Source organism: Candidatus Thiodiazotropha sp. AKIB8 (assembly GCF_058244675.1).
In genome coordinates, this window is sequence record NZ_JBSYOO010000027.1 from 1 (window position 1) to 41584 (window position 41584).

Sequence of the window (41584 nt, forward strand, 5' to 3'; positions counted from 1 at the left end):
TCATTTATGCCAATCAAAGCGCATTGGTAGGATGCTTCTCGATCCTTATTCGGGAAATTCAAATCTAGATCACTCAATTAGAAGATGATAAACGGCTGAACCTCCTGGGTCAGTCGATTGTGGTGAAAATTTTATACCAATAGAAGCAAATGGAAGCTGGGGATTCTGTTTTCTTCCTTCAAATGATGCCTGTCCTGATTAAACTGGTTTTGTCATGTTGATTTGTCTAGGTTGGCAGCAAGGTGATGAGCTGGGAAAACAGGCTATAATTTAGTTAACTCGTCGGCACAAAATGATGAGCTGAAACGGCGGCAGTTCTTTTTTCCGTTTAAGGGGAGTCATCAGCGCGCCGCTCAATGCCAACAAAGCAGCCTGATGGGGCTGGGATGGGTATCTTCCTTCCCTTCACCCATGACCTTCCAAAAAGCGGAAGGGGTTAGATCAAGGCGCTTTGCCATTGGTGATAACATCCCTGGAATCAGCAAGTAAGGATACTCACCTGACGTTGCCATGCGCAGCGTAAAGGAGCAATCCTATGAGGCTTTTAACAGGAGCAAAACCTGCAAAGCAGCTCCCATGGAGGGGACGATTCACCGGGGCAGACCTCGAGCGGGGTGTCCTGCATCCGTGTATTGATGGGCATGGAAATATCGACCTGGAAACTGGCCTGCATCCATTCGAGGGGATTTGTGCGCAAAGAGATAAAAACGAAACCCTCACTTCCCAACATCTCTGGCGACTTGGATATTTCCTCACACACCGGACACCATCAATTGGTTCGAGGTCAGGCATGAGAGTTCTATATTTAATTACGGCCCTACTGCTGGTGATGCTGACGGCTGTCGCATGTGACACTTCTGCACCACCTCCCTCCAGTCCGGAATATGGCGCTGGTCCTACTGATAACGCCAAACCTCTCTATCACCTCGCTATCCACCCACTGCACAACCCGAAGAAGTTGGCCGAGGCCTACCACCCTCTCATAGAATATCTGAATGCTGAGATTCCCGAAGCCGGTTTTGTTCTCGAGGCATCGCGTGATTACCAGGCCTATGAGCGGAAATTTCGTGCCCGTACCCCTGAGTTCCTCCTGCCCAATCCGTGGCAAACACTGGAGGCCATCAAGAAGGGGTATAAAGTGATCGCCATGGCAGGAGATGCCAATGACTTCAAGGGTATCTTCATCGTACGCAAGGATAGCGGCATCCAGTCTCCCTCCGAACTCAAGGGTAAAGTGGTCAGCTATCCCTCCCACACGGCGTTGGCGGCCTGCATCATGCCCCAATATTTTCTCTACCAGCAGGGGCTCGATATCAATCAGGAGATCACAAACGTCTACGTGGGCTCCCAGGAGTCGTCGATTATGAACGCCTACCTGGGGAAATCCGCCGCCGGCGCCACTTGGCCACCGCCGTGGCGCCTGTTCCAGAAAGACCACCCCGCTGAGGCCGCACAGCTTAAATTGATCTGGGAGACCCCCCCTCTGATGAACAATTCGATCATGGTGAGGGACGATATTCCCGCAGCACTGAGGGATAGGGTACAAGCCCTGTTGCTTGGTCTCGATGAAACCCCAGATGGAAGGGATATCCTCAATGCCATGGAGACTGCCCGCTTTCACGCAGCTGACGACGCCAGTTACAACAAGGTACGAGACTATGTTGCCGTTTTCGAGGAGAAGGTGCGTCCTGTGGAACAAAAATGAATCTGATCAAGCACTCCCTGGCGCAGGTTTTCAGCACTCTGCGCGGACAGCTTATCCTTGGCGTGGCGCTGTTCATATCGATCACTATGGCGCTGTTCGTCATCTATCTCACCGATCGGGAACAGCAGATGTTGCTCGATCGCCATACAGAGCACGCTACCGCCCTGGCCAATAATATTGCTACCACCTCCTCCGGTTGGCTGGCGGCGCGAGACTATTCGGGTCTGCAGGAGATCATCGACGCCCAGAGCCGCTATCCCGATCTCATGTTTGCCATGATCCTGGCTCCCCAGAGGCAAGTGCTGGCTCACAGCGACACCTCGCTGGTGGGTAAGTACCTGCAGGACTTCCAGGAGACGGGTGATAGTCTGTCGGGTGCCCGCATAATCAGCCATACAACGGAGTTGGTGGATGTCATCACTCCGGTGGTGCTTGCAGGTCGTGAAATCGGCTGGGTACGGGTCGGTCTTAGCGGAGAGACCACCATGAGGCGCCTGCAGGAGATTACCCAGAGCAGCATCCTTCATGGTGCAGTGGCCGTTGTTATCGGATCCCTGGCGGTTGCAATCATGGGTTGGCGGGTGACACGCCGCCTCTATGCAATTCAGACAGTGGCCGATGCCATCCAGGGAGGCGAGCGTGAGGTGAGGGTTCGCCTTGAAGGAGAGGATGAGGCGGCCAAGCTCGGCAATGCCTTCGACTCCATGCTGAATACCCTGGCACAACGGGAGAGTGAGCTGCAACAACATCGAGATCACCTCTCCGAGCTGGTTGAGGAGCGTACATCGGAGCTTATCAAAGCCCGTGATGTCGCCGAGGCCGCGAACAAGGCCAAGAGCGTATTTCTGGCCAATATGAGCCATGAGCTGCGTACCCCCCTGAACGCGGTGCTGGGCTTCTCTCAACTGATGAAGAACGCCCCGGACGTCAGCAGCGAGCAGCTGAAGAATCTGGATATCATCACCCACAGCGGTGAGCACCTTCTGGATCTGATCAACAATGTGTTGGATATCTCCAAGATCGAGAGCGGTAGAACAGTACTGGAGGAGTCTCATCTCGATCTGCATCAACTGTTGCTGGAACTGAAATCGTTAATGTATGTACGTGCTGCTGAGAAGAGTCTCGATTTTATTTTGCAGCAGTCTGCCGACCTTCCGCGCAACATTTCCGTCGATGGGGCTAAGCTGAGGCAGGTTTTAATCAACCTGATCGGCAATGCGATCAAATACACCAGTCGCGGCAGCGTCTCACTCAATGCCTTGCTGGTTAGCCAGGAGAGTGCGGAACAGGCGTTGCTTCGATTCGAGGTGGAGGATTCCGGTACCGGTATCAGGCCAGAGGATCAGGAGCGCATATTCTCACCTTTCGTTCAGTTGGGGGACAGGCCACCGGCAGAGGCAGGAACCGGCTTGGGGCTGGCCATATGCAAACAGTATGTCGATCTGATGAAGGGAGAGATTAATATCGAGAGCGAATTGGGTAAGGGAGCGCTGTTTCATTTCGAGATACCGGTGACTGTGATTCCTTCCGCGACGACTCCAGCAGCAACGGCGCGTGGCCGGGTCCTGGGAGTTGCCGACGGGCAGCCTGTCTATCGCATCCTTATTGTCGAGGACCAGACGGAGAACCGATTACTGCTACACCAATTGCTTGATCCTCTGGGTTTCGATTTGAGGGAAGCCGTTAATGGTCAGGAAGCGATTGAGTCGTTTCAGGAGTGGCATCCTCATCTAATCTTCATGGATATCCGTATGCCGGTGATGGATGGATTGCAAGCTACCCGAAATATCAAGGCAAGCGATAGCAGCGAGCAAACTTATATTGTTGCCCTCACGGCCCATGCGTTGGAGGAGGAGCGTAAGGAGATTCTTGCGGCAGGCTGTGATGATTTCATCCGCAAGCCTTATACCATTGCCGATATTCTTGACACCCTGAGCCATAACCTGGGCGTTAGATTCATCTATGCTGATGATAAAGCGCCCACCGCTGGTGTGCCATTGGATGCGAAACAGTTATCTACCTTGCCCGATGAACTGCTGAGTAGTTTGGAGCTGGGACTTTCAAGGATCGATCTGGATGCGGTAAACCGCTCGATTGAAGAGATACGCACGCTTAAGCCATCCCTCGCAGACGCTTTGTCTCCAGTCGTCAAGGAACTTCAATTCAGCAGAATTTTACAGCTGATCCGCTCACTCAAGACAGAGCCACAGACGAAGAACAAGACAGGGGAAACTAATGAACCCTGATAAATTCAACAAGATATTAGCTGTTGATGACAGCAGTGCAAATCTTCGGTTATTGATGAACCTGCTCGTCGAACATGGCTATGCGGTTTATCCTGCCTCCGACGGTGAGCTGGCTTTGGAGTTCGTCCAGTCGACGCTGCCCGATCTTATTTTGCTGGATATCAAGATGCCGGGGCTGGATGGTTACGAAGTCTGTCGTCAGCTCAAGGCCGATCAAAGAACCGCTTCTATACCCATAGTTTTCCTCAGCGCCCTGGAAGATCAGCGTGACAAAGTAAAAGGGTTTAAAGCAGGTGGGGTGGATTTCATCACCAAGCCATTTCAGCCAGAAGAGATGTTGGCCCGGGTCAGTATCCACCTGCGCGTGAAACAGCTGACTGAAGGTTTAGAGCAGGAGGTCAACGCGCGGACCGAAGAGCTGATGATGGCCAACAGGCAGCTACAGATGGAGGTGACCCAACGGGAACTGACAGAGGAAGCTCTAAAAAAAGAGCGTGAGTTATTCATCGCCGGACCAAACATGGCCTATCTGCTAAGTGCCGAAGAGGGATGGCCTCTGGAGTATGTCTCGCCAAACATACAGGATCAGCTGGGTTATGATCCTGTGAAAATAATGCGCGAGCGAGCGCTTGCCGTTGAGCTCATACATCCGGACGATATCGAGAAGGTCAAGCAGGAGGTTGAAGCTCACAGCAAAGCGGGTGAACCTCACTTCTCACTGGAGTTTAGAGTGCTTACCTCAAGCGGCGATAGCCGCTGGGTCTACGACTTTATTGTTGTGCGGCGTGATGCGCATGGAGAGGTCACGCACTACCAAGGCTATTTCAATGACATCACCGAACGTAAGTTGGCGGAAGTGGCCTTGCGCGAAAGCCAGCTGCGACTCGCAAATATCCTCGACAACAGTCCCGGCGCCATCTACCGATGCGCCAACGATCCTGACTGGACCATGGAGTTTATCAGTGCAGGAATCGAACGGATCACCGGCTATCCCGCCGATGATTTTCTGAATAATCGGGTTCGCACCTTCGCCAGCATCATTCATCCAGATGACCTCCAGCGTGTTGCAGATAGAATAACTCGTCGCCTGACTAAGCAGGGTCGCTACGAATTGGACTATCGCCTGATCGCACAGGACGGCGGCCTGCGATGGGTGCATGAACAGGGACGAGGTGTTTTTTCCGATGATGGAAATTTACTCTACCTCGACGGTACCCTTTTCGATATCACCATACAGCGGGAGGCAGAGGAGACACTCAAGCTCAACGCAGAGCGGATGCAGGCACTACTTCACTTAAATCAGATGACCGATGCGAGCGAGGATGAGCTGATGCGTTTTACCTACGAGGCGGCGATCCGTCTGACCCGCAGTAAGTTGGGTTATCTGGGTTTGATGAATGAAAATGAAACCATTCTTAACGTACAGTTCTGGTCTCAGGAGGCGATGGATGAGTGCAGTATACCGGACATGCCGATGATCTTTCCTGTAGAAACCTCCGGCTTATGGGGCGAAGCTGTACGCCAGCATCGCCCTATTATCACTAATGACTACGGCGGGCCAAATCCATGGAAGAGGGGTACGCCTGAAGGTCACATAAAACTGATTCGTCACATGAATCTGCCGGTGATCGTCGGCGATAAAATCGTTTTACTGGCTGGTGTCGGTAACAAGGATGAGGACTATAGCGCAAGTGATGAGCAACAGCTAAGTCTGCTGATGGAGGGTATGTGGCGACAGATCGAACGTCTGCGGGCAGAGGATGAGCTCATGCGCTACCACGCTCAGCTGGAAGATACCGTCAAACAGCGCACAGAGGAGTTAAGTATTTCACGCGATGCAGCTGAGGCTGCAAACAAGGCTAAAAGCGCATTTCTGGCCAATATGAGTCATGAACTGCGCACGCCACTCAATGCCATACTTGGATTCTCCAGCATTATTCGTGAAGATCCCCAGCTGCCGGAGGGGCAGAGGAACAACGTCAATATCATCAATCGCAGTGGTGAGCATCTTCTGACACTGATAAATGATGTTCTGGAAATGGCCAAGATCGAGGCTGGTGGTATAAAGCTTGGCAATGCTCCTTTTGATCTGGGTGGCATGGTGCTCGATGTCATAGAACTTATGCAGATGCGCGCCAGGGATAAAGGACTGGAACTGGTTATCGATCAATCTTCTCAGTTTCCACGTTACATCGTCGGCGACGAGTCTCGACTGCGTCAAGTACTTATCAACTTGATAGGAAACGCTATCAAGTATACCGATCAAGGTGGTGTGAACTTAATACTTGGATCCAGGCAGAACAAACACTCACATCTGATAATCGTGGTTGAGGACTCGGGTCCAGGCATTGCAGTGGAGGATCAAAAACGTATCTTCAACCCCTTTGTGCAGATAGGTGAAAAAGGGGATCGTAAGGGGACAGGGCTGGGACTGACAATATCACGCCAATTTGTGCAGATGATGAATGGCAGCATCGAACTTCAGAGTACGCCAGGCAAAGGCTCGGTATTTACAATCGACCTGCCCCTGACCGATGCCATGGAGACAGATATCACCCAAGCTGAGCAACAAGTTGCTAATAGAGTTGTGGGTATTGCTCCCGGACAACCAGAATATCGTATCCTTATTGTCGAGGATCAGATTGATAACCAGCTACTGTTAAGTAGCCTGTTACATCACGCGGGGCTCCAGGACAAGGTCGCTGAAAACGGCAAACAGGCCGTGGAGCTATACCAAAGTTGGCAACCACACCTGATTTTTATGGACAGGCGCATGCCTGTGATGGATGGAGAGCAAGCAACTCGACAAATCCGCAGTCTGCCCAACGGTGATGAGGTTAAGATCATTGCTGTGACGGCTTCGGCTTTCAAGGAGCAGCGCGAACAGATGCTCGAAGCCGGCGTTGACGACTTTATCGGCAAACCTTACCATCCCGATGAAATTTACGCTCAACTGTCGAAGCATCTGGAGATACGCTTCCTGCATGATGAACTGGTCGAAGCCAAACAGCAGCGGCGTGCTTTAACTCCGGAGATGTTATCAAAACTGCCGGATGAGCTTCGCTTTGATTTACAAGAGGCAGTTGAGAGCCTGGAGATTCAACGTATCTACTATGTCATCAAACAGGTGGATGAATATGATCATGATCTCAATAAGAATCTGACTCAGTGCGTCGAAGATTATGATTATCCTGCCATCCTGCATGCGTTGAAAAAAGTCTAAGCGATAACCCCGCGAGAGACGATTCAATAAAGGTGCAGACAATTCATGCGCCTTATGTTTAACAAATAGGCAGTATTCAACTCCTCCGCTAAAGAGCGAAAACCATCACCAGGCCATGAACTGGGAGCAGTGCTTGAAGCGTGTGTTCAACATCGACCGCTGCTGAGCATCCATGCGCTCGCGGCATTAGTGAATCCCTTCACGTCAAGTATCTATCTGTCTGAAGTGTGGTGCGTCATATAAACCCTATATTTAGACAAGGCCAATCTCAGTTTGCGTTTAAATCACCTGCCTCGCGCTGCGGGAAGCCACTCAAGCCGCGATTGCGGCGTTGCACCCCTTGGTAAGGGAACAACCATTACCTGCGGGTTGCGCCTTGCACTCACGGCTTGAGCGGCTTTCTAAATACAGGGTTTATATGACGCACCACACTAGTCTATACACCACCAAGGAAGAGGGGCATTAGAGCTACTTCTGAAGCAAAGGAGGGTTAACCTGACAGCACCGGCATATCCATATTTGCTGAAGTGAACTGACTGATCTGATTTAAGCTAGTCTTTACATAATCTGCACTCAAAAAAAGATGTCCAAAATAACGACATAATGATCTTGTCGATGGTGGTGCATGCAATTTTTTCAACAACGGCAAAAAAAGAACTGAGGAAGACTCAATGAAAAAAAACGCCATTCTTTCCTGGTCAGAACTTGAACCGCATAAACCGACTTATGCACTTGTCGCAGATGTGGATCTGGTTGTTATTCGTTGGCCCGACCAGGAGCAGGTATCTGTTCTATATGGTCGTTGTGCTCATCGCGGGGCTCTGATGGCTGATGGTCGAATTCAGGGTGAGGATATTATCTGTGGCCTGCACGATTGGGATTATGGTTATAAAACTGGAGTCAGTTCCTACAATCCTGCAGAGAAGCTGCATCGCTTTCACGCCTGGGTTGAAGCAGGCCAGGTCTGGGTAGACGAAGATGAAATAAGGGCTTGGTCTGAACAAAACCCACAACCCTATAATCGATCCAAGTATCAGGGGTTATATAAGGATCTCCATGGTGGTGCAGAAGAGCCACACTATAAGTATATCCAGCATCTGGCTGAGCATGGCCTGTCAAAGGTGGGACACCACGGACGCGTCGGCGCCATGGGTGTACCTCGGGATGAGTTGCCGAAATGGGAGCAGATACAACTGCTGACTGGGCAGTTGCATCGGCTGCCACTGCTAGACGATCATCCGGTAGGTACAGAGGTTGTGATCGGTCCAAAAGCTAAAAAACCGCTGCAATTGGATTGTCCCCTGTTTGTTTCTGATATGAGTTTCGGAGCGCTTTCAGAAGAGGCCAAGGTGGCCCTGGCCAAGGGAGCCGAGCTGGCTGGTACCGGCATCTGTTCAGGGGAAGGCGGGATGTTAGCTGATGAGCAGGCGGCCAATAGCCGTTATCTCTACGAATTGGCATCGGCACGATTTGGCTTTTCCATGGACAAGGTGCAACGGAGTCAGGCCTTCCACTTTAAGTGTGGTCAGGGTGCTAAGACCGGTACCGGAGGACATCTGCCGGGTGATAAGGTTAATGGGCGTATTGCAGAGGTACGGGGGCTTGAGGAGGGGGAGTCGGCCATTTCACCCTCCAGGTTTCCCGATTGGGAACAGATCGATGATTTCAGACGTTTTGCAGATGCCGTGCGTGAAGCAACAGAGGGTATACCGATTGGGGTCAAACTCTCAGCACAGCACATTGAAAGGGATATCGAAGCCGCTTTGAGCATAGGTGTCGATTACATCATATTGGATGGGCGAGGTGGGGGCACCGGTGCTGCACCATTAATCTTTCGGGATAATATTTCTGTGCCTACTATTCCGGCATTGGCTCGTGCTCGCCGCTATCTGGATAGCAAAGAGAGAGATGATGTCTCTCTGATAATCACTGGCGGTCTAAGATTACCTGCAGACTTTATCAAGGCACTTGCCTTAGGTGCCGATGCTATTGCACTCTCCAATTCAGCGCTTCAGGCGATAGGTTGTCTGGGCATGCGAGCCTGCCACACCAACAATTGTCCGGTGGGTATCACTACCCAGAAAGCGGAATTGAGACAACGTCTGAAAATTGAGAAGGGCGCTGAACAGTTAAATAACTTTTTTCGTGCTTCAACTGAGTTGATGCAGGTGATGGCCCGTGCTTGTGGTCATGATCATCTCAGTGGATTCTGTTTAGATGATCTCACTACTTTCGATCGCGAAATGGCACATTTGGCAGGAATTGCCTATGCAGGGGTAACATTGGAGTGATCAATGATCCTTTGTGCCAGGGTCTGTTAACGTTAATAGAGAAGGGTATTTTATCTTCAGTGGTTGAGCTATTTATACGGTGTTTGATATCGGTCAGTTAATGGACGGTTAAACCTGGATCAGTTGTTTATGGTGTGTGTAAACTGATTCCAATCTATCGCCACAAGATCTCTGCATAAGTGGGGGTCCTGCTGAAACAGGCAGTTGAGGTGCAGTGGCTCTGGATGTAGGGCGGATAGTTGGAATAGCGGATGAAGAGTCGGCAACTTTTCCAGTTTTTGACACTACTGATTTTTATCAGTGATTTGATATTTGTCGGTATCAACTACTATGCCAGTCAACGCGCGCTCAACCTCAGTCTGAGCCGCAATGGCGAAAATCTCAAACACTCCTACGATCTAACTCTCGATTTGGTCTATGAGAGTATGTTGCAGCTCGCAACCTATGTCTCAAATCAGAAACAGATCCAGCAGCTGTTTCTGGCAGGCAAAGAGGCTGTCTCCGAAGAGGGGGGCGGTGCGGGTGGGCTGCGAGCTGCGGAGGTCAGGGGTGAACTCTACCGGGTTATCTCTCCCAGCTGGTTACCAATGATGGAGCAGTATGATGCCAGGCAACTTCAATTCCATCTGGGACCGGGATCTCTGAGTTTTCTACGTGTTCACCAACCACAGAAATTTGGTGATCGAATGGATGAGATACGACATATCATTGTTGACAGTTACCGTGACCAGGAATCCAAAATTGGCTTTGAAGTGGGCAGAGTCTACGCGGGATTGCGTGGGGTAACGCCGGTTTGGTCAGAACAAAAAGGTGAGGAGAAAAATCTGATCGGTGTGTTGGAGGTTGGTACTTCCTATCAAACTGTTTTGGAGAAGATTAACCGACAGACCGGCGTGGAAACGATGGTGTTGCTGAATGAACCATTGGTTCACTCAGCAATGTGGCCTGAGTCGATTAAAAAACGTATCGTTAAATTGTCGAACGAGTCTTCCTGCTATGTCGAAGCTATCTCGAATCCTATTGTTGCAGCGATAGTTGAAAACTGTGAAGAGTTGATGCCCTACAAGTCAGAACTTCGCACTTTTAATATCAGTCACAAAGGACGGGTGTATGCCATAACACACTTTCCGCTCTATGATTACCAAGCCAACGCTAGCATAAACAGGAAGCAAGGTGGCATGGTGGTGATGTTGATGGATGTTTCAGATGAGTTCATTGCGTTTAAACGGCAGCTACAGCTGAACCTTATCTATGGAGTAGTCGGATTCGTTGTGATAGAGATACTTCTCTACCTGGGGATCATCTATGGATCACGAAGGTTGCACAGGCTGGTTGATCAGCAAACCCTGGAGATTCATCAGCTGAAAGAGTTTTACAAGGCACGTTCTGAACGGGATGGTCTGACAGCCCTCTACAATCACCGTTTTTTTAATGAGCGTTTGCAACCGGAGATGCAACGAGCCCAACGTGCAGGTTCAAACCTCAGTTTAATGATGTGTGATCTCGATGACTTCAAAGCGATAAATGACAAGTTTGGTCATCTGGCAGGTGATGAGGTACTTCAGGGAGTTGCTTCAATAATCCGCGAGTTAGTGCGTAGCAGTGATTTCGCGGGTCGATATGGGGGAGAGGAGTTCATTGTTGCTTTACCGGAAACCCATATTGATGATGCTGTGAAAATTGCTCAACGTCTGATTGAATCTATTGCTTCATTTGAGAGTAGTAAAGTGCCCGAGTACCAGGTCACTGCAAGCATTGGCGTGGCCATTTGGGATGGTCAACAGAACCTCTCCGGCTTCATTCATAGTGCTGATCAAGCACTCTATCAAGCGAAACTGAAGGGGAAGAATCGGGTTGAACGGGAAGCGAATGCAGAGGGTGCCCAGGTAACTGGCAAAAAGTAACTGGAGAGACTAGCGAAAGCGCAAATAAAAAATGATACGACTACCTCAACTTTTTTAAACTAATTTTTTCAGATTAGAGATATTTAAATTGTTCAAATTTCTCCTGAGATTCTATCGTTTTATGTAAGTATTATTGTTCTGAAATAAATAAAGATCCAGCGGACAGATTTATTTCCGTTGCTTCAATAATTAATAGAGGTGCCCTTAATAATGCCGGTTGGTAATTGCTGCTAGAAAACTTCTTGAAAGCGATTTAGTGGGTACCCTTTGGTTGTTCGTTAAAAAGCTTTTTAATAGTGGACTATTTAGTGCACTTTGTATCTTGAACCAGAGCCATTTATCTCAACAAACACTCGATCTGGAATTGATTATAGGTTCTTTAAGAGGTTATTCATTGCATCACTATAACATCTCAATTGACTGATTCGCTATAAGTGACAGTTATGATTGTCTATTGATTGCCCTTGGGATCTGGATAAGTGTTAACAGGCCCTGGTAGTAGCTGTTGTATTCGCATAAGTGAAAATTTGCACAGCTCTATAAATAGTCCATACTTGAGGAAACACTGAAAAAGTTGTGAACCGAAATCTTGCTGCCAGAATGTGCCATTTCGGCGTTAAAGAACCTCGCAGTAGCGGGCTATTACCATCGGCCTGCACCTCGAATCGGACCATTTTGGTCGACACTCTGTTCGGTCTGGACTTATTCAGATGTTCCTTAATACCATATGAGATGCAAACTCATACGAACCCTGCAATCGATCTATAGTGCCGCGATTGCGATTAGTTTGCTGAAACGCTCCAGTAAAAGTGCATGGAGGAGCGAAGCGCCTACCATCCTCAGGGTTTCGACTATATGCAGGATCCTACCAGTTTACAGCTACAGGCATACAAAGACTTGACCCTTCGTGCCCGTGGCGGCATAGTTATCTACCTGGGGGTTTGGGTGATCTCTGCATTATGGGTTGGGATGGACGAGCGCACCCCACTGTTCTTCTACGCAAACACCCTTCTGTTTGGCGCAACCGCTGTAGCCCGCGGTATTCACTACATACTTTTCAGAGCAGACCCTTCAGCTAACCCCAGGCAAAGGTACCGCATACTTGTTGGGATAGTTCTATTCAGCGCCCTCCACTGGGGGGTGATGTCTGCTTGGGTCATTTATGGCAGTCTATACAAAGAGTTACATTACCCTTATATGGTTATCCTTGCAGCGTTTGCTCTTGGTGGTACGGCAATTCTCAGCATCTCTTTTTTCACCAGCACTATCTACCCATTATTGATCTACGTTCCTACCATAACCATCGGGCTGTTCTTTTTTGGAGACGAAGATCATTTACTTGCCGTGTTGGCCTTCTTTTCTACGATCTATGTGATTGAGGCTGCGCGTGTTTCAAGAAGAGACTATTGGGCTGCAATCAGGAGTAAAAAAGAAGCTGAAGATCGTGCGATAGAGTTGGAAAAACTCAGTATCACTGACCCACTCACCGGGCTTTACAATCGTATGTACTTTAATGGACACTTTATTGAAGAGTGGTCGCGATGCAGTCGCCTGCAGATACCCTTGAGTCTGCTGATGATCGATCTCGATCATTTCAAATCAATCAATGACAAGTATGGACATTTGTCAGGTGATATTTGTCTGAAGGAGACCTCTTCAGTGCTTAGACAAAAAGTGCAACGGGTCACCGATACTGTTGTGAGGTTTGGCGGGGAAGAGTTCCTGATCCTGCTGCCGGACACGGATGAGAAAACGTCATCGGCCATTGCACAATCTCTGCTACAGGCCATCTCAGAGATTTCACCCAGCTGGGGAGAAGGAAGTTCTCCAATCAGTTGTTCTATCGGAATCGCCTGCACTGTTCCAAATCACAGAATTGCAGGTAAAGTTCTTCTCAAAGCTGCAGATGAGGCTCTATACGAGGCGAAACGCCAGGGACGAAATAGATACTGTGCTGTAAAAATTTGATTAGATGAGACTCCTGTTATCACTGTGTTCGTCGTGCTTTTCTGTGTGGTGAAGATAAGTTATTGAACCTATGGGGAATGATATCCAGGTATTTTGAGCCACTACATCCTGCGCACTATGTAGTGGCTCAAATTTGAAATTGAAAATCTGTCAATACAGACTCATATTTTGAGTCCGATTCAGGTTAGAATAGCGAGTCCGAATCCAGGTGATAAATCGCTGCTGATTGTGATAATCGCAGCAGCATCTGTGTCATCGACAAATCTTTGGTGAGACATGTCAGCGAGTTTCGTACATCTTCGCGTTCATTCTGAATATTCGCTGGTCGACGGCCTGGTGAGGGTTAAACCACTGGTCAAGCAGGTGGCAGACGCTGGTATGCCTGCGGTGGCACTTACTGATCAATCCAATCTCTTTGCTCTGGTTCGTTTCTACCAGGCGGCGCTGGCTGCCGGGATAAAGCCGATTGCAGGTGTGGATGCCTGGATTCGCAATCCTGAGGATGTTAATGCTCCCCATCGACTGGTGTTGCTGGTGCAGAACCAGGCGGGCTACAAGAATCTGACCCGGCTGGTCTCCCGCAGTTATCGGGAGGGGCAGCATCTGGGACGTCCACTGATGGAAAAAGAGTGGTTGACCGGTAGTGCTGAAGGGTTGATTGCACTCTCTGCAGGACGTTATGGGGACGTAGGTCGAGCGCTGTTGGCTGACAACCGGGCTTTGGCAGAGACGCTGCTTAAAGAGTGGCTTGAACTGTTTGGAGATCGCTACTATCTGGAGTTGCACCGTACCGGCCGGCCTGATGAGGAGCGTTGTCTGCATGAGAGTGTGGCGCTTGCTACAGACTTTGGTGTGCCTGTGGTCGCCACCAACGATACCCACTTTATCAGACAGGGTGACTTCGATGCCCATGAGGTACGGGTCTGTATCCATGAGGGACGGACCATTGACGATCCGAGACGGCCGAAGAACTATAGCGACCAGCAGTATCTACGAACCCCGCAAGAGATGCAGGCGCTGTTTTCAGATATCCCTGAAGCACTGCAAAATAGCGTGGAGATCGCTAAGCGTTGCACCATCGAGTTGACCTTGGGTAAGAACTTTCTACCCGATTTCCCTATTCCTGAGGGCATGACAATTGCTGCCTTTCTGGAGGAGGAGTCCCGCAAAGGGCTCGACTGGCGCCTGAAGCATATATTCGATATTGAATCCTCTGATTTTTCAGAGCAGCGCAAGGTTTATGATGAGCGCTTACAGATAGAGCTGGATGTCATCAATAGCATGGGTTTTCCCGGCTACTTTTTGATCGTTGCCGACTTCATCCAGTGGGCAAAGGATAATGATATCCCTGTCGGCCCCGGACGTGGTTCCGGCGCCGGATCACTGGTTGCCTATGCCCTGAAGATTACCGATCTTGACCCCATTGAACACGAATTGCTATTTGAGAGATTTCTCAATCCAGAGCGTGTCTCCATGCCTGACTTCGATGTGGATTTCTGCATGGATAAGCGGGATCAGGTTATCGACTATGTGGCGCGGCGCTATGGAAGAGACTCGGTTTCCCAGATCATTACCTATGGCTCCATGGCGGCCAAGGCTGTAGTACGGGATGTGGGACGTGTGCTGGGTCACCCCTATGGTTTTACCGATCGAGTGGCGAAGATGATTCCCTTTGAGATCGGAATGACCCTTGATAAGGCGCTGAAAGAGAGCGATGACCTAAAGCAGTCCTATGCGTCTGATGAGGAGGTGGGTGAGCTCATCGATATGGCGAAAAAGCTTGAGGGTTGCGCACGCAATGCCGGCAAGCATGCTGGTGGCGTGGTGATATCTCCCGGACTGCTGACCGATTTCACGCCACTCTATTGTGAAGCAAATGGGGAGGGACTGGTTACCCAGTTCGATAAGGATGATGTGGAGAAGGTGGGGCTGGTCAAATTCGACTTTCTTGGCCTGCGTACCCTGACCATCGTTGATTGGGCACTGAAGGCGGTAAATGCCGTACGGGACAAGCAAGATCTTGAAGCGGTGGATATCAACCTTATCCCAATGGATGACAGTGCTTCATTCAAGCTTTTAAAAAGTGCAGAGACAACAGCGGTTTTCCAGTTGGAATCCCGAGGCATGAAGGAGTTGATTAAAAAGCTTCAACCCGACTGCTTTGATGATATCACTGCTTTGGTTGCACTGTTCCGGCCGGGGCCATTGCAGTCAGGCATGGTGGATGACTTTATCGATCGTAAACATGGTCGCGCTGCAGTCGCCTATCCCCACCCTGATCTGGAACCGATCCTCAAGCCCACTTACGGCGTGATTCTCTACCAGGAGCAGGTCATGCAGATTGCTCAGGTGCTTGCCGGATACTCACTTGGTGGCGCAGATCTGTTGCGACGTGCAATGGGTAAAAAGAAACCGGAGGAGATGGCCAAACAGGGGGAGATTTTCAGAAAGGGTGCAGTGGAGCGCGGTGTTGAAGAGGAGACCGCAACCTATATCTTCGACCTGATGGAAAAGTTTGCCGGTTACGGTTTCAATAAATCTCACTCGGCAGCCTATGCCCTGGTCTCCTATCAGACCATGTGGCTCAAGGCTCACTACCCAGCCGCCTTTATGGCTGCGGTCTGCTCCGCTGATATGGACAACACCGACAAAGTGGTGCCATTGATCGAAGAGTGCCGTCGCATGAAGTTGAAGGTGGAGGCGCCACAAGTCAATCTCTCCCAATACAAATTCACCGCAATTGATGATCAAACCGTGGTCTACGGTTTGGGGGCAATCAAAGGTGTTGGAGAGTCTGCAATCGAGTCAGTGATCCTGGAACGGGAACAAAACGGATCCTTTGACGATATCTTTGGATTCTGTCGACGTATCGATCTGCGTAAGGTCAACCGCCGGGTATTGGAATCGCTGATTCGTGCCGGTGCGCTTGATGGCTTGGGGGCGAACCGGGCAACCCTGATGTTACAACTGCCCCTGGCGCTGAAATTGGCTGAGCAGCACCACGCCATGGAGGCGGTAGGTCAAAATGATCTGTTTGGTATAGGGGATCCACAACCGGCAGAAGCGAGTCACACACAGGTTATTCCAAAAGATATAGATGAGTGGGAGGAGGAGCAGCGTCTTCAGGGGGAGAAAGAGACGCTTGGACTCTATCTCACCGGCCATCCGATCGACCGATACATTGATGAGTTGGGTCATATCTGCAGTAATCGCATTGGAAATCTGAGCCTCGATGATGCGCCAGCAGGTGGGCATCGACGCAGAGGGGTTCCGGTAGTGGTGAGTGGTCTGGTGGTTACCGCCAGCCATCGTCAGACCCAGCGTGGTCGTATGGGTACCCTGGTGCTGGATGATCGTAGCGGCCGTATCGAATGCACTCTGTTCAATGAAGCCTACGAACAACACAGGGAATTGGTCTCGGCAGACAAAATTCTTGTAGTCTCCGGTATGCTCAATTATGACGAATTTCGCGGGGGACTAAGCATCCGTGCCGATAATCTGCTTACTTTCGAGCAGGCCCGCTCCCACTATGCACGGGTGTTGAACGTCAATATGCAGGCCAATCAGGATGAACCTGCTGAGATATGTACAAAACTTCATCAGGTTCTTGCGCCATTTCAGGGAGGAACCACAGGGGTGAGGCTCAGATATCAGAACCTACTCGCCTCAGCTGATATACAGTTGGGGCAGGAGTGGCGGGTCAATCCCACCGATGAGTTGCTGCGACGTCTCGAGCAGCTTTTCGGTCCAGGGTCGGTAACGGTCGGATATCGGCAATCAGTAGCTCAGCGGCCGCTGTCCAATGGTCAATCGGCGGCGACCAGTCGATGATGGCTTATCAGTCGTCACAGCCATCATTCTCTACAATCAACTCTCCGGTAATGGCGTCCACTTTAGGTTTTCCCGTGTTGTCAGTGATGACAATGCTGACTAGTGGCAGAGAATATGTTTACCGGTAGCTCAGTATATAAAGTCATACTCTGAATGTAAGCCAACGGTAGGTAATCAGCTTATTTTAGCGATTTTCATCCCTTAAAGGCTTATCTATCTATAAATCTACCAGAGATGTTGTTGATGGTTCATTAGTGAAAGTGATGAATGGACAGATGGTCTCACTCTATCTTCAGTATTTCTCTGATACGATTCTTGAATACTCTTCCTTTAACCTCATCGTTGATATCCATAGCCATGGAATCAATCAACTTACGGATATTTCTTACATCGATTTGAGCGGGCATGGATTTCATATAATCGGCACAGAGTACCTTGGCGATTGGTCCGATAAACTCTATAGATTCCTCTACAACAACTTTACATATATCTTCTTTGCTGAAGGAGTTACCCGTTGTAACTCCACTGTTTTCAGGTGTGGAGTCAGCTGTTTTTTGGGAATGGTCGATAGCTTCGCTGTTAAAGTCCCGGGTGTTGATCTCTCTGAGTATCTCAGGTGTTGTCGGGAGGCTCTGCTTACCGATTGTAAGTTTTAGTGATGGATTGAAGCTCATTCTGCCTCTATCGATTAAACGAATTGCATCTATCGCTTCTTCACCTCTAAGTTCACCACATGCCACCCAAGTGATCACACCTTGGTTTAAGACCATTCTCGCGGATATGCCACTATCTAGGTTGTAAAATACCGTACCACTGGATCTATCCCGGCATAGAGTGATTAATGCCTTGATGAATTTACGATGGTCCAGAATACCTCCGTCGACCATATTACTCTCCCAAAATGCGAATGCTATCTATCAACTAAACCTGTCCATTGCCACTCTGACACTGTTGCCAAGGCGTTCTACTGATCTTGCCAATGCACCCAGTTCATCAGTACGGGAAGTACCGTTGATAGTGAAACCAAAATCGCCACGACTTATAGCATCTGCTGCAGTGGTCAAATGACGTATTGGTTGTGTCAATTGACGTGAAATCAGGAAGGCAACCAAAAGGATCACAGCGAGGCTTATTGCCATCAGTAACTGTGTCTTTTTGTTGTATTGACTCAAAGCTGAAAATGCCTCGTCATAGTCCTGTTGCACCAATAGAATCCAGCCATGCCCCGTTTTTCTGATCTGGCAAAATACCTTTTCACCTTCATCATTGGTATAAACTATTGATTCTTTGTTGCTCAACATCAGAGCATTGTATCCAGGATGATCAGTCAGGCTTGTGCGTTTACTTGTAAACTCCTTGTTGATGTGGGAGATCACTTTACCTTCTTGATCCAGCAGAATAGCGTAACCGGTCTCACCAAAACGAGTCGTAGCAACTTTCTTTGAGATATCATCCAATGACATGCCGATGGCCAGCACGCCTTTAGTGCGCTTATCTTCGTCAGTAATGGCACTGGAGATGACCAGAGCAGGCTTACCATTGGTTTTGCTGATTAATACCTGCTGCCCCAGCTCCTTTCCACCCAGAACTTGGCGGACATAGTGACGATCACTGTAGTCTTTCAGGTTTTTATCGTCACTGCGGGAGATATTCTGACCATTGATGTCTGTCGTGAAAGCAAGGTATATCCACTGATAGGTGTCAACTATGGTTTCCAATCCCTTCTTTTGACGCATACCATCCATGCTGATCATATCGGGGAATTTAGAATTTTGTCCTATGATGCGAGCATTCATATCGACCCAGCTCTCTACAAAGCCTTGCAATTGATCTGCTGTGGATGCCAGACGATTATTAACATCAAGGCTGATCGCTTCTTCACTCGCAGAGTGACTGATATACCAAACCAGACCGAGAGGTAGCGCTGCTACGAGCACCATAACTAGGGACATTTTAAAAAATATACCGAAACGTACTTGACTGCTTTCTGCCATGCTGTTTCTCCTGCCTTGAAGAGGTTAATTGTTATTTTATATAGCTCAGGCCCTAAAAATCAGACTGCAGATGAGGGGCGAGCCAGTGGAAATATTAAATGTAAAAAAATCAGAGTCGATGATCCCCAGGATAGAGAGAATAAAGAGTTCTGATAAAGTGGACGCTATCTTATGAGCGTCTCTCAATAATCTTGGAAGATGAGGGAACAGTGTGCGGTGAAGAGAAGATATGTATATAGCTATTAAATTTGCTATACGATGCAAGAGGAATCTCCAACTTTGTCTATACAAGATGTCCGTATAAGACATGTTGGTTAGTGAGGGGTTAATAAAATACAGCATACTCACTTGTCCATACAGAAGATCCCTCTTTCTCTCCGTAATGTTTAGCAGCTTCCGTACATGCAATGTTTAAGGCTACCTTGAAAATAATAATCTAAGATCTGATTAAGAAATCTTAAGCGTTTATGCATAACCAAATAACTGCTAAACGTTAGACTATATCTGCAAGTGTGCGCCATTTCACTATTCAAACTACCCATATGTCAATTTTTATTTAACAATATTAATAAAACAACGTTGAATTTAATTTGCTTTGATCCAATAAAAATATTACAGGAGAATGCCAATCAAATTATATAAAAAGGAGATGCATACTATGGATCGATATCGAATTTTCTTTGTTGCCGGACTGCTATGTTCTACACATCTCATCGCATCTGAGCAGGCGCATTGGAGTTATGCGGGCCATGATGGCCCTGACCATTGGGGAGCTATCTCTTCTGACTATATCTCCTGTTCTCAAGGGCTTAATCAATCACCAATTGACCTGACCGGCATGGTTGATGGTGAATTGCCCGAATTGAGTATCAAATATGCAAGCCTTGGCGATAGTGTTGTCAATAATGGTCATACCATTAAAGTCAATTATCAACCAGGTAGCAAAATCGAGATTGGTGGCAAGACTTTTGAGCTTAAGCAGTTTCACTTTCATGCCCCGAGTGAAAATAGAATCATGGGCAGGTCTTTCCCTATGGAGGCTCATTTTGTTCACTCAGACAAGGAGGGGAACCTGGCAGTTATCGCTATCATGTATAGCGTAGGGGAACAGCACCAGGAACTGGAAAAAGCATGGGCTTTCATGCCAGAAGAAGCGGGTAAGAAAAATCAACTATCTGTACCAGTCGATGCAGCTCGTTTAATGTCAACCAATAGAGATTACTATCGCTTCAATGGTTCTCTCACAACCCCTCCCTGTACCGAAGGTGTTGAATGGTATGTGATGAAATCGATTCAATCAGTCTCAAAGCAACAATTGGATAAGTTTGTCGAAATCATGGCGCATGATAATAACCGTCCGATACAGCCGCTTAATGCCCGCATCGTTGTTGAGTGATCCTTCTCACTGGCAGCCGATTATAAAGAAGGCAACTCTAAATAGCTTTGCTTCGAAATTTCTTCGACCGTGACCTATGCAGAGGTGACTTAAAGCATTTTAAAGGCCATTCTCAGGGCCAGTACAAATAGAAACAGTGCGAACAGACGCTTGATCAATTGCTCTGGCAGTTGATGCGCCAGACGGGCACCTAGGGGGGCAAACAGGAAGCTAGCGGCAACCACACCTGAAAATGCAGGTAGATTGATGTAGCCAATGCTGTGCAGTGGTAGCTCTGTTTCATCCAGTCCTGTGACTATAAACCCAGCTGTAGAAGCCAGTGCCAAAGGGAATCCAATCGCTGCGGCTGTGGCGATTGCCTGTTTAAGCGCCACGCCACGCCAGCTCAGATAGGGGACATGCAGCGCACCTCCACCGATACCCATTAATGCAGATATGCAACCAACAGTTGCTGAAACACCCTGTAAGGCACGGGGCCCTGGTAGATCTCTGCCAGCTGAGACCGGGCCGATCGCCATTTGTAGTGAGACCAGTGTAAGGAATGCAATGAAACCCAGTGTCAGCCAGTATCCAGGGATGATGTCAGCCAACCAAGCTCCAAACAGTGAACCGATAACAACCCCTGGTGTCATGGTTCTGACCAGGCTCCAGCGTACTGCGCCACGTCGGTGGTGAGCCCAAATTGATGAAATGGCCGTTACTGCAATGGTTGCCAGGGATGTACCCACAGCAACTTTGATAATGATCTCTGGCGCTACCCCTTTGGCTTCGAATACCAGAGATAGAACCGGCACGATAATAACTCCCCCGCCGATGCCGAGCAGTCCTGCCGCAGTACCAGCCAGGGCACCCGCCACGAGCAGCGCCACTAAGTCCATACTAGGGCCTGTTAACACTATTCGAATCGGCCCTGCTGAGACTGTTTTTTCGTCCAGCAAGGCAGAATAAGCGAAGTGTAGTTATTCTACATGAGCGAATGATAACGCCGCTGGGCGGAAAAATAGCCTCTGCCCTTCGGGTTACCCCTGAAAAAGCACCACTAGGCGTTGCTCGTCGTTCATTTGGAGTGACCAAACCTCTCTCCTCGCGCCTTGATTGGCGCTTTTTTCAGGGGCAACAGGGCCGATTCGATTAGTGTTAACAGGCCCTAGTCTCTCTGTAGTACTGTTTTCAGATGTTTCAGGCGTTGATCCAACTCTGATGACAACGCAATATCTCCACTACAGAGGTAGGATTCATGATTGGCGACCAGATCAGACTCTTCATACCGATAGTTGACCATGCAACCCCATGACTCCCGTATTCCTTGCTCGGAGGGATTGGCGACTATATTGATTCTCTCCAGCCTTGCCCCATTGGATAAGTGAAAATGGGCGACAGGTTCGTAAGCATGATCGCCTTTTTTTAGGAAAACGAGATAGAACAGAACCAGATCGTTCAGAGTCTCAGCAAGCCATCTGTTTTCTGCTTTCTGGATCTGCTCAGTGGTTAATTTATCGAGTGCCTCAAAGGGGGTGTCACTCTCAGTTAACGCCAGAAGTTGTTGCTTTCGGCTACCCAGTACCAGTTCAAGATCTTCAAGCGAAATGTTACTGATATTTGAGGTTTGTAATTTTAGCAGGCTGTTGCGCAGTCTTGGTATTGGCGATAGCGTGACAAATCGTTCCAGGCCGGGAAACTCTTCCTTGAGTTCACTGACAACCTGTTTGATCAGGAAATTACCAAAGCTGATGCCACGCAAACCCTTTAAGGCATTATTGATCGAGTAGAATACTGCCGTGTCAACAGATCCAGTCTCTGTCAGAGGCTCTTCCGGATCGACTAGGCTGGTTACTGAATCACTGATCTCCCGGGTTAATGCCACCTCGACAAAGATTAGTGGGTCTTGAGGTAGTGCCGGGTGAAAGAAGGCAAAACAACGCCTGTCCTCGGCCAGGCGGCGGCGTAAGTCCTCCCATCCTTGCATGGGGTGGACGACTTCATAGCAAATCAACTTCTCAAGAATTGATGCTGAGGTATTCCAATCGATACGTTCCAGATGAAGAAAGCCTCGATTGAACCAGGAAGACAATAAGTGGCGCATGTCATAGTCGACCCCCTTCAACTCAGGCTGCTGACGCAGAATTTGAAGCAGTTCGGCTCGCATGGTGACTAATATTGCGGTGGCGCCTGGGGCCATGTTGAGACGCCTGAATAGCTCCTGTCGTGGTGGTTCACTTATATCCAACAGGCGCTTCAGGCTGTCAGGATCACGGGATTGATAGGCTTGGGCTGCCTGCTGGATCTCCACCGGATCAGGATCGAACTCAACAGCTATCATTTGCAGGAAAGTCAGGCGCTGCTCACTGTCCATCTCTTGCCATCGCTGCAGGATCTCTCTTGCCAGAGCAATATTTGATGCTTCACCCATGCCGTCAACCAGACGGTGGCATAATTCAGAATCCGACGGGTCATGATTGCCGCGTTCCTTCAGGCCGATCAGCTCCATGCCATGATCGGCGACGCTGTTGAGCATACGCTCTAGCCAGCCAAGTGCACTCACTGAGCTACTCCCATCAACACTTCTGGTAGCCAAAGTGCAATTTCAGGAAACAGAATCAACAATCCAATACCAATCATAATGCACAGCATGAAGGGGAGGGCGCCGATCAAAACGGTTTTCAGGTCAACGTCCGGTACGATACCGTTGATGACATACAGATTCAGGCCAACAGGTGGTGTGATCAGTCCCACTTCCATATTGAGTGTTAACATCACACCAAACCAGATTGGATCGAAACCTGCCTGTATGACAATCGGAACCAAAGTGGGGGATGTCATCAGTATCACGGCGACTGGAGGCAGAAAGAAACCGGCGACCAGCAGGAATATATTGACATACAACATCAACATCCAGGGAGAGAGATCCTGAGCAGCAATATATTCGGTGATGCCTTGAGCAATATAGAGGTTTGACATCATGAAGCTGAATAGACCCGCCATACCGATGATCATCATCAGCATTACTGATTCTCGGGTAGCAGAGCCAACGATCTCCCAAAGATTTCTGGGACGCCAGACCTTATAAATAATCATTACCAGCAGGATACAGATCAGTGCGCCTACACCAGATGCTTCTGATGGTGTTGCAACGCCACCATACAGTGCCCAGAGAACCAGCACGATAATGATCAGAAAGGGGATTACCTTAGGTAGTACGATCAACTTTTCGCGCAAGCTGAAGTGTTTGTCCTTTTCAGTAAATCTATAACCCTTTAAGTTGGTGTAAAACAGCGACCAGCCGATAAACAGACCAATCAGCATCAGGCCGGGTAGCAAACCGGCTGCGAACAGTCGACCGATGGAGGTTTCGGTTGAGATGCCATATACGATCATGGTTATTGAGGGCGGGATCAGAATGCCCAGGGTGCCGCCGGCAGCAATAGAGCCTGTCGCAAGGCTTGCGGGATAACCCCGCTTGCGCATTTCAGGTATACCCATTTTACCAATCGCGGCACAGGTCGCAGGTGATGATCCTGTCAGTGCGGCAAAGATACCGCATGCACCAATATTTGAAATCAGTAATCCACCGGGTACTTTGTAGAGCCAGCGATCAAGTGCTTCATAGAGATCCGCACCGGCACGGGAGGCGGCGATTGCTGCTCCCATCAAAAGAAACATTGGAATCGAGAGCAGGGCAAATTCGTCCAGGGACGCAAACAGGGTATCAGCAACCACATCAAAGGCACCGATACCATCGTAAATCAGCAGAAACAGGATTGCAGTGAAACCGAGTGCAAATGCTACAGGCATACCGCTAAGCAATAGCACGATCAAACAGAGAGCAGATAGACCTCCTAATGTTAACGGATCCATTATGAGGCCTCTGGAGGTGTTGTTGGCTCAATGCCAAAGGGGTGCTCTTCTCCATTGATCAGGCAGATCAGGTCGGCCAGGTATTGCAGGCTGATGGCAAAGAAACCTATCGGCATTGCCAGGTAGGCTTTCCAGAGCTTTGGTCCCCAAATAGTATCTGATGACCATCCTGCTTCCCAGGCTTCATGCCAGAACTTGAAGCTGTACCAGGTCAAAACAATACAGAGAATGGTTGAAAGGCTATATGCGAAGAAAGCAAGGAACACTCTTCCGCGATGACCCAGCATCAAAGGGATCAGCTCGACATTGACATGGCCGCGGGTTAACAAAACCCAGGGTGCGCCAAGAAATGTTGATGCCAACAAGGCATAAGTGACGAACTCGGTCTGCCAGGAGGTTGGAAGATTCAATACGAAGCGATTGAAGACCATTTGGCAAACAACCAGAACAGCTATGACAAGTAATATTGCGGCGAAATAACCCAACAGCTTGGATAAGCCTTCAACGAATCTGAGAAATATCACCATTGTGATTATTACCAGTTAGTGATTATGCAATCATCAATTGCGAATCATGCAGATTACAGGAAACAGTAGACCTTCCCTTCAGTCAGGGAAGGTCTATACAACTCGACTATTCGACAGACAGAGCCATGTCCAACAAGCCTCTTCCACCTTCTACATTGTCAGCAAATGCTTTGTAGCTGGAGGTGTCGGCGATATCACGCCAAAGGGCTGCTTGTTCTGCACTCATTTCAACAACCTTTACGCCAGCTTTCTTATAGGCATCGATCAGTTTTTGATCTGCGCCTTTAGCTGCGTCGGAAGCAAACTTCTCTGCTTCATCCGCAGCTTTCTGCAACTCTTTCTGTTGCTCAGGTGTTAACTTGTCGAAACTCTTCTTGGCCATAAGAATAGGTTCATACATGAACCACAATGCGTTTGCACCTGGCGCGGTAAGACACTTCACCTGCTCATAGATTCGATAGGAGACAAGTGAGGATGATGAAGTATTGGCGCCATCTAAAACACCTGTCTGCAGACCTGAGTAGATCTCTGAAGAGGGCATTGAGGTGATGGTCGCACCAGCAGCTTCCAGCATCTGGTTGAAGGCCTTGCCTGCTGCACGGAACTTCATGCCTTTAACATCTTTAGGTTCGAGGATACACTCGCCTTTAGAGACAAAGCCGCCAGCGAGCCAGGTATCAGCCAGAACCATAACGCCAGCTTGATCCATGACCTTCTTGATCTCTTGCATAAAAGGAGAGTCATTTAAACGTAATGCATGATCATGATTTTTAACCAGTCCAGGCATCAACGTCAGATTGAATTCAGGATGTCGGCCACCAGCATAGGCCAACGGAAAAGCGGTGATATCGAGCCTTCCTTTGGTCATGGCACCCCACTGCTCTTTAGGTTTGTAAAGGCTCTTGCCTGGATAGACTTTGATCTTAACGCCGGTATCATTGTCATTCATATGACGGGCAATGATCTGAACCATTTCATCGCGGATGTCACCTTTGCCACCAGGCCATTGGTGAGAAGCCTTAAAGTCCACAGCGGATGCGCTGCCGCCAGCCATAGTGAGACCTGCTGCCAGAGTTGCAGCGGTCAGTAGCTTTGATACGTACATGGGGTATACTCCTTGCTGTTTTAGATTTGTGATTATTGAAATTTTCCAGTTGAACTTAAGAGATGTTGTGCAGATACTTAAGATCTGCTTAAGATCTTCCTTTTTTGTGTGCGGATCGCACCGGGTTGCGCAATGTCACGATGATCGTTTTACCTATATAGTACGAGAACGTGAAGAGAGCAAAATCCTCCATGGCCTTATAGTTATGACCGTGTTCCTTTGTTTTTTTAATTCAACAGCCTAGAGCAATGGCCCATAATCTATAGTCCGTTATCATACCAGTCAAGCCGCTTTCAGTTATTTAATGATATGAAAAACCAAAATCTATATCTTCGACTCGTTGGTGATCGCTTTCTCGATGCGGGTGATCGTCCCTTTCTATTAACGCCAGGCAGACCCCCTCTGTTGTACTCGGAATTGGATGAGTTCGCAGGAAAATATGCCACGCGACTGTTGCAACTCGGCGTCACACCAGGCGACCGGGTTATGGTTCAAGTGGATAAATCCCCTGAATCAGTACTGCTCTATCTTGCCTGCTTGAGAGTTGGTGCAATATACATCCCTCTCAATACAGCTTATACGTCAGCTGAAATCAGCTACTTTATGAGCGATGCAAAACCACAGCTTTTTGTCTGCCAGCCTGAATCACAAAAAACACTTTTAGGTTTAGCTCAAGAGTGTGACGTGCCTCACATACGCACAATGGATAGTGAGGGTGCTGGTGATCTTTTAGAGGGCCTTGAAGAGTTAGATGCCTCGGCAGAAGTTGTAGTGAGAGAAGCTGATGAATTAGCCGCCATACTTTACACCTCAGGTACGACAGGTCGATCCAAGGGAGCTATGCTGTCCCATGATAACCTTCGGGCGAATGCAGAGGTGCTACATGACTATTGGCATTGGCATGACGAAAAAGATGTTTTGTTGCACGCCTTGCCTGTGTTTCATGTTCATGGTCTTTTTGTCGCCCTGCACTGCGCACTTCTTGGTGCTTCCACTGTACACTTTTTAGCTAAGTTCGATCAGCAGCAAGTGATAGAGCGTCTTCCGGATTGTTCCGTGATGATGGGGGTGCCAACCTTTTACACTCGCCTGCTGAGTGATCCCAGATTAACCCCTGAATTATGTAACAGGATGCGACTGTTTATTTCTGGTTCAGCGCCGTTGCTTGCTGAAACGCATCGTGAATTTGAAGCGCGAACCGGGTTTCGCATTCTGGAACGCTACGGTATGACTGAGGCTGGAATGATCACCTCCAATCCTTACGACGGTGAACGTTTGGCTGGTACAGTTGGCTTCCCGCTTCCTGGGGTCTCAGTGCGTATTGCCGACAATGAAGGCGGTGAATTACCTCGTGGTGAAACAGGTGTGTTGGAGTTAAAAGGGCCAAATGTTTTTAAAGGTTATTGGCAAATGCCGGAGAAAACCGCAGCAGAGTTTCGTCAGGATGGGTGGTTTATTTCCGGTGATAACGCCATCATGGATAGAGAAGGTCGCATTAGTATAGTTGGACGAGCAAAGGATCTGATTATTTCCGGTGGCTATAATATCTATCCAAAAGAGATTGAGTCTGAGATTGATGAGATCCCCGGTGTCGATGAATCTGCTGTTGTCGGTGTACCTCATCCTGATTTTGGTGAAAGTGTGGCTGCTATAGTGGTGGCTGATGGGAGTCGTGATCTGAGTGAGCAGGATATCATTGAGCCATTGCAGGGACGGTTAGCTCGTTTCAAACAACCCAAGCTTGTATTTTTTGTTGATGAGTTACCCCGTAATACTATGGGGAAAGTTCAAAAGGCGCAGTTGCGTGATACTTATAAAAGCAGTTTTTCAAATTCATGAATAAATCAGAGCTTGAAGGGAAAATCAGAGAAGGTATTCCTCTATCGGAACACATGGATTTTCGTGTGCTTTCCCTGTCAAAAAATCGCATCACGGTTTTTGGAAGGAGTGAGCAAAACCAAAATATTCATGGAACAGCTTTTGCCGGATCACTCTACGCCATTGCCACCCTGGCAGCCTGGGGATTGGTGCAATCACGGCTACCTGCTAATAGCGATTTGGTTATGGCGACAGGTGAGATCAACTATCTCAAGCCAGTGGTTGGGGATATTGTTGCCGATTGCCAAATTGACAAAGATGAGTTTGAAACATTCCTTTCAGGTTTGAAAGAGAAGGGTAAGGCTCGTCTTACGGCAATATCCACGATACCTTGTGAAGATGGTAATGGTGCTGAATTCAAAGGACATCTTTACGCGAGATTGGTGGATTAAATGATCCTGATGGTGTTTGTTGCATGATCTATTTACCCCGGCAAAAAATATTTTGACCACAACTGGAGAATCCTATGCCTACTTATGACTATAGATGTGAAGCCAACAGCCGGGTGGTTGAGGTCAGCCATCGAATGAGTGAAGAGATTCTCAATTGGGGTGAGCTCTGTACTAAGGCTGGTATCGAACCGGGTGATACACCCTCTGAGAGTCCGGTTAAACGACTCGCTACCGGAGGAAATGTAATTATTGGCGGAGTGAGTAGTGATGCAGTGCCGCCATGCGCCACTGGTGGCTGTCCAAGTGGGGGTTGCGGGGTAGGCTGAGATTGGCTTGCTCCAATCAGTGATGATTCCGTAATACCATCCACTAGACTGTTCTAAAGAGATTGTTTCCGGTATATTTCGCCCCATGGATCTTAACTTTCTAGAATTTGAACAACCTATCGCAGAACTTGAGGCGAAGATCGAAGAGCTTCGTCTGGTGGGCAGCGATAATGAAATTAACATTCAGGATGAGATCACGCGACTGGAGAAGAAGTGTCAGTCCCTCACTGAGACGATCTTTTCCAACCTCAAGCCATGGGATATTTCCCAGCTCTCCCGACATCCCCAGAGGCCTTACGTCCTCGATTACATCGACCGTATCTTCGATGAGTTCCATGAACTGCATGGTGACCGGACATTTGCTGATGATCACGCCATTGTCGGGGGAATGGCCCGTCTTGAAGGCCGTCCAGTAATGGTGATTGGCCATCAGAAGGGGCGCGATACCAAAGATAAGCTCTATCGCAATTTTGGTATGCCACGTCCCGAGGGCTATCGCAAGGCATTGCGTCTGATGGAGCTGGCGGAACGGTTCAAACTGCCGATTCTTACCTTCATAGATACACCCGGAGCCTATCCTGGTGTCGGTGCGGAAGAGCGTGGCCAGAGTGAGGCAATAGCGCGTAATCTTAAGATTATGTCTGGTTTGCGCACGCCAATCATCTGTACGGTGATCGGAGAGGGTGGTTCAGGTGGTGCTTTGGCTGTTGGTGTGGGTGACCGCGTCATGATGTTGCAGTACAGCACCTATTCAGTTATCTCCCCAGAGGGTTGTGCTTCAATCCTATGGAAGAGTGCGGAAAAGGCACCATTGGCTGCAGAGGCCATGGCCATCACCTCTGATCGACTGAAAGAGCTGGGATTGGTGGATGAGATCGTTTCTGAACCCTTGGGTGGTGCTCACCGGGATATAGAAACGATGGCAAAGAGTCTCAAGCATGCCCTGCTGGAAGGTATTGATAATATCACCAGTATGGCAATTGATAAGCTGCTTGATACCCGCTATCAACGCCTGATGCAATACGGTCAGTTCTCCGGGGAATAACCCTTCGGGATCCCCTGTGTCCCTCTCTGTCGATCATCTGAAAGATACCCTAACCAACCTGCCTCAGGCAGGTTGTTGCCATCTGGCATTCAGTGGTGGAGTTGATTCCTGCGTTCTGCTTCATCTGTTATCTGAGTTAAGATCCCAGCTACCTTATCCGCTGCGCGCCATTCATGTGCACCATGGACTGCAGCCGGGGGCGGATGCCTGGCAGAAACATTGCGAACAGGTATGCGCAGAATATGATATCCCTCTGGATACGCTGACCCTGGAATTGACGCCACAAAAAGGTCAAAGCCTGGAGGCCCTGGCTCGGGAAGCTCGCTATCAAGCTCTTTCTCAGCAGCTGAATCCAGGGGATCTGCTGCTCACCGCCCAGCATCAGGATGACCAGGCAGAGACACTCTTGTTGCAACTTCTCAGAGGCAGTGGTCCAGCTGGCTTGGCAGCTATGCCGATGATTGCCGAATTTGGAAGTGGCTGGTTGGCAAGGCCGTTGTTGCAAGAGTCAAGGGAGTCAATTGAGTGTTACGCAATGGCCGCGGGATTGCGCTGGCAGGAGGATCCCTCTAATCAGGATCAGCGCTTTGATCGCAACTTTATCAGGCATCAAGTAATGCCTCTATTGCAGACACGTTGGCCAGCGGCAGCGGTAACACTGGCACGGGCCGCACGTTTCAGTGGTGAGATGTTGAGCCTGGCTCAGGAAGAGATGGAACTGGAGTTGGCCCGGGTTCGTTGTGCAGAGACAGGGAAGCTCTCCATCAGTGAATTGAAAGCGATGTCATCGATCCGGGTGAGGCATCTGCTACGTCACTGGATTGCATCCAGCGGGGCGCCTCTGCCTAATTCGAAAAAGTTGATGCGAATCGAGCATGAGTCGATACATGGGCGCAGTGACTCAACACCATTGGTGGCCTGGAGAGGCTGGGAAGTGCGTCGATACCGGGATGATTTGATCCTGGCTCCAAGCCGTTTAGCGCAGCCTCTGCCCACCCATATTCCCTGGCTGGAGAAGCAACAACTGCAATTGCCTGATGGCATGGGGTCTCTGATCGCTTCATCAGCTGAAGGTGGGTTGGCAAATCACCACTGGCAAAGCGCAGATATTGAAGTCAGGTTTCGTAGAGGTGGGGAGCGCTGTCGGCCCGTTGGGCAGGAGCACCATCGGCCTTTAAAGAAACTGTTCCAGGAGTGGGGCGTTCCACCCTGGGATCGGGATCGCATCCCCCTGGTCTACCTGAATGGCGATCTTGCCACGATACCGGGACGCATTGTCTGCCACCAGTTTGCCGCTGCCAAAGGGGAAGAGGGTATTCATGTTCATTGGCAACGAGCCGAGGATAGTGAGTAGGCCAGGTGACTACCCTGGCCTGGCCAAACTTTTTTTAATGTAGAAAATTGAACATCCGATTGCGGTAGCGCTTTACCAACGGCCCCTGTCCACCAAGCATTTCAAAAACTTTAAGCATCTCTTTTTGGGCAATATTGTCGCCATAGCTGCGATCTTTCTGCAAAAGAGTCATCAGCAGTTCCAAGGCAGCCTCATGGTCGTTCTCCATGATTTTATGAGAAGCCAGCATATGAAGCGCTTCACTGTCTGCGGGATTCTCCTGCAGGCGTTTCTCCAGCTCCTCTATTGGTGGGCTATCTGCAGCGGAGCGGTCAAACTGGATTTTGGTGAGCATGGCGACCACCTCCGGTTTCTCCCTCTCTTCATCTGGCAGAGCCATGAGTATGTTCTCAGCTTCTTGCAGCTTTCCAATAGTAGCCAGGTAGCGGGAGAAAGCGAGCCGGATTCTTGGGTTTTCAGGATCGTTGTCACTGGCTTGCTTGAGTAGTGTGCCAGCACCATCCGCATCTCCTTGAAGCAGTAGGGCTTCAGCCTGCTCTACCAGTCCATCAGACTCTCTGGGGATATATTTGTCGAGAAAGTTGCGAATCTCAGTTTCAGGCAGAGCCCCCATAAACTCATCCACCTCCTGACCTTGGAAAAAGAGTTTTGCAGTAGGGATGCTGCGAATCTGGAAGTGCCCGGCAAGGGGTTGCTGCTGTTCAGTGTTAACCTTGGCCAGCAGGAACTTGCCTTGGTACTCATCAGCCAGCTTGGCAAGTATCGGCATCAAGGTTTTGCAGGGATTGCACCATTCTGCCCAAAAGTCGACCAACACTGGTCTCTCCATTGAGGCAGCCAAGACCTGTTGCTGAAAGTTTTCAGCAGTAGCATCGAAGATGTATGGTGAATCCGCCATGTTCAGCTCCCGTATCGGTTATCGCGAGGTAGTTCAAAGGAGCGCCATTATACTGAAATCTCGTTTCGATATGAGTCTTGAAATTATCATCGACAGCCCCATTTCCTAAGAGGCCCTGATTGGTCGCCTGCTGCCGGAGCGTTCAATCAGTCGAAGTATCTGAATTAAGGGCACCTCTTAACCTCTGATGAAGATCTGGATGAAGTGAAATGAGTGATGCAAAACATGTTGTCTGTCCCCACTGTGATGGGATTAATCGTCTACCGCTCAGCAGGGCAGGAGAGGATGCTAAATGCGGGAAATGCCACCAGCCGATCTTCTCCGGGCAACCTCTATCTTTGAATGAAAGCCGTTTCAATCGCTATGTCCAGAAGAACGATCTGCCTCTGCTGATCGATTTCTGGGCGCCATGGTGTGGGCCCTGTAAAATGATGGCCCCAGCTTTCGAGGCGGCGGCAAAGCAGTTGGAGCCAGATATTCGTTTAATCAAAGTGAATACCGAAGAGGCCCAGCAACTGGGAATGCAATATGGCATACGCAGTATCCCGACTTTGATGTTGATCGATCGTGGGCAGGAGATCGCAAGGCAGGCGGGTGTGATGGATCAGAATGGCATAGTGCGCTGGGTGAAGGGTGTACTGGCCGGAAGGTGATCCAGTAGCTGCTCACTAAAACCGGATCAATTAAATGCTCAATTTGTGGGATTTCATGAATCAAGCGGATAGACAGCTTTGCCCTCGATAACGTACAATATCCGACCATCATTTCAGGGTCGAATTGGTAAGATTCGGTTCTGAAGAATACTTTTGCTAATTCTCGGGGCAGGCACTTTGTGGTCTGCCCCTTTTTGCACGCCTGTAACGGAGAGATTCTTGAGAAAACCAGCAGTTCTGGTCCTGGAAGATGGCAGCCAATTCAGGGGTGAGGCCATCGGTGCTGAAGGACATACCGTCGGAGAGGTTGTTTTTAATACATCCATGACCGGCTATCAGGAGATACTGACCGACCCCTCTTATCGTAAACAGATAGTCACACTGACCTATCCTCATATAGGTAATACCGGTGTTAATCAGGAGGATGAAGAGTCTGATCAGATTCATGCAGCCGGCCTGGTGATCCGTGATCTGCCACTGATTACGAGTAATTGGCGCTCTGAAGAGTCTTTGGAGGCCTATTTGCAACGCAGTGGTGTGATCGCCATTGCCGATATCGATACCCGTCGCCTGACCCGAATTCTGCGGGAAAAGGGTGCCCAAAATGGCTGCATTATTGCCGGCGACAATCCTGATCTCTCCACTGCTTTGAAATTAGCGCAGGAGTTCCCTGGATTGAAGGGGATGGATCTGGCGAAAGAGGTAACCACTGAAACAGGCTATGACTGGTCTCAAGGGACCTGGTCGCTGGAGGAGGGGTTGCCTGAAGCTGTGTCAATGGATTCGGAAAAACTCCCATACCATGTGGTTGCCTACGACTATGGTGTCAAACGCAATATTCTGAGAATGCTGACTGACCGGGGTTGCCGCATTACAGTTGTTCCAGCGAGCACACCAGCCGAGGATGTGCTGGCGATGGAGCCTGATGGTGTATTCCTGTCAAATGGTCCAGGAGATCCTGAGCCCTGTGGCTATGCCATTGAGGCGATCACTAAAATCGTTGACACCAGCCTGCCGGTATTTGGAATCTGCTTGGGACACCAGCTGCTGGCCCTCGCCTCAGGTGCAAAAACCGTGAAGATGAAATTTGGCCACCATGGAGCCAACCACCCGGTACAGGATCTGAAAAAAGGGAATGTGATGATCAGCAGCCAGAATCATGGCTTCGCTGTTGATGAGGAGAGTTTGCCATCGTGCCTGACTCCGATCCATCGCTCCCTGTTCGATGGTACCTTGCAAGGCATACACCGTACCGATAAACCTGCATTCAGCTTTCAGGGCCACCCGGAAGCCAGCCCAGGGCCGCATGATGTGGCGCCTGTGTTTGATCACTTCATCGAATTGATGGAAGAGAGCAGATAGACACGCGGTCTATTCAAGGAGAGGCGGGAAAAGCTATCTCCTCAGGCAGATTTGAAGTGAGTTGAGAAGTAGTGACGAGTTGTGGGAACTGAACAGATCGATGCGGAAAACAGAGCGCTGTTGGAACCTGAAATTTGTCAGCATACGCGTAATATCGTTATGCCCAGGTGATGAAATTTCTTCGATTAACAGGGCTGAACATTGCTTTACCGCTGAATATTAGTACCCCGTTTTCTGTTGTATACGGGGCTGTGTAGCGAAATGACAATGTATCGGTAATCTAAATATCTATTTGCGTTTTATTTGCGGACTGATGAATTAATGCCAAAACGTACAGACATAAAAAGCATCATGATCATAGGCGCTGGCCCGATTGTTATCGGTCAGGCTTGTGAGTTCGATTACTCTGGCGCTCAGGCCTGTAAGGCTCTGAAAGAGGAGGGATATCGGGTAATTCTGGTGAACTCCAATCCGGCCACGATCATGACCGATCCGGATATGGCTGATGCCATCTATATCGAGCCCATCACCTGGCGCACCCTTGAGCGAATTATCGACAAGGAGCGGCCCGATGCCCTGCTGCCGACCATGGGTGGACAGACTGCACTCAACTCTGCCCTTGACCTGGTGCGTGAAGGGGTTTTGGAGAAGTACAGTGTTGAGATGGTTGGTGCTTCCCGGGAAGCGATCGACAAGGCAGAGGATCGTGACCTGTTCCGCAAGGCGATGCGCAAAATCGGCCTGGATATGCCCCGCTCTGTGATTGCTCACAGCCTGGAAGAGGCGAAGCAGGTTCAGGTGCAGATTGGTTATCCCGCGATTATCCGACCCTCATTCACGATGGGGGGCAGCGGAGGTGGTATCGCTTACAATCCCGAAGAGTTTGTGGAGATCTGCGAGCGTGGTCTCGACCTCTCCCCTACCAGTGAATTGCTTATCGAAGAGTCGATTCTTGGTTGGAAAGAGTATGAGATGGAGGTTGTTCGGGATAGAAATGACAACTGCATTATCATCTGCTCAATAGAAAACCTGGATCCCATGGGCGTGCATACCGGTGACTCCATCACCGTGGCACCAGCACAAACTCTGACCGATAAAGAGTATCAGATCATGCGCGACGCCTCTTTGGCGGTGTTACGCGAGATCGGAGTTGAGACTGGTGGTTCGAATGTACAGTTCGCCATCAATCCTGAAAACGGTCGCATGATCATCATTGAGATGAATCCACGGGTCTCTCGTTCCTCGGCCCTGGCATCCAAAGCCACAGGTTTCCCGATAGCCAAAGTGGCTGCAAAACTGGCAGTAGGTTATACCCTGGATGAGTTGCAGAATGAAATTACCGGTGGGGCAACACCGGCATCATTCGAGCCGAGCATCGACTATGTCGTGACCAAGGTACCCCGGTTTGCATTTGAAAAATTTCCCCAGGCCGATGATCGCCTCACCACCCAGATGAAGTCAGTGGGTGAAGTGATGGCAATAGGTCGTACCTTTCAGGAATCGATGCAGAAGGCATTGCGTGGGCTTGAGATTGGTAAGTACGGCCTGGATGAGGTGCTAGACCTCAGTGAAGAGCATGTCAAAGACACCCTGGTGCGTGAAATACGACTGCCTGGGCCTGAACGTCTCTGGTATGTGGCAGAGTGTTTTCGCTTTGGCATGAGCCTGGAAGAGATCTTCGATATCTGTGCCATTGATCCCTGGTTTCTGGTGCAGATTGAGGAATTGATCAATCTTGAGCGTGAGATCTCCGGACAGGGGATCGAAGGTCTGGATGAGTCGCGGCTGCGATTTCTAAAGCGTAAAGGCTTCGCTGATCGGCGTATCGCAGAACTAGTGGGTGGCAGTGAGTCGGAGATTCGCCAGCTTCGTCATGACGCCGGGATACGACCGGTCTTTAAACGTGTTGATACCTGTGCTGCAGAGTTTGCCACCAGCACTGCCTATATGTACTCCACCTATGAGGAAGAGTGTGAGGCGCAGCCAAGTGATCGGAAAAAGATCATGGTACTGGGTGGAGGTCCAAACCGTATTGGTCAGGGAATCGAATTCGATTACTGTTGTGTACACGCGGCATTTGCAATGCGTGAAGATGGTTATGAGACCATTATGGTCAACTGTAATCCCGAGACTGTATCTACCGATTACGATACCTCAGATAGACTCTATTTTGAGCCTCTGACCCTTGAGGATGTTCTTGAAGTCATTCATAAAGAGCAGCCTGCCGGTGTGATCGTGCAATATGGTGGCCAGACGCCATTGAAGCTGGCAAACGATCTGGAAGCTGCTGGCGCGCCGATTATCGGTACAAGCCCTGATTCCATTGATCTTGCAGAGGATCGTGAACGATTCCAGCAGCTGGTGGAAAAGCTCAATCTGAAACAGCCGCCAAACCGCACCGCCCGGGATTCGGAGAGTGCCGTTCAACTGGCGGAAGAGATCGGTTATCCCTTAGTGGTACGTCCCTCCTATGTTCTCGGAGGACGGGCCATGGAGATTGTCTATCGTGAAAATGAGCTGCGTCGCTATATGCGCGAAGCAGTGAGTGTTTCCAATGACTCTCCGGTATTGCTTGACCGCTTTTTAGATGACGCTATTGAAGTTGATGTCGATGCCATCTGTGACGGCAAAGATGTACTGATAGGCGGCATAATGGAACATATAGAGCAGGCTGGTGTTCACTCTGGTGATTCTGCCTGCTCCCTTCCTCCCTATACCCTTTCCGCTGCTATCCAGGACAGGATGCGTGAGCAGATGCGGAAAATGGCTCTGGAGTTGAAAGTGGTCGGGTTGATGAACGCCCAGTTCGCGATCAAGGATGAGCAGATCTATCTGTTGGAAGTCAATCCAAGGGCTTCCCGTACAGTTCCATTTGTCTCTAAAGCCACTGGATTGCAATTGGCGAAAATTGCTGCCCGTTGTATGGCAGGTACCAGCCTCAAAGATCAGGGCATCACCAAAGAGGTCATACCCGAACACTATTTTGTTAAAGAGGCGGTCTTTCCTTTTGTCAAATTCCCAGGTGTCGATACCGTACTCGGGCCGGAGATGAAATCAACCGGTGAAGTGATGGGAGTTGGTGCTACCTTCGGTGAGGCGTACAATAAGTCGATCATGGGTGCGGGTTATCAATTGCCTCAAGGCGGTAAAGCACTACTCAGCGTTCGCAATGCGGATAAAGCCAGGGCAGTTCAGGTTGCTCAGGATCTGGTGGAATTGGGATTTTCCCTGAGCGCCACCGGTGGCACCTGTCAGGCATTGCTGGATGCCGGGCTTGAGTGCACGCGAGTGAACAAGGTGATGGAAGGCCGGCCGCATATTGTCGATTCCATCAAAAATAAAGAAGTCAGCTTTATTATCAATACTACTGAAGGCGTGCAAGCGATTGCAGATTCGTCAGAGATAAGACGTACGGCACTTCAGCACAAGGTTAACTATACCACTACGATTTCAGGTGCTGAGGCGACCTGTCTGGCCTTGAAGCAGTTGGATGAGCTGAATGTCAACCGGCTTCAAGACCTCCACTAGTAGTGATCAGTTGTAGAGAGGAAAGAGTTCTATGAACAAGGTACCGTTGACAGCTCAGGGCGCCGCCAAGTTGCAAGATGAATTGAAGCAGCTGAAAACAGTTGAGCGACCAAAGGTGATCAAGGCGATCGCTGAAGCGAGAGAGCATGGTGATCTTAAGGAGAATGCTGAATATCATGCAGCTCGTGAGCAGCAGAGTTTCATCGAAGGTCGGATCAAGGATATAGAAGGTAAACTCTCCAATGCACAGATCATCGATGTCACAACACTGAATGCCGGAGGCAAGGTGGTTTTCGGCGCGACAGTAATGGTTCTGGAATTGGATAATGATGAAGAGTTTACCTACCAGATCGTGGGTGAGGATGAGGCGGATATTAAACAGGGTCTGATTTCAGTCAGTTCACCAATTGCCAGGGCTTTGATCGGTAAACAGGAGGGGGATGATGTATTTCTCAATACCCCAGGTGGAGCGAGAGAGTTTGAAATTCTTGAAGTGCGTTACGAATAAGAAACTGCACTATAATCTGCGCCCTGTTGTGTATAGCCACAACCAGATGGATGGCTGAACACAATATCCCCGAGCCACTGATTAGTTGAGGATGATTCGGTTCTTCTTTTTCTTCGGGTTAGCCCGATAAAAAATCGCTACCCGTCCAATGATTTGTACCAACTCAGCAGATAAGCGCTCTACAATGTTGGCGCTCAAAGTCTCACGATCACTCTTATCAGCACCCGCAAGTTTAACCTTGATCAATTCGTGATGATCGAGGCTGATCTCGATTTCGTTGATGACGCCATCGCTGAGACCGTGTTGGCCAATGATGACCACAGGTTTCAAGTTATGTGCGAGCTTCTTTAGTGATTTGGTCTGATCTGAGGTAAGGGGCATGATATTGATCGTGTCTCATTGGGGAGGCGGATTCTATCCCGATTTCTCGCTGGTAGGAAGGCCTCATTGGGTTGGCAGTTGGATAGTCACTGTTGATTTGGCAATTTTAAGCCATTATTAGGGTTGTAGTTACAGGTAAGAAGGCGATATGAAACGCAGTAAAAGCAGTCGAAAGTGGCTCGACCGTCATTTTAACGATGCCTATGTCAAACAGGCGCAAAAGGCTGGGTATCGCTCCAGAGCTGCATTTAAGCTCCTGGAAATTCAGGAAAAAGATAGAATTATCAAACCGGGTATGAGGGTGGTTGACCTGGGCGCGGCTCCTGGGGGTTGGAGTCAAATTGCACGGGACCTGGTTGGTGAAAAAGGAGAAGTGGTGGCTCTGGATATCCTGGAGATGGATCCCATTGCCGGTGTTCACATCATTCAAGGCGATTTTCGGGAACCGCAACCCCTTGAGTCATTGAGAAATTATCTGGACGGAGAACCAGTCGATCTTGTAATTTCCGATATGGCACCCAATGTTACGGGTATAAACAGCGTTGACCAGCCGCGGGGGATCTATCTTTGCGAACTGGCTCTGGAATTTGCTCGGGAAACCCTGAAGCCAGGTGGCAGTTTTGTGGTTAAAGTATTCCAGGGCACTGGTTTTGATGACTATTTAAAAGAGATGCGAAGCGCATTCTCGCGGGTTGTCAGTAGAAAACCCGATTCTTCCCGGGCGAAGAGCCGGGAGATCTATTTAGTAGCAGGGAACTTTAAGATGTAGTACCGTACCAACCAGTAAGCCCTACAAATCAGTTGTTTGCACAATTTTATTCGGGTTTTTGACAGAGTTTAGATGGTGTTACCTGTCAACGAATAGAGAGGTCATAGACCATCCTCCACACGGATGCCAGTGTGGCTAGAGATAACCGGCTCTGCCGGAGTGAGATCAAGAGGTTCTTACGTTTTGAACGACATGGCAAAAAATTTAATTCTCTGGGTAGTGATCGCCATCGTACTGATGACGGTCTTCAATAATTTTTCAGCTACCCAACCCAAGGCTCAGCCGATGAGCTATTCAGAATTCATCTCCAATGTGAAAACAGGGCAGGTGAAGGAAGTTGAGTTCAGTGGCAGTGGCCGTGATATCAGCGGAACGCTCACCTCAGGGCAAAGGTTTTCAACCTACAGTCCTGGGGACGATATGCTGGTGAGTGACCTGCTCAACAGCAATGTTGAGATCGTTGCCACGCCTCCTGAGAAACCATCATTGTTGATGAATATTCTCATTAACTGGTTCCCTCTTTTCGTGTTGATCGGTTTGTGGATCTTCTTCATGCGACAGATGCAGGGTGGTGGAGCTGGACGAGGGGCGATGTCCTTCGGTAAGAGCAAAGCCCGCATGCTCAGCGAGGATCAGGTAAAAATTACATTCGGTGATGTGGCTGGTGTGGAAGAGGCCAAGGAGGAGGTTACCGAGGTGGTCGACTTTCTGCGTGATCCTTCCAAGTTCCAGAAGCTTGGCGGCAAGATTCCAAAAGGTGTGTTGATGGTAGGCTCACCGGGTACGGGTAAGACGCTGCTGGCGAAAGCCATCGCCGGTGAGGCCAAGGTACCTTTCTTCACTATTTCCGGTTCAGATTTTGTTGAGATGTTTGTCGGTGTCGGTGCCTCCCGTGTACGTGACATGTTCGAACAGGCGAAGAAGCATGCGCCCTGCATCATCTTTATCGATGAGATAGACGCTGTAGGACGTCACCGTGGCGCTGGTCTCGGAGGCGGACACGACGAACGTGAGCAGACCCTGAATCAACTGCTGGTTGAAATGGATGGTTTTGAAGGTAATGAGGGCGTCATCGTGATTGCCGCAACCAATAGGCCTGACGTTCTCGATCCTGCGCTACTTCGACCGGGACGTTTTGACCGCCAGGTGGTTGTTCCTCTGCCTGATGTGCGTGGACGTGAGCAGATTCTTAAGGTGCACCTGCGTAAAGTCGCAGCTGCAGACGATGTCAAACCGGCGATTATCGCCCGTGGTACACCAGGATTTTCTGGCGCTGATCTGGCCAATCTGGTGAATGAAGCTGCACTGTTTGCTGCTCGTGCCAATAAAGCACTGGTGGAAATGATTGAGTTGGAGAAAGCTAAAGACAAGATCATGATGGGTACTGAGCGTCGTACCATGGTGATGAGCGAAGATGAGAAAAAACTCACCGCTTACCATGAGTCCGGTCATGCCATAGTTGGTCGTCTGGTGCCCTCTCACGATCCTGTCTACAAAGTAAGTATCATTCCCAGAGGACGCGCTTTGGGTGTAACCATGTTTCTGCCTGAAGGCGATCGATACAGCTACAGCAAACAGCATTTGGAGAGTCAGATCTCCAGCCTGTTTGGTGGACGTATTGCTGAAGAGTTGATCTTCGGAATTGACAAGGTGACTACAGGCGCCTCCAATGACATCAAACGCGCCACAGATCTGGCACGTAGCATGGTCACCAAGTGGGGACTGTCTGAGCGTCTTGGTCCGTTGATGTATAGCGAGGAAGAGGAAGAGGTTTTTCTTGGACGTTCGGTAACACAACACAAGAATGTATCTGACGACACTGCCCATACCATTGACGAAGAGATCAGAAGTTTTATCGATCGCAACTATGAAAGAGCAGAGAAGCTCCTCAATGATAATCTTGAGAAGTTGCACATGATGGCTGATGCGTTGATGAAATATGAGACCATCGATACGCAACAGATCAACGATATCATGGATGGCAAGCCACCCCGTCCACCTAAGGATTGGGTAGATGATGACTTGGATTCTGATGATGATGTCAGGCCGTCAGGTGAGTCCCCATCCTCCGATGACGTATCGGGAACGATTGGTGGTCCAGCAGGACAGCATTGATTAAATGAGTAGCCTGGAAGAAGTGGAGCGTAATCCGGGGTAAAAAGTGCAGGCCAGACAACCCCGGATTCCGTTGCACTTCATCCAGGCTACAGACAAAGTAGCCTGGATGGAGCGAAGCGTAATCCGGGAAAAAAAGCAGACCAGTCTAACCCAGACTCCAATACATCCCACCCAGACCACAGACCATGTAGCCTGGATGCAGCGAAGCGTAATCCGGGAAAAAAAGCAGACCAGTCTAACCCGGACTCCATTACACTCCATCCAGACCACAGACCATGTAGCCTGGATGCAGCGAAGCGTAATCCGGGAAAAAAAGCAGACCAGTCT

General features: G+C 49.3%; 29 protein-coding genes. 20 read left to right on the plus strand and 9 right to left on the minus strand.

The genetic code is table 11. The features are described from left to right. Positions 1–535: 535 nt before the first annotated feature. From AC4IFB_RS05460 to dnaE, 7 genes are all read left to right on the plus strand, one after another. Positions 536–1705, plus strand: a complete 1170-nt coding sequence (locus tag AC4IFB_RS05460; RefSeq protein ID WP_490777069.1) for a phosphate/phosphite/phosphonate ABC transporter substrate-binding protein — start codon at positions 536–538, stop codon at positions 1703–1705. Continuing rightward, on the plus strand, positions 1702–3951 hold the full coding sequence (locus AC4IFB_RS05465) for an ATP-binding protein (protein WP_490779605.1): 2250 nt from the start codon (positions 1702–1704) through the stop codon (positions 3949–3951). Before AC4IFB_RS05460 ends, AC4IFB_RS05465 begins: the two co-directional genes overlap by 4 nt. Beyond that, positions 3941–7174, plus strand: coding sequence for a response regulator (locus AC4IFB_RS05470; protein ID WP_490779606.1), 3234 nt, complete (start codon positions 3941–3943; stop codon positions 7172–7174). The genes AC4IFB_RS05465 and AC4IFB_RS05470 overlap by 11 nt, the downstream gene beginning before the upstream one ends. A 671-nt stretch (positions 7175–7845) precedes the next feature. Continuing rightward, positions 7846–9465: a glutamate synthase-related protein gene (locus tag AC4IFB_RS05475; protein WP_490779607.1), complete on the plus strand. Its 1620-nt coding sequence runs from the start codon at positions 7846–7848 to the stop codon at positions 9463–9465. 251 nt (positions 9466–9716) lie between these two features. Next, positions 9717–11369 (plus strand): diguanylate cyclase, encoded by a 1653-nt coding sequence (locus AC4IFB_RS05480; protein ID WP_490779608.1) that lies wholly within the window; start codon positions 9717–9719, stop codon positions 11367–11369. An 813-nt stretch (positions 11370–12182) separates the two neighbouring features. Further along, a complete protein-coding gene (locus AC4IFB_RS05485; protein ID WP_490779609.1) occupies positions 12183–13337 on the plus strand; it encodes a GGDEF domain-containing protein in 1155 nt (384 codons plus the stop codon). Between the two features lie 276 nt (positions 13338–13613). Then, positions 13614–17168 carry a DNA polymerase III subunit alpha gene (gene dnaE, locus AC4IFB_RS05490; RefSeq protein ID WP_490777075.1) on the plus strand — a complete coding sequence of 1185 codons (3555 nt, stop codon included), beginning with the start codon at positions 13614–13616 and terminating at the stop codon, positions 17166–17168. 281 nt (positions 17169–17449) lie between these two features. Here the strand turns inward: dnaE and AC4IFB_RS05495 are convergent, their stop codons facing one another. Beyond that, entirely contained in the window at positions 17450–18055 is a 606-nt protein-coding gene (locus AC4IFB_RS05495) for a DUF8082 domain-containing protein (protein WP_490779610.1), read from the minus strand. Positions 18056–18085: 30 nt separating this feature from the next. Beyond that, positions 18086–19162, minus strand: coding sequence for a cache domain-containing protein (locus AC4IFB_RS05500; RefSeq protein WP_490777077.1), 1077 nt, complete (start codon positions 19160–19162; stop codon positions 18086–18088). Positions 19163–19820: 658 nt separating this feature from the next. Between AC4IFB_RS05500 and AC4IFB_RS05505 the strand changes: the two genes are divergently transcribed. Then, positions 19821–20558 carry a carbonic anhydrase gene (locus AC4IFB_RS05505; RefSeq protein ID WP_490779611.1) on the plus strand — a complete coding sequence of 246 codons (738 nt, stop codon included), beginning with the start codon at positions 19821–19823 and terminating at the stop codon, positions 20556–20558. Between the two features lie 89 nt (positions 20559–20647). On the opposite strand, the gene AC4IFB_RS05510 is transcribed toward AC4IFB_RS05505, so the two are convergent. From AC4IFB_RS05510 to dctP, 5 genes are all read right to left on the minus strand, one after another. Then, a complete protein-coding gene (locus AC4IFB_RS05510) occupies positions 20648–21436 on the minus strand; it encodes a sulfite exporter TauE/SafE family protein (RefSeq protein ID WP_490777079.1) in 789 nt (262 codons plus the stop codon). Between the two features lie 269 nt (positions 21437–21705). Beyond that, on the minus strand, positions 21706–23100 hold the full coding sequence (locus tag AC4IFB_RS05515) for a malonyl-CoA decarboxylase domain-containing protein (protein WP_490777080.1): 1395 nt from the start codon (positions 23098–23100) through the stop codon (positions 21706–21708). After that, positions 23097–24413, minus strand: a complete 1317-nt coding sequence (locus tag AC4IFB_RS05520; protein ID WP_490777081.1) for a TRAP transporter large permease — start codon at positions 24411–24413, stop codon at positions 23097–23099. Before AC4IFB_RS05520 ends, AC4IFB_RS05515 begins: the two co-directional genes overlap by 4 nt. Next, positions 24413–24940 (minus strand): TRAP transporter small permease, encoded by a 528-nt coding sequence (locus AC4IFB_RS05525; protein WP_490777082.1) that lies wholly within the window; start codon positions 24938–24940, stop codon positions 24413–24415. Before AC4IFB_RS05525 ends, AC4IFB_RS05520 begins: the two co-directional genes overlap by 1 nt. 106 nt (positions 24941–25046) lie before the next feature. After that, the gene (dctP, locus tag AC4IFB_RS05530) at positions 25047–26045 is read right to left on the minus strand and encodes a TRAP transporter substrate-binding protein DctP (RefSeq protein WP_490777083.1); all 999 of its coding nucleotides are present in this window, start codon (positions 26043–26045) and stop codon (positions 25047–25049) included. Between the two features lie 309 nt (positions 26046–26354). Here dctP and AC4IFB_RS05535 point away from each other — a divergent pair, with 309 nt between their 5' ends. The 5 genes from AC4IFB_RS05535 (at position 26355) to tilS (ending at position 31040) form a co-directional block, all read left to right on the plus strand. After that, positions 26355–27884: a malonate--CoA ligase gene (locus AC4IFB_RS05535; protein ID WP_490779612.1), complete on the plus strand. Its 1530-nt coding sequence runs from the start codon at positions 26355–26357 to the stop codon at positions 27882–27884. Continuing rightward, positions 27881–28315 (plus strand): YiiD C-terminal domain-containing protein, encoded by a 435-nt coding sequence (locus AC4IFB_RS05540; protein WP_490779613.1) that lies wholly within the window; start codon positions 27881–27883, stop codon positions 28313–28315. The genes AC4IFB_RS05535 and AC4IFB_RS05540 overlap by 4 nt, the downstream gene beginning before the upstream one ends. A 74-nt stretch (positions 28316–28389) precedes the next feature. Beyond that, positions 28390–28641, plus strand: a complete 252-nt coding sequence (locus tag AC4IFB_RS05545) for a zinc ribbon domain-containing protein (RefSeq protein ID WP_490779614.1) — start codon at positions 28390–28392, stop codon at positions 28639–28641. Between the two features lie 85 nt (positions 28642–28726). Further along, on the plus strand, positions 28727–29686 hold the full coding sequence (gene accA, locus AC4IFB_RS05550; RefSeq protein ID WP_490777087.1) for an acetyl-CoA carboxylase carboxyl transferase subunit alpha: 960 nt from the start codon (positions 28727–28729) through the stop codon (positions 29684–29686). Positions 29687–29702: 16 nt separating this feature from the next. Then, positions 29703–31040, plus strand: a complete 1338-nt coding sequence (gene tilS / locus AC4IFB_RS05555) for a tRNA lysidine(34) synthetase TilS (RefSeq protein WP_490779615.1) — start codon at positions 29703–29705, stop codon at positions 31038–31040. Between the two features lie 34 nt (positions 31041–31074). On the opposite strand, the gene trxA is transcribed toward tilS, so the two are convergent. Continuing rightward, positions 31075–31938, minus strand: coding sequence for a thioredoxin (trxA, locus tag AC4IFB_RS05560; protein WP_490777089.1), 864 nt, complete (start codon positions 31936–31938; stop codon positions 31075–31077). A gap of 209 nt (positions 31939–32147) precedes the next feature. On the opposite strand from trxA, the gene trxC reads away from it, so the two are divergent. From trxC to greA, 4 genes are all read left to right on the plus strand, one after another. After that, entirely contained in the window at positions 32148–32591 is a 444-nt protein-coding gene (gene trxC, locus AC4IFB_RS05565) for a thioredoxin TrxC (protein ID WP_490779616.1), read from the plus strand. Between the two features lie 219 nt (positions 32592–32810). Beyond that, the gene (gene carA, locus AC4IFB_RS05570; RefSeq protein WP_490777091.1) at positions 32811–33953 is read left to right on the plus strand and encodes a glutamine-hydrolyzing carbamoyl-phosphate synthase small subunit; all 1143 of its coding nucleotides are present in this window, start codon (positions 32811–32813) and stop codon (positions 33951–33953) included. Between the two features lie 321 nt (positions 33954–34274). Continuing rightward, positions 34275–37481 (plus strand): carbamoyl-phosphate synthase large subunit, encoded by a 3207-nt coding sequence (gene carB / locus AC4IFB_RS05575; protein ID WP_490779617.1) that lies wholly within the window; start codon positions 34275–34277, stop codon positions 37479–37481. A gap of 31 nt (positions 37482–37512) precedes the next feature. Continuing rightward, on the plus strand, positions 37513–37989 hold the full coding sequence (gene greA, locus AC4IFB_RS05580) for a transcription elongation factor GreA (RefSeq protein WP_490779618.1): 477 nt from the start codon (positions 37513–37515) through the stop codon (positions 37987–37989). Between the two features lie 81 nt (positions 37990–38070). On the opposite strand, the gene yhbY is transcribed toward greA, so the two are convergent. Then, the gene (gene yhbY / locus AC4IFB_RS05585; protein WP_490779619.1) at positions 38071–38370 is read right to left on the minus strand and encodes a ribosome assembly RNA-binding protein YhbY; all 300 of its coding nucleotides are present in this window, start codon (positions 38368–38370) and stop codon (positions 38071–38073) included. Positions 38371–38518: 148 nt separating this feature from the next. On the opposite strand from yhbY, the gene rlmE reads away from it, so the two are divergent. The 3 genes from rlmE to AC4IFB_RS05600 all read left to right on the plus strand — a co-directional run. Beyond that, positions 38519–39139, plus strand: a complete 621-nt coding sequence (gene rlmE, locus AC4IFB_RS05590) for a 23S rRNA (uridine(2552)-2'-O)-methyltransferase RlmE (protein ID WP_490779620.1) — start codon at positions 38519–38521, stop codon at positions 39137–39139. 192 nt (positions 39140–39331) lie between these two features. Continuing rightward, positions 39332–41254 carry an ATP-dependent zinc metalloprotease FtsH gene (ftsH, locus tag AC4IFB_RS05595; protein WP_490777096.1) on the plus strand — a complete coding sequence of 641 codons (1923 nt, stop codon included), beginning with the start codon at positions 39332–39334 and terminating at the stop codon, positions 41252–41254. Between the two features lie 46 nt (positions 41255–41300). After that, on the plus strand, positions 41301–41584 hold a 284-nt coding region (locus AC4IFB_RS05600), incomplete at its 3' end, for a hypothetical protein (RefSeq protein WP_490779621.1).

What these genes read in the sequence shown, in the direction of transcription:
- AC4IFB_RS05460 (WP_490777069.1), top strand. Translation starts at nt 536, where the DNA reads ATGAGGCTTTTAACAGGAGCAAAACCTGCAAAGCAGCTCCCATGGAGG.
- AC4IFB_RS05465 (WP_490779605.1), top strand. Translation starts at nt 1,702, where the DNA reads ATGAATCTGATCAAGCACTCCCTGGCGCAGGTTTTCAGCACTCTGCGC.
- AC4IFB_RS05470 (WP_490779606.1), top strand. Translation starts at nt 3,941, where the DNA reads ATGAACCCTGATAAATTCAACAAGATATTAGCTGTTGATGACAGCAGT.
- AC4IFB_RS05475 (WP_490779607.1), top strand. Translation starts at nt 7,846, where the DNA reads ATGAAAAAAAACGCCATTCTTTCCTGGTCAGAACTTGAACCGCATAAA.
- AC4IFB_RS05480 (WP_490779608.1), top strand. Translation starts at nt 9,717, where the DNA reads ATGAAGAGTCGGCAACTTTTCCAGTTTTTGACACTACTGATTTTTATC.
- AC4IFB_RS05485 (WP_490779609.1), top strand. Translation starts at nt 12,183, where the DNA reads ATGGAGGAGCGAAGCGCCTACCATCCTCAGGGTTTCGACTATATGCAG.
- dnaE (WP_490777075.1), top strand. Translation starts at nt 13,614, where the DNA reads ATGTCAGCGAGTTTCGTACATCTTCGCGTTCATTCTGAATATTCGCTG.
- AC4IFB_RS05495 (WP_490779610.1), bottom strand. Translation starts at nt 18,055, where the DNA reads ATGGTCGACGGAGGTATTCTGGACCATCGTAAATTCATCAAGGCATTA.
- AC4IFB_RS05500 (WP_490777077.1), bottom strand. Translation starts at nt 19,162, where the DNA reads ATGGCAGAAAGCAGTCAAGTACGTTTCGGTATATTTTTTAAAATGTCC.
- AC4IFB_RS05505 (WP_490779611.1), top strand. Translation starts at nt 19,821, where the DNA reads ATGGATCGATATCGAATTTTCTTTGTTGCCGGACTGCTATGTTCTACA.
- AC4IFB_RS05510 (WP_490777079.1), bottom strand. Translation starts at nt 21,436, where the DNA reads ATGGACTTAGTGGCGCTGCTCGTGGCGGGTGCCCTGGCTGGTACTGCG.
- AC4IFB_RS05520 (WP_490777081.1), bottom strand. Translation starts at nt 24,413, where the DNA reads ATGGATCCGTTAACATTAGGAGGTCTATCTGCTCTCTGTTTGATCGTG.
- AC4IFB_RS05525 (WP_490777082.1), bottom strand. Translation starts at nt 24,940, where the DNA reads ATGGTGATATTTCTCAGATTCGTTGAAGGCTTATCCAAGCTGTTGGGT.
- dctP (WP_490777083.1), bottom strand. Translation starts at nt 26,045, where the DNA reads ATGTACGTATCAAAGCTACTGACCGCTGCAACTCTGGCAGCAGGTCTC.
- AC4IFB_RS05535 (WP_490779612.1), top strand. Translation starts at nt 26,355, where the DNA reads ATGAAAAACCAAAATCTATATCTTCGACTCGTTGGTGATCGCTTTCTC.
- AC4IFB_RS05540 (WP_490779613.1), top strand. Translation starts at nt 27,881, where the DNA reads ATGAATAAATCAGAGCTTGAAGGGAAAATCAGAGAAGGTATTCCTCTA.
- AC4IFB_RS05545 (WP_490779614.1), top strand. Translation starts at nt 28,390, where the DNA reads ATGCCTACTTATGACTATAGATGTGAAGCCAACAGCCGGGTGGTTGAG.
- accA (WP_490777087.1), top strand. Translation starts at nt 28,727, where the DNA reads ATGGATCTTAACTTTCTAGAATTTGAACAACCTATCGCAGAACTTGAG.
- trxA (WP_490777089.1), bottom strand. Translation starts at nt 31,938, where the DNA reads ATGGCGGATTCACCATACATCTTCGATGCTACTGCTGAAAACTTTCAG.
- trxC (WP_490779616.1), top strand. Translation starts at nt 32,148, where the DNA reads ATGAGTGATGCAAAACATGTTGTCTGTCCCCACTGTGATGGGATTAAT.
- carB (WP_490779617.1), top strand. Translation starts at nt 34,275, where the DNA reads ATGCCAAAACGTACAGACATAAAAAGCATCATGATCATAGGCGCTGGC.
- greA (WP_490779618.1), top strand. Translation starts at nt 37,513, where the DNA reads ATGAACAAGGTACCGTTGACAGCTCAGGGCGCCGCCAAGTTGCAAGAT.
- yhbY (WP_490779619.1), bottom strand. Translation starts at nt 38,370, where the DNA reads ATGCCCCTTACCTCAGATCAGACCAAATCACTAAAGAAGCTCGCACAT.
- rlmE (WP_490779620.1), top strand. Translation starts at nt 38,519, where the DNA reads ATGAAACGCAGTAAAAGCAGTCGAAAGTGGCTCGACCGTCATTTTAAC.
- ftsH (WP_490777096.1), top strand. Translation starts at nt 39,332, where the DNA reads ATGGCAAAAAATTTAATTCTCTGGGTAGTGATCGCCATCGTACTGATG.